The following is a 57671-nucleotide window of genomic DNA, read 5'->3' as shown; positions in this document are numbered from 1 at the left end:
CAGTGCGGCCAGCGAGATGCGCAGCGCTTCCAGGCCGTCTTCCGCCGTGATCTGCGGCTCGCATCCTGTCGTTATACAATCCATGAAATGCTTCAGCTCACGATAATAAGTCCCTTCACAAAGCGGGCTTTCCGGTACGGCGACCCCCGGTCCGCCCTGCACCTCATTACGGCTAACGGCTGTAATCGGGTTATCTCGGGCACTGTCGAAATGAAGAACCCCATTTTTCCCCGCGATTTCAAAACTCATGGCAAACGATTCATGCGCCCATGTCCCTTCGACATGCGCAATGATTCCGCTCTGGAAGCGCAGTGTGACGAGCGCATAATCGGTCTGCCCATATACACGTCCGCGCAAACTTTTGGCATATACCCTGTCAACCTCGCCGAAGCACCAGCGCAAATAATCGAAATCATGAATGATCATATCAAGCGTCAGCCCGCCGCTTAACGAATAGTCTGCATACCAATTGTTCCACGCCCGCGGAAAAGCGCCGCCCCGGGAAGTCCTCACGACACCGATCTCCCCAAGATCACCTGCTTCTACAATGGCCCTGGCCTGCACATATTCAGGGAAGAAACGCAGCACATGCCCGACAAACAGCTTCACTCCGTGCTGCTTGCATACCGCAATCATTTCTTCCGCATCCGCAAGATGACGTGCAAGCGGTTTTTCGCAGATGACATGCTTGCCCGCCTGTGCAGCCTGAAGCACATAGGATTTATGAAGATAAGTAGGCAGGCACACATCCACCACATCGACATCTTCCAGAGCAGACATGGCTTCCTCGTAAGAAGCAAACGCTTGGGCATGCACCTCATCTGCCAGTGACTGCGCCCGGTCCGCCTGGATATCGACCACTCCTGCCACTTGCACGCCTTCCATCTGTCCATACGCATGGGCATGTGTACTGCCCATCGTTCCTGCGCCAATCAGCACAACCTTGATCACAACCCCATCTCCTTTGTCGCTCAGCCTTTGTTGCCTGTATTATCCTTTAATGCCGCTCATCGCAATACCTTCAATGAAATAACGCTGGAATCCTGCTTTCCCACAATAATGTATATGAGATCAAAAATTTGAAATGAATTAATGAATGACATCATGACGACAAATAGCAAACTGAGCGTAAGTAAAGGAAGTGTTATCCGAAACAACTCGCGTATTTTTCCTGCCCCGTCGATCGCGGCTGCTTCGTAACAGGAACTCGATTTTTCCTGCAATCCGGCCGGTAGAATGACAGCACTGTACCCGATGCCGCTCCAGACGCTGATGAGAATGCCCCAACCTTTCTGTAAACAAGTAAAATGACACGTATGCTTTCTTGGATGCGTATAACGTACTAACAAACTCCCCCCTTCCGGTATTTCAGCATCGGCCCATCATTATCCACATATTTCCATTTTATAGACGAACTTTATAGTACAATGGGGTGAGATAAATGTGCAGGAGCGTATGTCCACGTTGGAAGACGTTTGAATGGAGGCAGGCTTGTGAAACTAAGCAGAAATAAATACATAAACCTACTGGGACTGATCTTCATTGTGGTCCTCTTGAATATCCTTCTGTTCATGCCTGGGTGGATTGACCTAGGAGCTCAGACAAGCCCATTGGGGATCGCGTTTACGGTAACCTGGGTGGTGGCGAATATTCTGGTGCTCCTATACGGTTGCTATATGACCTTCTTCAAACCTCCTGCAGCGGTACCAGTCAAAACAATAGAGACACATGAGGACTACCTGAAAGCGCTGAACTACTATAAGAGCATTAAAGCTCTGGAAGAGGACGTTACACTTGTCATTTCGCAATTGGAGCGGATGAAGAAGAAGCGTGAAGCCTTCCTGAATGTTCTGAACCACCGTTTTGAAGCCGGGGAGATGAGCTACAAGAAGTTCGCTTCGGTGGCTCAGGAGGTGGAGAAGCTGCTGTATTTGAATGTCCGGAGTATTCTGAATCGCCTGCATGTCTTTGACAAGGCCGAGTACGGCAGCATGATGAATAACAGACCCAAGGGCCTCTCACCAGAGATGATTCAGAAGAAGAACAAGGTCTACAGCGATTATTTGACTTATCTCAAAACCTCGCTGAATACGAATGAGGAGATTTTGCTCAAGTTGGACCAGCTCATGCTTGAAATCTCACGCCTGGACAGCTTCGAGGAAGGGGACATCGAACAAATGCCTTGCATGAAGGAGATTGATCTTCTGATCAAGCAAACCAAACTATATAGAGATTAAGGAGGGTCAAGCATGACCAAGCGAAGCAAGTTCTTTTTGGTATCCGGCCTCTTGCTGGTACTCGTGTTCGGACTGGTATATTTCGGAATATCTTTTTTCAATAGTATTAGTGGAAAAACGGATACACAGTTAAGTATGGAGCAGGCCTCGCGCAAGCTGAACAAATTGTACACCGATATTGCCCCCTCCGTTGCTGAGCCGATTAAAGGACAGATCGATCTGGACCCGGTGAACCTTGCGGACTCCCTGCCGGATACATCCAAGTTTGCAGTGGCTGTGGAGAATACAACGCCGCAGTATGTTGAAATCTTCTCCTCAACCGAGAAATCCGGCAGCGGAGTCGACGGATGGCTGACTGAAGCAGCGAAGGACTTCAATAAGGCCAGGATCACGGTGAACGGCAAGCCGATCTCCGTAAAGATCCGCAATATCGCATCAGGGACAGCTACGGATTATATCAAATCAGGCAAGTACGTGCCCGGCGGCTTTACGCCTTCCAATGAATTGTGGGGAGCCATGGTCAAGGCCAGCAATGTAAAGACAGAACTGATTACCAAGCGTCTTGTCGGCAATGTGCCCGGAATCGTGATTTCCAAAAATAAGTATGACAGTCTGAAAACCAGCTATGGAGACGTAAATGTGAAGACCGTCATCGAAGCCATTGACAAAAATGAACTGGCCATGGGTTATACCGATCCGTTCGCCAGCTCCACTGGTTTGAATTTTCTTATTACAGCCCTGAATTCCTTTGATAGCTCCAAGCCGCTCGGCCCGGAGGCTGTACAGCGCTTTGAGCAGTTCCAGGCGAACGTTCCGTTCACTGCCTCGACTACGCTGCAAATGAGGGAAGCGGCCCAGTCCGGACGGCTGGATGCTTTTGTGCTTGAGTACCAGACCTTCGTGAACACACCGGAGCTGCAGGGTAGCTATGTATTTACGCCGTTTGGCTCAAGACATGACAGTCCCCTGTATGCTCTGGGGGACCTGCCGAAGCAGAAGAAGGATATTCTCCGCAAATTCGGAGAATTCGTGACCCAGGCAAAATATCAGAAGTCTGCGGAGAAATTCGGATTTAACGGTCTCCAGGATTATACTTCAGAGTTGGACGGGATCGATGGCAGTACACTGCTTGCTGCCCAGAAGGTATGGAAAGAGAAGAAAAACAGCGGTCGCCCCATTGCCGCCGTATTCGTGACGGACGTGTCAGGAAGTATGGATGGAGAACCCCTGAACCGGTTAAGGGAATCTCTCATTCAAGGACAGAAATATCTGGGGGCTGATAACAGTATCGGTCTTGTCTCCTATTCAAGTGATGTGACCATACAGCTGCCGATTGCCAAATATGATACCAACCAGCAATCGATGTTCGCAGGCTCGGTAGGCAGTCTTTCCGCAGGAGGTGGGACAGCGACCCTCAATGGTGTTGTAGTCGGTCTGAAGATGCTGGAGGACTACATGGTATCGAATCCGAATGTCAAACCACTCCTGTTCGTATTAAGTGACGGAGAGACGAATGAAGGTCATTCACTGCGGGAAATCCGTGAGCTGATCGAAGCCTACAAGATTCCGATTTATACGATCGGATACAATGCGAATCTTGACGCTCTGCAAACGATTTCCAGTATTAACGAGGCTGCCAGCATCAATGCAGACACCGACGATGTAGTTTACAAGATCGGCAATCTGTTTAACGTGCAGATGTAATTGCATAACAACCTATCCGCCGTCTGATGATCGGGAGCAGGTCCGTACGCTTATAAGGGGGAGTTAATATGTCATCATTTACTATGGAAATCCCAAGTGAACAAGAGATTCAAGCAGTGATTGAGGAAGAAACGAAGCCTGTTCCGGCCGAAGTCGCCGAGCTGCAGGCTGTGGCGAAATCCAATGTAGAGATGATCATGACACTGGACATGGATTCGCTGGATAAACGCCGCGAAATTATGAAATCCATTGAGAGCTTCGGGTTGAATACGATGGGATCCTCCTCGAAGAAAAACGCCCTGCTTCAGGTGTCTGTCGGACATTTGTCCAAGACCGGAGACGAAGGCGGTCAGGTGGCCAAGGATTTGACAGAGCTGCATATTCAGCTCAAGGATTTGGATCCGAGTATCATTGATTTTGCGAAAAAAGGCCTGCTCGGTAAATTGTTCAACCCGCTTCGCGCTTACTTTCTGAAATTCGAACGAGCCGATTCCGTAATCGGGGATATCGTGAATTCGCTGAATAAGGGCAGAGCTATCCTGAAGAATGATAATACAACGCTGGAGATTGAGCAGCAGAGCTTGCGTGAGCTGACCAAGAGATTGCAGAAGGAAATTCAGCTTGGCATGCTGATGGATGAGTCCATAGATGCGCAAATTGAAGCAGCCAAGCTGCGTGACGAGGATCCTGAGAAAATCCGCTTCATTACCGAAGAGGTGCTGTTCCCTCTCCGGCAGCGGGTCATGGATTTGCAGCAGATGCTGGTCGTCAATCAACAGGGAATCATGGCCATTGAAGTGGTTATCCGCAATAACAAGGAACTGATTCGCGGGGTCGATCGTGCAAAGAACGTAACGGTGTCTGCCTTGAAGATCGCCGTTACCGTAGCCAGCGCGCTTTATAATCAGAAGATTGTGCTCAAGAAGATTGAGCTGCTGAATCAGACGACTAATAATCTGATCTCCGGCACCTCCCGGCTGCTCAAAAACCAGGGGGCAGACATTCAGAAGCAGGCGCTGGAGGCCAGCATTTCCGTAGACACGATGAAGCAGGCCTTCAGCGATGTTCTGGCAGCGCTCGACTCGATCAGCACCTATAAGCAGGAGGCGCTTCCGCGTATGCGGCAGACGATTGATCAATTTCGCGAGCTGGCAGACACTGGTGAGCAGCAGATCCGGCGTCTGGAGAAGGGCCAGAAGCTCGGGTTGTAGGCTCAAACAGAGCAGCAGGCCCCTCTTTGGGATATCGAATCCCTTTAGATGCGTCAACCCTTGGAATAGCCTGGGCATAACTAAGTTCGATGGCTTTCAAGCTTTGGACATCATGGTGCTTATTACCCGGACCGGGCCGATAAGTCCGCTTGGTTCCTGCTGTGCAAAGGACGACAAGAAGTCACGCTGATCTTTCACCAGTGTATTTGTAACCTCGATGACCAGCTTGTTTTTGCCTTTCTTTAACAGACCGTTGATCTCCAGGTGGTAAGGCGGACAAATGCGGACACCTATTGGCTCGCCGTTTAACCATACCTCTGCCGTTTCATAGACCTTACCCAAATCCAGCAGTGCCTGGTTCGCGGATTCGTTCCATTCAAATTCCGTTTCATAACGAAAAGTGCCAGTAAACCGTGGCAATTCATCAGGACCACTCATGTTCGTTAAGGCCGTCAGTTTTCCCCATTCCGTGAAATGAGGATAATGTTCGGCATCTGCGGTACAAACAGTCCATTCGCCTTGAAGCTCAAGAACCGACCTTAAAATAAGCTGCGGCAGAGCAGCAAAACCTTTAATAACATCTCCATGGAGCAGTACGATGGAATCATAGGGATGAAGAATAAGCTCAACAGCATTCCTGTCCCTCTCCCTGTTCACATTCAATTGGGTCAACTGATTCTGAAAGGCATCATAAGCATATACACCATCTTCGACGGGTAATACAATCTTCGTGCGGATGATTCGGTGAGGGTGTTCATTAAAGAACATAAAAACATCCAAATCGTCATGAAGATAGTGATAGTTTCGAAGGTATGGTTCATATGTTTCGACGTCAATATCGTAATGTCCATCTACAATCAGTTCTTGTGCCAGTTTGTCTAGGGTAGTCACCTTCACATTCAGGTGACCGGCAAGACAAGACAGCTCGTCAGAAACATCCATGCCCTCGCTCGATCGTACAGGCAGCCCGTCAACAAAACGGACGGGTAATCCCTGTTCGGCAAACTGGACCAACCGCCGCACCATCGACGCAGGAAGAGCTTCTGCATAAGGCACGATCAGACACTCGTAATCCTCCTGATTTACATACAGCTTGTTGTCTTTCACGCTGGCTGTTTCCAAAAGAACATCAACAGGAAGAACGTCACAGTCGATCTGATGCTGCATCAATTTCTTCATGGGCTTATGAAAATACATCGCCTCCCCGGACCATTCGGCTTCAGCGTGATATAGAACGGCTGCGGTCGCCACATGCCTTCCGCCCGAAATCAGGTGACTAATCCGATTGATATAGCGATTTAAATGCTTGTAGTAACGGTACTGTGGATTTTTCCCGCTCGCATACATATGTGGTGGACAATCCGGATCCGGAAAAGCTTTTTGGGTAAAGGCATGCGGTACAAAATAATTGACACCCCGAACGAGCATATGGTCTGTGAGCCATTTCATCAGCTTCAGGCCTTCCGTCCAGCCATATGCCCCATACACTTCACACATCGTCCGGCCTTGTTTTTTCGGATCGATATGTCCAAGAGACACACCAAGCTTGCCGAGGCCATAGTGAAAGAATTCGCTGTCCGTCTCTCCCGTTGGTTGGCGGAAAGACAATTCATCGAAGCCGGGAACGATCTGCCACAGCACCACGTCGATGCCCGACATATCTTGCCCCCAGAGCGAGCGGAAGAAATGTCCGGCGCCGGGGCCAAGCCTTGCATGAACATTGTTGTCCTCCAGTACATGCCCGATGTATTCTACCCCGCGGGCTCTGCACCATGCTCCGATTTGGCTGCAGAAGTTTTCCGCGTAGAGCTTGCTGACAATATCCATATAGGCGTACCGCACGATATTCGACTGTTCTCCAACATCCTGCCAGAGAAGATATAAAAGCTTACGAAAGTCCGTACCTAACGCCTGTTCAAGCAAAGCTGGCATCTCCCGGCTCCACGGAAGCGTCACTCCCTGTTTTCCGGGTTTAGAATTGAAGTCAAAGGTTTTCTCATCATTGTAAAATCCGGGTTCATCTGAAAAGAAACCGGCAAATGTCTTTCCGAAATCCACTTTGTACCGTTCGTAAAAAGCTTCATATACCGTATCAAGCAAAATACGAACGGAATCCCGATCCAGCGGGTTCAAATAATCCTTCTGCTCTTTACTGCCGCCATGCTTATTTTCTGAAATAATAAATACTCGCCAATAGCCTTCAGGGATATCCCAATAAAGGATACCGTCATGTACAAGTTCAGTGATGTCGATACAGTCACTGAGCAATGCTCCATTGGATGGATTACGGCGTACCGCGACAACTGAAATCAGCTTGTTTTTGCCACTCGCGTTTTGGCTATGCGAGATGGTCGGCCGAAGCCCGCACATCAGTAAGGTATCCAGCAACAGAGATGCTCCCTTGGCAGGACCGAGGGTATCGATATAACGTTCACCCAAAAACAACCGATGAAGCTCTTCCGGAGCCTCCTTCACCTTGCCTCCCGCATGTCCTGTTGGAAAATGATCGTCATCAAGAATCCATACCTTCATGCCGCGCGCCTGGGCTTCCTCCATAATAATATCCATATCCGTCCACCATTTCGGTCCGAGAAAGTCCGGATGGGGGCGGGACTCCACGCAAACGGCCCCGATTCCGGCTTCATGCACACGAGCCATCTCTCCCCGAATCGCCTGTTCTTCCTCGCCATGCTGCCAGAGAAAAGGAAGAATATAATTTTGTTCTTGACCCGCAAGCACTTCCATTAGACGATTTCTCATGATTGCCCCTTCTTCACTTTCTCATGCCATTCCCTGGCACGCTTCGTAACTTCTTCACCCCCCGTTTGATTCCACTTGTCGACGAATTCGTCGAACTTACTGATCGGATACTGCCCGAGGATAATCTTGGTGGCATATTCCACGTACAGCGTACGATTGTTAATGTCCGGGAAGCCTTCATACACACTGGCCGGCAGACCGTCACCTGCTATTTCTTTGGCGTACTTCTGAGCTTCCTTCATATTCCGGGTGACCTGATCAATGGCCCACTTATTGTCTTCCGATGCGCTGCTATTGGTGAGATCAATCATCATATCCAGTGTCGAAACGCTCGTAACTGGATTAAGAATCAGATTCTCCTGAGTGCTCTTGTCATCAGGAAGCTTGACGGCTTTGCCGTCCTTCATCGTATGGTGCATGCCTTCCACACCAAGGAACAGATCCTTCCAATTTTTCTTATCATACATATTGTTCAGCAGCTTCAGGGTGGCCATCAGCTTTATCTCATCCTTATTATTCTTGACAACCCATTGAGGAGGAGCAAATTTTTTCATCGTGTAGAAGCCTTTATAACCCGGCACTTCCGGGATGGGAAGTACTTCGAATTCAGCCTTCACACTAGTGTTTTTATACAAATTTTCAAAAACCAGGTTCCCGTGTTCTACCCAATGGAAATAGTTGCCTACCTTATTCGAATATATCTTTCCGTCCCACTTATCCTTTGTGTTTAACAGCGATTCCTTGTCTATTAAGCCTTCCTTGTACAGCTTGGCGATGAACTCCAAAGCCGCTTTCATATTCGGAGTCACTGCGGAATAAGTCAGCTCGCCATCGTAGATGTCCCATTCCGGATAACCTTCGAACATGGCAACCCCGTACATGGCAAACAAATGATCCATCCAGCGTGCCTGTTCCCGGCCACCTGTTGGGAGCTCATCCTTCTGTCCGTTGCCGTTGGGGTCCTGATCCCGGAATGCCTCCAGCACCTTTACGTATTCATCCTGGGTCTTCGGCATCGGCAGACCCACCTTGTCGAGCCAATCCTGGCGGATCATGCCGGCGTATCTTCCGTATTCCACCACACCGGGGATATAATAGATTCTTCCCTGACCGGTAGGGTCGTTCGCCTTGACCACCTTCCACATATCTTCCGGGATGGCCTTCAATACATTGGGTGCATATTTTGGCAGCAGTTCTGTCAGGTCGGCGATCGCACCGTTTTTAGCCAAATTGTCTTCAATGCCCTGCTGGGGTATGAACATATCCGGCATTTCATTAGCGGCGATTTTCAGATTTAACTGATTCAGGTAGTTGGTCCCCCCGTTCCATTCCACATACGGATGGATAACACCCACACCAAGCTTTTCCTTATAAAATTCATACAGCTTGCTGCCTTTGGTGACCGGCTGATAACCGATGTTCGTTCCCCACACTTCAATATCGACAACTCCGTCAGAGGACTCATTCTGGTCAGCAGCTGATGAGCCTCCGGATCCGCTGCAACCGCTTACAGTAGTAATTGCAAGGATACCTGCCGTTAATAATAATCCAATCTTTTTGAAATTCATCTTTTCTCCCCCTTCACCCTTTAACGGAGCCGATCATGGCTCCTTTGACAAAATATTTCTGCAGGAACGGATACACCAAAATAATTGGAATGATGGCAAAAATAACGGTCGCCGCTCTTAAGGTCCGCTCGTTATAGTTAAGGTTAGACGTTGATGCGGCACCAGCCATAATGACGTTATCGTCGGTGATGAACTGCCGGATCTTGATCTGCAGCGGAAACCAGTTAGGATCCTGCAGGAAAAAAAGCGGATGCTGAAATTGGTTCCACAACACCACACCATAAAATAAAGCAAGGGTTGCCAGTACGGCCTTGGACAGTGGAAGCACAAATTGGAACAGCATGCGGAAATATCCGCAGCCCTCAAGCAAGGCCGCTTCCTCCAATTCCTTGGAGAATTGCTTGAAGAAGGTTCTCATGATGATTAAATTGAATGGATTCAAAATATGCGGCACGACCAAAACTAGCGGATTATCATAAAGGCCGATACTGCGGACCGTCAGGAAGTATGGCACGATAGGCGCTTTGAAGATCATGGCAATCACAACACCCACCATAATGACAGAGCCCCAGCGGAACTCGGATTTCGACAGCGGGTATGCGAACAAGGCGGTCATCAAAAGTGCCAATACCGTTCCGATTACTGTCGAGCCGAGTGTCAGGAAAAACGATTTCCATAAGTCGGGACGGTCGATAATGTGCTTCCATGAGTCAAACGTAAATTGCTTCGGCCATAATGTTACCAGGTTCATGTCCACAGCACTTTTGGAACTGAACGAGGTCGCGATTACGGACAGGAGCGGTATGATTGCTATGATAGAAAACAGGATGAGAAAGACGGTGATTGCTGTAACGAATACTTTTTCCCCTCTCGATTCAAGCATATCTACCATAACCCCCCATCCGACACTTTCTTCGACAGCCTATTGAAGGTGTACACCATCATAAATCCAATCACCGATTGAAACAGCCCTACCGCCGTAGCAAAGCTGTACTGCCCCTGCTGAATGCCGGTCCGGAACACATACGTATCCAGAATATCTCCTACGTTATAGGTCATCGGAGTGAGCAGATTGTATACTTGATCAAAGCCAAGATCGAGGAAATTGCCTATTTCGAGCAAGAACAGTACCAGAACGGTAGGCAAAAGAAGCGGAAATGTAATGTGGCGGATTTGCCTGAGCTTGGAGGCACCGTCGATCATCGCCGATTCATAGAGCTGCGGATCGATCGCGCTAATGGCGGCCATATACACCACCGTTCCCCATCCGGCGTCTCTCCATATCGAAGCAAGCACGTAAATAGGCCTAAAGTATGCGCTTTCTTGCATGGCCAACACAGCTTCCTGACTAAACCACCCGATGATCATGTTGAACAAACCGCTTAACGAAAAGAAATCGAAGAGAATACCGCCAACGATCACCCAGGATAAAAAGTGCGGAATGTACAGCGCGGTCTGGATTCCTTTCTTCAACACCGATTTTCGAATCTCATTGATCATCAGTGCCAGCAAAACGGGCACCGGGAAAATCACGAAGAGCTTGAAAAATCCCAGCATGAGTGTATTGCCGAACACGCGGGCAAAGTCCGGATGGTGAAGCAGCGTACTAAAATGTTTGAAACCTACCCAGGGACTATCGATGAACCCTTGGAAAACCGAATAGTCCTTGAAGGCGATGACAGCACCAAGCAGCGGAATGAATTTAAATACCATGAGAAAAATAATCCCTGGCAGCGCCATCACATACAATGGCCAGAAAACTTTTAAATGATGAGCAGAACTGCTTTTCAATTTTGATCCCCCCTGTGTGCGCTTGATGTATTCGCTTACATTCACTATACTTTCGGGAAGCCAAACGCACAAAGGGACGTTTTTAAGTTTTCACCGGGCCATTTTTTAGCTATACAAAAAAATCCTCCCGCCTGCAGAACGGCGAAAGGACGAATCATGATTATTCCCTGAGCGGGTTTTTACGGTACTCGCTTGGCCTGCATCCCGTTAATTTCTCGAATAAGCGGGCAAAATGCTGTGCATCAGAGTAACCGACCTGCTGGCATATTTCATAGACCTTCAAGTCCGTTCTGATGAGCAGCTCTTTTGCCTTATTGATCCGGGTCTGTGCCAAATAGTTCAGATATGTCTCCCCCGTCTTTTGTTTGAACAGCTGGCTCAAATAATACGGATTGATAAAGAAACGGGCGGATAAATCCGCCAGGCTGATCGGTTCGCTGTAATGCTTCGTCACATACTCCTTGATCTCCGTAATAATATCCTTCTTTCGGGGAATGTTATCGCCACCAGCATCCATATGATCTCGAAATGCACTCTCCACCATCCGGTTGTGCACCTGCTGCTTTAAGTTGTGTACCTCTTGCTGCCTGGCCCGTTCAGAGCGGATGGCCTCCATCATCTTGTAAACACAGTCCTGCAGCTCCTCTTCTTCCACCGGCTTGTTGATGTAGAACTGAACGCCCAATTGCATGCCTTTACGGGCATATTCGAACTCCGCATACCCGCTCAAGAGAATAAATTTGGCATGACAGGCCTCATCCTTCAGCATCCGGATCATCTCCAGACCGTCTGCCTGAGGCATGCGGATATCTGTAATCACAATGTCCGGCTGCCGCTCCAGAATCAGTTTGAATCCATCCAGACCATTATAAGCTGTACCGATCATCTCACATTCGGGAATGTAACGGCCGATCATCTTATGAAGTCCGTCCACAATGCCTTTTTCGTCATCCACGATAACCATTTTCATTTCAGCTCACCCTTTCCGTTTCGTTTCAGACAGGATTGATTCAAGTGCTGGGGATATAAATTTCGACCGTCGTGCCTATTCCATAAGCTGAGGAGAAAGACAAGTAATATTGGTTCCCATAATGCAGCTTGATGCGTTCAGCAATATTTTTGAGACCTAATCCATTCTCCGCCAATTCATCCGTTTGCTCCAGCCTGTACTTATCCGTCTCTGCATCCTTCAGGAGGGAATACAGCTCCGCTTGCCTGGCCGGCGGCATCCCGATTCCATCATCCGTAATCCGGATGACAATACCTCCATCTTCCGTGTACATGCCTTCAATGGTAATATTCATCGGTCGGCTGTAACCCTGAAAACCATGGTTAATGCTGTTCTCCACGATAGGCTGTAAAACCAAGGGAATGATGCTGCACTGCTGAATTTCCTCGGGCAGCCTGATATGCAGCCTGAATCGATGATCGAACCGGATGTTCTGGAGCTGCAAATAATTCACTGTATACTGCACTTCATGCTTTACCAAATGCTGTCTGCCTTCCTTGCCCAAGACCAGCCGAAACATTCGTGCCAGAATCTTGATCATATCGGCGACTTCCTCATCTTCCTTGGCAAGCGCTTTCATTCGAATGGATTCCAATGTATTGTACAGCATATGGGGATTGATCTGGTTCTGAAGCGCCAGCAATTTGGCTTTGCGCTGCTTGATCTCAGCGATATATACGTCTTCAATCAAGGTGCGAATCGTGACGATCATTTTGTTATAGCTTTGGACCAGGCCTCCTATCTCATCATTGGATGGATGATCCGGAATCGGCACATATTGACCATCTTCCGCCTTTCTCATACTTTTGCGGAGCGCCTTGATCGGCTTCGTGATCTGATAGCTTAATGCCATGGAGATCAGGGTTACAATCAGACCGCTCACCAGGATGACTACTACGGTAACCGCCTGGATTTTGCTAATCCTCAGAAGCAGCTTCGACCGTGGGATTTCAGTCCGGATGAACAGCTCCCCTGCTTGGGTCTGCTCGGATAAAATGATCCGCTCAGGACTCCCGGCATCCTTCGTGTAATCCCTGCCTGATTCCAGCAGCTGTGTCCAGGTCATCCGGCCGCTGGCCGCCTCGGAATGATAAACGATTTCCCCAAGGTGATTGCTTATGACGACACTTATGCCATATTTGTCACGGGCCAGCACAAAATCATTGTCCAGCTGCAGCAGCATGAAGGGGTCCAGATCAATAAGCAGCACACCAGCATACGCGCCATCGGCATTGAGCAGCACCCTTCCCACGGTAACTACGGCACCCTCTCCTTTGTCATCGTAGTACATGCGATCATGCAGCCCGGTTATAAAAAACGTATCGTCTGAGCTGCGGATCCGCTTGAACCACTCCTGCGATAAGAGTGTGGTTTCATTCACTCTGCTTGTCGTATTGGTGTACTGGTAGACACTGTTATCCCGGCTGATGAGCATTAAGCTGCTGATCTCCGGCTCCAGCAGGGCGACACGCATCAGCAGCTTCTGTACGGTAACTCTTTGGAGGACCAATTCATCTATGGACATCTTTCGTTCTTCGCCAAGTTTATAAATCATCTCGTTATCAACTAATACGGACTTGGTGATCTGGTCATATTCCTTAATGAATTTATTCAGCGAAATCCTGATCTGGGACGTGTACAAAGCAGCAAATTCCTCAGATGAGCTCTCCAATTCCACTGCCGCCTGCCGAAAAATGATGACGCTTACAACGATCAACGGGATTACACAAGCCAAAAGGTAACCAGCCATTAATTTATTTTGAAACTTCATATTTCTTATCATTGAGGCTATCTTTCGGCTCCAACGCTTATGCTCCATACTTATCCCTTCCCTGGTAAAACATTTCCCCCTCATTTTAAGGCCTGCATTGTAAAGTAGCTACAGGGACTTTGGCATCCCCTTAAAAATGACCCTGCTGAAACATAAAAATGACCTGTTGAGCAAATGAAGCTGCGGGCAACCTTCTCAGTAGCTGGAGGCCCCACACCTGCCAGGCTGCTGTTTGACATCGATGCTGACCGCAAGCCCAAAAGTTATGGATATGCCACGTATAATGGTATGATACTAAATATTGAAGATTTGTTAGGATCTTGGCTTCACTATGTCCCTATACGTTTCGTTTTCCTAGGGACGTCGGCAATCGGTCAAGGCTGCTCATGTTCTTTTCCTGCTTGTAACTGCGCAAGCCTTCTTCGCCTTTTTGCTCCGCCCACCGCCTGAGTGTATCCCTCTCCTTTTCGTACGACATGAACGGAACAGCATAACCGCAGGACGTCTGGACTTGATATATATCGACCACAATGATCTGCCGGACTCCCGGCAGCGGATCGAACATTCCGTATACCCCCTCCCACTCGCTGTCCTCCGGGAGTATTACGGTTCCGGTTCCGTACAACCGCATGATGTTCGGCGGCCCCTGAAATGCGCAGAACATGATCGTGATTCGACCGTTCTCTTCGAGATGGGCGCTGGTCTCGTTGCCGCTGCCGGTCAAATCCAAATACGCGACCTTAGACTCGGACATAATCCGGAAACTGTCATATCCCTTCGGCGACAGATTGACATGCCCATCCCGCGACATCGGTGCCGTACCGACAAAGAACAGGTGCTGCTTTCGAATAAAGTCCATGTGCTCGGGAAGCATGGCCGGAAATTGTTTTCCCAATGGAATCCCCTCCGCAAAACTTGTATTTTAGTTCGAATGACGCGTGAACACCACCTCGGCAGCGCGAACTATGACATTCGGGACAAATCTATTACTGCCGCGGTGACCTCGCGCTTGACTCTACGTTCATTGTATTCGAAGCCACTGCAAAAATTAAATATATTCTTACCTTGCATAGATACACTCAGGTTATAAATAAGGCGATATAAGCCTTGACTCAAAGACTTGTAGCTATTACGCACACACAAATACATATATAAAAATCCAACTTATATTTTGTACGCCTTCATCGCCTTGCGCAGCTCCTTGATCGTCGGACGCTTGCCGTACATCAGCACGCCGGTCCGGTATATCTTCGCCGCTATCCAACCGAAGAAGAGGATCGCCACCACCAGCAGCACGAGTGAAAGCCAGATTTCCCAGGCGGCGGCGCGGTCGAGCCCGATGCGCAGCAGCATGACGGTCGGCGATGTGAACGGGATGTAGCTCGCCACCTTCACCAGCATGTTATCCGAGGCTCCAATGTTGAAGATACCGATATAAAACGCGACCAGCGACAGCATCGTAATTGGCATCACGGCTTGGCCCAGATCTTCCGTGCGGCTAACAATCGAACCCACTGCGGCAAACAGCACACCATATAAAAAGTAGCCCAAAACATAGAAGATCAGTCCGTAAATCAGCATTTCAAAGTTCAGATCTGCAAGCCTCATATCAAATCCGCCCAGTATAGCCTCGTTGTGCGGCAGCATCAGATTCCCGGCCACAACGAGGCCAAATACGAAAATTTGCAGCAAACCGACAAAAAAGATACCGATGATTTTACCGAACATCTGTGTCAGAGGTGCTACGCTCGTAATGAGAATTTCCATCACACGGGAGCTCTTCTCGGCTGTGACCTCAGCTGCGATCATATTGCCGGTCATCATCGCCGATGTGAAGAACAGAATCATCAGCACATAGATCACGGCATAGTTGATGTCCCCGACATCCGCTTCCGCCGCCGCGCCATCCGTACCGCCTGCTTCGGCGCTGCTGACCTCCCTGCTGTCGATAGCCACCGGCTCGGTGATCTGTGCGAGCTGCTCCGGCGACAGCGTATCTCCTGCCACAGCTTTGGCCTTGGCCTTCTGCAGTCCCGACTGCAGGAGCGAAATCACCCCCTGTGAAGGCTCGTCGTCCACGGAAGTATAACGGACCAGCGGGAACATTCCTCCCCCTTCAGGCTTAACCAGTTCAACGTATCCTTTTACCTTCTCATCTGCAATGGCGGTTTTTAATCCATGGTCATTGGTGCCTGGATAGCGGGTCCATTGGACAGGGGTGGCAGACTGGGTCAAACTGTACTGCTCCAGCTCCTCGGCGGCTGTTGTGTACTCATTTGCAATCAGCCCGACTTGTACCGGTTGCTTCCCGCCCGTTGTCCCTGCCTCATCTCCCTTGAAGATGGAAATCAAAAAAGGAATATTCATAGCAATCGTAAGCAGCAGTGCCAATATAATAGTGGTCCATATAAACGATTTGGTCCGGGCTTTTTGCCGGAATGTAAAGCCGATCACCGTTCCCATTTTATTCATGAGCTTCGCCAACCTCCTTGATGAAAATTTCATTCAACGTAGGCTCCATAATCTCGAAGCGGAGAACATCTCCCTGGGCCATGGCCGTTTGCAAAATACGCTGTGCTGCCGCTTCTTTATCGATATACAGCATCCAGCCGCTCTCAAGCTTCTCCACTTTGCGTACACCGGGAATCGTCTCAAGCCCCCTGATCTCCCCGGAGGTTACAAGGCGGACCTTTTCACGTGGATAACGGTCTTTAATTTCCTTGATTTCACCTTGTACCACCGTGTTGGAGCGGTGCAGGATCGTAATATTGCGGCACAGCTCCTCCACATGCTCCATCCGGTGGGTAGAGAACAGAATGGCTGTGCCCTGATCGTGCAGCTCTTTGACCGTATCCTTCAACAGCTCGACATTGACCGGGTCCAGACCGCTGAAAGCCTCATCCAGCACCATGATCGGCGGACGATGAACAGCCGCGGCGATAAAGCCCATTTTCTGCTGATTACCTTTGGACAGCTCCTCGATCCTCTTATCGTAATATTCCGGCACACCGAAACGGTCCAGCCAGTAACGCAGGCTTTGGTCCGCTTCCTTGGCAGACATGCCGCGCAGCCTGGCGAGGTAGATAATCTGCTCGCTGACCTTCACCTTCGGATACAATCCGCGCTCTTCCGGCAGATAACCCATTCTGTGCTGGAGCTCGGCGTTGTACGGCTTGCCGTCATACAAAATGCGTCCGCCATCCGGGTAGATCAGTCCCAGCACCATGCGCATCGTGGTCGTCTTGCCCGCGCCGTTGCCCCCCAATAAACCGTAGATTTCACCGCTGTTCACCTGCAGGGACACCCCGTTGACGGCCGTCTTGTCCCCATACTGCTTCACAACCTGTTCCAGCTGCAGCATGCTCATGCCTCATTCCCCTTTCTCACAGATGTCTTATCCTGCAATCACAACATTTTTCGTCTTCCCCATGCTTTATCCCTTCTCCTCGCTGTCCCGTATTTTGTGGCCCGACCATACCTTAAGTATTCCAGCATCCGGGTGTATGAATCCTCCTCAGAAAACACAAAAAAGCCGTTCCTTACCACGTTACCGTGAAAAGAACGGCGTTGCCGATGCGCTGAATATGGGTATCAGTGACTTAAGGCTCAAGAGACAGAAGAATTCAGGCGACCAAGCTCATTTTCAACCACAAGGGTGAGCTCCTCTTCATACCCTCCGGTAATCCGGTACTTGCGTACATACTCTTTTACAAACTTTTTGGGATCCTTTGGCCGGAAAATTCGAGTCATCTCCCGCAGACTTTCCTTTACTTCGTTATGACCTTTCGTTGCCATGTTAACTCCCTCCCAAAACGTTGGAAATAAATGCTTCGTTGAAGAGAATGCTGCAAAGTCATTACGTCATATACATTTGAAGTAGCAAGTAGAATACAGCTTAGGTCGGGAACGTTCCAAATGGCCGTATACCTGACACTAGACTTACCCGAATGGATTCTGCCTGAATCTCAATCACATTATATCATATTCAGGAGCCAGATTCATTTTCCGGGTAAATCCACATTTTTCTGTCTATTTTTTCTTAGTACTGTACTACAGGGGGATATAATATACATCGGACTTTCGGCGGTAAATGGCTTAGGCAATTAATTGCAGTATACCTTACAAACATCAGCACAATATTAAAGGAAGCAGCTGTTATACAAACATTACAGAAATATTACTTTTATCCTGGTTCAACAGGCTATAATACATCCATCCGCAGAAGTTGGCGGGAAAAAGGGGACCTGCGTCGTGGACAAGTATATCCCCATGCTCAGCGTACCGATCACCATCCTCCCGCATTGTCTGCAGCACAGCATGAAGGATCATACGTAGACGAGCATCTGCTCATGCGTGCGAACGAAATCATCCGGGCCAAGTATCCCAATAATGAGGAGTTTTTGTCGGGACCTGAACCATGAGCGTATAATGAAAAACAGATGGTTGAATAATGGGGGCATCAACATGGCGAACGCAAAGCCGAAAATTTTGATTTTGTACGCCAGCTACGGCAACGGGCATTATCAGGCTTCACGTGCAATTGAGGCCGCGCTCCGCAAGCGGGGCAGCTGCGAGGTTGTTCTGCTGGATCTGATGGCCGAGGCTCATCCGATGCTGAATGAGTTGACCAAATTCGTATATATGCAGAGCTTTAAAACGATCCCGCAAATTTACGGCTGGGTGTACAACCTGACAAAGGATATGCAGGCCAGATCTCCGTTCGGCAGCGTCCTGCATTCCTTTGGCATGCGCAAGCTGCAGGAGACGTTGGCGCATGTGCAGCCGGATCTGGTGATTCACACCTTCCCGCAGCTGGCCCTGCCTGCATTGCGGCGCCGGACGGGCATGAATCTGCCGATCGTCAATGTGCTTACAGACTTTGATCTGCACGGTCGTTGGCTGCATCCGGATATCGACCGCTATTATGTTCCAACCGAGGATATGAAGCTTGAAGCCAAAGCGCGAGGTGTGCATCCGGATCGCGTCGTTGCGAGCGGGATACCGATTCATCCTTCATTCAGCACGGCTGCAGACGAGCCGCCGTGGCTGGACAACGGCGAATTAGCGGCCCCGGGCAAGCGTACCGTGCTCCTGATGGCCGGAGCCTTCGGCGTACTGTCAGGCATTCGCGACATCTGCCACGGCCTCATGCGTCTCCCGGATGTGCGCGTACTGATCGTGTGTGGCCGGAACGAAGCACTGAAGTCCGATCTGGACCATGAATTTGCCGGACAGCCGGATATCCATACCTTCGGATACGTGGATCACATCCCCTCTCTGATGAAAGCAAGCGATATGGTCATCACCAAGCCCGGCGGCATCACCCTTGCGGAAAGCATCGCCTCCGGACTGCCGATTCTGATTTACCGCCCCGTGCCGGGCCAGGAGCTGAATAACGCCCTTTATCTGCAAGGAAAAGGTGCGGCCCTGCTGTCCCGCCATGCGGAGGAACTGATCGGACAGGTCAATGGGCTGCTTACGCATCCTGTGCAGGCAGAGCGAATGAAACAGGCAGTCAATCGTCTTTGCAAGCCCCAAGCGGCGGAAACCATCGCCGATGATATCATGAGCAAATGGTTTGCTCCCGTCACCGCCTTCGTCTGAGTTGTGCATAATTTATTTTTCCGGCGGGTATTTTAACCAGGAGGACGCGTGACGGAAGGAGATATTATGAGTTCTGACGATAAAGATATGCTCCCGCTTTCGGGAGAACATGTGGAAATTGACGGTGTGTATGAAGATGAAGACGGCCATGCGCAGCATCTGAAGCGGGGACAGCATTTTCCGGCAGATCTGGTGCTGGGAAAAAGCGAATGGAAGCTGACCGAGTATGCCTTCGACAACCACCATGAAGGAAAGACGGATGAGCGGCTCGTTCCCAAGGAAAACGACACGGACAAGCTGGGGAAAATTACGCATCCGCGGAAGGAAAAGAAGAGCGGGCATCCTGGACACCCTTGATTTCTCCCCGCATCATCGCTGCCGAATTTTATTGTTATCCCTAAAATTCGGCAGGAAAAATTATTGAAAAGAATAAATTTTATATGGTAACATAAGAATAGAAAAAGGACCGGTTGCACCCGGCCCCCTGTACAACACCGCTAAAAGAGCGGTTGGCTGTCGGAAATCAGTACTGGAAATAGACCGATTCCTTGCTCGGGCGGTCTATTTCTTAAGGTAAGTCAGCAAAGCAATAATGAACATGCCAAACATGAACATCAATGACAGTGCTTGAAAAACCTCCATAGCCTCACCTCCCTTCCGGGAGATTAGCCGACCGCCCTTGTTAGCCGTTAAGTTGTACTAGCTGATTATACCAAAAAAGCCCCGATCCGGGGCTTTTTTTCTTAAAAATGTAGTGCTAATCTACTCCGGCTTTCCGCTTAACGGACCAAACCTTTCGCAAGCTGGTTGTTCACGATCGAGAAAACTGCTTTATCTGTCGTATCGTAAGGGCTGTTCTGATAGTCCAGTTTATACAATTTGCCTGTTTTCAGAGTCTGCGGGTCCAATACATATACGTTAGAGCCAAGAACCAATCGCAGCTTGCCATCTTCTGTTTGCTCCATGCTCACAGCATCAGAAGGAACAGAGGTAAACGTGCGTTCCACCATCTTGTTGAATACATTGTAAAGTTCGATTTTACCATCGGCATAGACTGCATAGCTTCCAGCACCGGCCGGTTCAATCAAGGCGCTTTCAGGAACACGGCGTTCCCACTTTTTCTCCCCATCCTCATCAAATCCGATCAAGATGCTTCCTTGTGTGTCGCTCGCAGCCCGAATGAGCAGCGTATCGTCGTCCAGAACAATCACCGGATTTCCGGCTCCGGAAATTTTGGTGGTGGTAGGGAAAGCATAAGAATCCAATAAGGTCAGGGAATCGTCCAATATATTAATCCCCGGATGATCTGTATCCTGCCACTGTTTATCGACCTTAACCTTACGATCTGTATTCATCACAACCCTGCCGTTCCCGGCGGAAATTACTGTGCCATTAAGCATGCTCTGGTTAATATACTTGCCTGTATCGGAATATTGGGTAAATGTGGTGGATACCGATCCGTCCCAGGAAGGCTCGCTTTCCTTATAAACAAGCAGCTTGCTGCTGCTCACAAGACTGACCTTGCTGCCGCTGGCGACTTCCTGAGTCCATAGCTCCTTTCCTTGCGATGATACGGCATGGATGCGGGCTGTTCCATCCGTGTATTGAGCATAAATATAGATCTCTCCGGCCTTTGTGTACATCATCTGGGTACTTGCAGCGTAAGGCTTACCTTCCTTATGCAGTTCATACTGCCATTTCAGCTCACCCGTCTGATCATTATAAGCCTGCAAAATGTCCAAATAACCTGCAGCATCCTTCCCTGCACTCACAGCCTGGCGGGTATAGATATAAACGAGCCCCTGATCAGGCACGGCATGCACGCTCCGTTCCACGGCTTTCTCTGTATTGTTCTGTTCACCGGCAGCCGGGAGAACAGGAGCAACCCAAAAGGCCGGCTGTGTCAGCTTCACAGCCGTTTCTTCCACCTGCGCTGCAGAGCTTACTCCAGGCTGAACACCCGCCAACAGCACCGCAGTCAGTGCGGCACCTGCCCATAACTTCCAATTTTTCGTAATCATTATCATCTTACCTCCTGCTTCTTAAACCTGCTCAACGCACAAAACCGCCAGAACGCATATACAGGCGGCATGTACGCAACATAGTTATGATTCTATATCTATTTTAACAGCTGGCATATTATTCTGCAAAAGTCACTTAGCATATTTTGCAAAGGCCGTGTTTTGTGTACAATAAAATGCAGTACGCCGAAGAGAATCGGCGGTGGGAGAGGAGACAATTACTTAAATGAGTGGCAAAGGCTTTATACAGGAATTCAAAGAGTTTGCAATGCGCGGCAATGTGATCGATTTGGCGGTCGGCGTCATCATCGGGGCCGCGTTCAATAAAATTGTGACCTCTGTCGTTAATGACATCGTTATGCCGCCAGTTGGAAAACTCTTCGGAGACGCGGATTTCTCCGACCTTTACTTTTCGCTGGACCCGGACAAGACTACCGGTGCGGCGGGCAATCAGCTCCCCCTTGCTCAAGCCCAGGAAGCAGGCGCGGTCGTCATAGCCTACGGGCAGTTCATTAATGTGGTGCTCGACTTTTTGATTGTGGCATTCTGCGTTTTTCTGCTCGTGAAAGGCATCAACATGCTGAGACGCAAACAGGAGAAGGCCGAGAAAGCGGAAGAAGAGAGAACAACAAAGGAATGCCCTTTCTGCCTTTCGGAAGTGCCTATAAAAGCGGTACGCTGCTCACACTGCACCTCCATGCTGGAGGAAGCGGGCCAGAAAGCTTGATGAACTGTTACAAAACAGGCATCTATTTTCAAAAAGGAAACATCCGCCGGTGGTTGCACCGGCGGATGTTTTATTTAGCGAGTAATTAAGGTTTAGCCCGAGTGAGATGGTGTCTATAAAGGGTGGTGTCTGGTGTCTGATGCTTGGTGCTTGGTGCTTGGTGCCTCTCCATACAGCCTTGCACCATTATCCCTTTTGATCAGAATGCGGGGGTTGAGGGTTGGGGGCCTAGGGGAAGGAATAAAGAGAAAATAGATAAGAAAAAAAGAGGCAGCTCAAGTGGGATGTCTGGCTTGAAATAGGAACGTGTGTTTGGTATAATGAAAAAAGAACTTATGTTCGTAGATTATGGATTCGGAGGCGAGCAGACATGGAAGTCCAAGTGGAAACGGAACTTCAACCCTTTAGCAGTCGTTATCACAACGAGCAGGCCTGCATGGAGGCATTGATCGCGATGAAGTGGCCGAACGGCTTCGTCTGCCCGCGTTGCGCCCATACCCGCTGCAGTCGTCTAACTTCCCGGCGCATCCCCATGTTCGAATGCGCCAGGTGTGCGCATCAAACGTCGGCTTTGGTTGGCACGATTTTTGAACGAACTCATCTCCCCCTGACCAAGTGGTTCCAGGCGCTGGAGTTGTTCCTGCTCCCCGATGGCATCTCGGCAATGCGGCTGAGCCAGGTGATCCAGGTCACCTACAAGACCGCCTGGGCAATGCTTCATCGAATCCGCCATGCCATCGGGGAGTTCGATGCCCGGGAGCTGCTCTGCGGAGACGTGAAGGTGAACAGCGACCTGTATGGGTGTAATCCGTCCCGGCCTCAGTTTTCTCATCCGCATGCTTCGGTGGTCGTAGCCGGGTGCACGGTCACGGAGTCGGGCGAGCTGGAGCAGGTCAAAATCCGCCTGGTACCGCAGAAGAAGGGAGATAGGCAAAGAGCGAATCGTCACGAACTCGCTGCATTCATCAACGAACAGGTAGATGTCCGTGCATCAGCGGTACAATCGTTCCTTCAAGCCTATCGGCTGTATACGCCCTTGCGGAAAGTGGTGAGAGAGGCGTGGAAATCGCTGAAGCGTACGTATGTAGCCTTAGGAACAAAGCATCTGCAGGCGTACCTCAACGAGTACACCGGACGCCGCCGACTGCGCCTAACCGAAGGGGAAGAAACGCACCTGTCCGGAGCGGAAGGAACGATGTGGCAGAAGTTGCTGTACATAGGCGTGGCGATTCCGGCGATCCCTTACCGCCGACTGATTGCACGCCAACCGGTTCAGCCTCTTGCGGCTGCGTCCTGATCGCAGGGCTTGAACGAGGAAATCGGAAAAATTCAGGTTCAAGCGGTAACGAGGACCCGGGTCTTTTTATTTTTTTCGGTGCCTTGCTCCGCTCCCTCCTTTTCTCTCGGTCGGTTTCATCACCTAAACGCTCTGTTTTCTCCAAAGAACGTCTCATGACCTCGAACCGATCTGCTTCTCCATCAGGCACGATCCAAAAAAAATAATAGACCCATTCGATGGTCCTGAATCGCGTAACAACAGGCATTTTTGTGCCTCATTTGCTCCGTTATTTACTTTAACGTGCCTAAAGTGTATTTTCGGTTCCCGGTTTTCTGTTTTTCTGTACCTGATCCAACGGGATAATCATGCAAAGCTCCTGAAAAGCGAGTATCACATGTCTTGCCACGATCGACGGGCGGCTTGACTGCCAAGCACTAGAAGGGGATTCGAATTCCTCAGAACCCAGTAGCTACAAAGGTTGAAGTAGATTTGGGCTCTGCGAAAGTTGAGTTATTAATGCCGTGGCAGCAGGTTTTCCAGCAGCATGCGCAAATGGCGGTCCTCCCGGTATACCTCTTCCCCCGTATCCAGCTCTGTAATCCGGATATACCGGTAATCGGCTCCGGCATCCGCCGGCCTGAACACAAGCTCATCCGCAGAATCCTGGCGAACCTCGTAGCCCATATGGCCGAGCATGTCAATAATCTGTTGCACGCTTGGCTGGCTGCCTTGCTCCACCAGAATCAATCCGCGCAGCTCCTTCGTCTCCTGCTCATGCACAACACGAAAATGAACGATACACTCCATTTCTGCCCAGCTCCTTTTTCCACGTTATTGCCCTGATTATTACCAGCTTACCCTACCCGATTCGGAATATTACACCTCCGTCTGCCAGGCTCTTCTGAAGCTGGGGCGTTGAAGACGGGGAAATGACGGAATGTCAGATGCTGCGCGGTCCGCCGGAAACATATTTGCCGATGATGTTCTCATACCGCCACCCGTAACGGACAGACAGCTCAGCGCCCATGTCGTTTTCCATTTCGTAGAGAACGATATCCTGGGCAAATTGATTCAGCAGCAGCTCTGTCATGACAGGATGCTCCGTGACAACAGCCTGCGCAGCTCCGCTATCTCCCCTCATGCCGAGCATGCACCAGCGGCGGTCAACGACAAACGAAAATTTGCGGCCCCCCGGTATTGGCTCCGTTTCGAAGGCGCCACGCGGCAGCCATTGGCCGAGCGCCGCTTCGCCGCTGTCACAGGCCCAGAGCACCTTGACTCCACGCTGCTCCGCCTGTTCCAGCATGTCGAGCACCAGCGCCACTTCTTCGCGCCTTACATCCACGACGATTTCATGCTTCGCCCCACCGAGCTCACGCGCAAGGCTGGTCATCACATCCCTGTCTCCTTCCAGGTTGTGGAACGGAGCCTGCTCATGCTCTTGCCGCGGCATCTTTCGTTCCACCGTCTCCAGCGATTCCTGCAGCCGGCCGGAAATGATGCGTGTCAATTCTTCCACCGGCAGCATGCTGTACCGGGCAGGCTCCCCTTCACCGACGCGCAGGAAGCCCTGGCCTGCCAGCCTCTGCAGTGCCGCATATACATTGGAGCGGGAGGCTCCTGTCCTCTTGGATACCTCGTAGCCTGAAGCCGCTCCACCCTGTGCCAACTCAACCATCACCTTGGCTTCCAGATCCGTAAAGCCGAGATTTTTCAAATGATGCAGCAATTGTTCCATACTTTCCGTCCCCCCGTGCTGTCGAGAACCTGCCAGCTAGCATAGGGCTGCCGGCGCGGCTGCATTAAATCTGTTCCGCCCCGCATCGCGGACACCATTTGGAACCTTTCGGAAGCTCGGCCGTGCAGATTTGGCATTTCACCAATCCCCTTGCCGAGTGAGTCTCCACAGACTCCTGTTCCTCATTCTGATTGTTGGATTTCCAATAGCGGATACGCTCATCCAGCTCCTGCTGACGTTCATGCTCCAGTTCCTCATGGCGGCGGCGCTCCCATTCTGCATCAAATTCCGCTTTTTCCTCTGGAGTAAAATCCGATTGCGTAAGATCATCCCCATCCAGCTCAGGCGTCTCGAATGGCTTCTTCTCCAATGGGTGCTCTGCCTCATGGTCCGCATAACTGAAAATAGCGCTGTCCTTGAACTGGGGAGCCTGCTCACGCGCGGCGGCCGCTTGCTGCGACGCGTTCTCGTCCACGAGCTTGCGTCCACATTTCGGACAGAAGTTGGCATCCTGCGGCACAGAAGCGCCGCATTCGCACAGCCGTTCATTTTTAAGCTCCGCGATGCGGCTGCGAATGCTGTCGATTTCCTCCTGCAGCTCATCACAGGCTCCCGACAGCCGGGTCATTTCGGTTTCAGCAATCAACATATCCCTGAGACGGTAGCCCTCGTAGAAGACTTGGCCCATTTTCAAAAAATGCACATCCATTTCCTGCTGTATCGTAGCGATTTGTGAGTTCATTTTTTGGATTTCCACAGCATGCTGGGCTTTTTCAGTGGCTTTGTTGGCGCCGTTTTTAATCTTTTGCAACAGATTCATACAAATCCTCCTATCAGCTAATGGGGTGTCGACAGACAGCTGCCGCAGCCTGATCTTAATTCCCATAAACAGCTCAATTTCTTTAATTAAAATTATAGTTTTTATAAATTTCTATAATCTACTATAATAGATAACTTTGCTGCTGGAAACTTCTTTGTGTCCAATAATGTCTCTCCCATGTCGGAAAAGAGTGGAGAAGCCTGTCGGGACAGGTCGATCTCCGGTATAATAGAGTTCTAAAAAAATGACATCGAGGCAATCATGTCTATCATAACAAAAACGGATATCGACGTACATTCACAGAGATATTAGAATGAGTGAGGTTTCACCGTATGGATTCAAATACCAGTTTTTACCCCCGCCCTCTCGGGGTTTCATATCAGCTGCCCCTCCCGGAGGCAGGGCTTGCTGCGACGGATACAAGCCTTCAGCTTGTCGGAGAGAATGAAGCGGACGCCTTCTATTTCCGCGCCCTTGAACAGGCCGGCATTCTGCTGAACAGGCCGCAGCTTGAAGCCGTCCGTTACGGCCCAGGCCCGCTGCTGACCCTGGCCGGGGCTGGCTGCGGAAAGACGACCGTGCTGGCTGCCCGCGCCGGTTATCTGATGGCGGTGCGCGGCGTATCGCCTTCGTCCATTCTGCTGGTGACGTTCACCAGCAAAGCCGCTGCCGAGATGAAGGAACGGATCGCGGCCCTTCCCGGCATACGGCCGGCTGCAGCACGGGCGGTGCAGGCGCGCACCTTCCATTCCTTTGCCCTCGCCCTGCTCCGCCATCAAGGAGTGACGGAGGACATCTTCGGGGAGACCCAGGCCCAGCACACGGTCATGAAAATGCTGCTGCGCCAGCTTCGCCTCAGTGAGGCTTATCAGCCGGAAACGCTGCTGTCCGCATTGTCGGCATGGAAAGCGGAAGGGCGCTCCGCACATGAGCTGCCGGAGAACAGTCAGGAGGAAAGGGACGCGAAACAGGCTCTGCTTGCTTATGAGGACTGGAAGAAGGAACGTCAGAAGATGGATTTTGACGATATTATGCTGCGGGCATCCAGACTGCTGCACGATCCTGCGGTGCTTGTTCCGCTGCAGAAGCGGTTTGCCTATATTATGGTGGATGAGTTCCAGGACACCAATACGCTGCAATACGAGATGGTGCGCAGGCTGGCCGCCAAGCACCGCAATCTGATGGTGGTGGGTGATGACGACCAGACGATCTACACGTTTAACGGGGCTCGCCAGGAATCCATACTGCAGTTTGACAAGGTCTATAAGGACGCCAAAGTCATTACACTGAACATTAATTACCGCAGTGACGCAAGAATTCTGGGCCTCGGCTCCAGCATCGTGGCCAAAAACCGCAAGCGTCGTGCCAAGAGGCTTGTCTCCGCCGGCAGGCAAGGGCTGGAGCCGCAGTTCTTTACTCCGTCCAACCCGGAAGAGGAGGCCATTCACGTCGTGTCCCATCTGCTGCACCAGGTGGAGGAAGGAACTTTGCGCTACAGCGATATTGCCATTTTGCACCGCACGGCCAGCGGCAGCCGCTCCATCTTCGAGCAGCTGGTGATGCGGGATGTTCCCTTTATCCAGTACGGGGCCGGAACTGTTTTCTACGATCAGTCCCTGATCCGGCCATTGATGGACCATCTGCGCCTGGCGCTTGATCCCCGCCGCATGGAATGTATCCCAAGCGCGCTCGGACCGCTTTATGTTCCACGCGAAACCGGCATGGAGCATATCCAGAAGGAAGAGAAGAAGCAGCCCAAGAAGTACCCGCTGATTCACCTCGCCCGCTGGGAACGGCTGCGCGACTTTCAGCAGGAGCAGGTCAAGGAGCGCATCCGGCTGATCAAAAGCCTGACAGCGATGAAACCGTTGCTGGCGATTCAGGAGATGCGCAGGGCATTTTATGATAAATATTTGGAAAGCGGGGACCCCGGGACCTGGACACATTATAAAGAAACGCTGCAGGAAAGCCTGGAGGAGCTGGAGACTGCCGCACGCCGCTTTGATACGGTAGAGGAATTTGTCGCTTTTGCAGACGAGCTGTCCGCACGCCACCGGGATATGGAAACGCTGCGCACCGCCGCCGATGGCGACGCTGTCAGCCTGATGACTATCCACCGCGCCAAAGGGCTGGAGTTTCCCTGCATCTACCTGATCGGTGCCAGCGAAGGCATTCTTCCCCACAGCACCGCACTCGGCAAGGAGCCCCCGGAGGATCTGCTGACCTCTGTCACATCCGGCGCCCAGGCCGATCCGGAGCAGCTCCTGGAGGAAGAACGGCGGCTGGCGTATGTGGCAGTTACAAGGGCGAAACAGATGCTGTACATCACATCACCTGCCGCCAATCACGGCAAGCCTGCCGCGCTGTCGCGCTTTTTGCTTGAAGCTTATGGTGTGAAGCCATCCGCCCCCTCCGGGGACCCGCAGGCCCAGCGCCCCGGTGCTCACGCCAGATCCGGCGCGCAGGCCCGTGATCATCATAGCAAGGCACGAATGATCACCGTCCCGGTGTGGAACTGCACCTCTACCGCCTGCAGCGCATGGATCAGAAAGGACATCAAGCATACCGGCGAGACTCCTCCTTTATGCCCATTATGTTCTTCACCCATGCAGGAGGGAACACGCAGCGTGCCAGCACGCTGACCGTTTTTGCTCACAGGGTTTATTATGGTGTACAATTAAAGCGATTACTTCATGATTAAATAACGGCCTCACCGCTGCTTCGTGCATGTCCCACTTATTCCAGAAAGAAATCGCCAATCTCCGGCGATTTCTGTTAATAAAAAAGTCGAGCACAGGTCTAAGTTCTCACTGTTCTCGACTTTTTGTAATTATACCCGGACGTGCCATTTCGGAAAGTTCTTGCCCTGAATTCAACCCGAGGCACTGGCGTTGCATTAACTCTTGCACAAGTTATCTTGTAGCCCTGATGCTTTTCAGATCTCCGCCAAAACTAAGGTTTTCGAGCCGATATTGAACCGCCGGAAATCTAACGGTTTCCGCAGCTGCTATTTTACGGAAAAAGGTCTTTTCTAAACTCTAACGGTTGTGACCGCCGTTATTTGCCTTGAACTAGGTGAAATTACCCAGGTTATAGTGAAATAAGCGCTATCGCAACCGCTATAGTTTGAAATCAACTTTCTTGGAGCCATTAACGGCTGTGATAACCTTAAGAGCGAGTATTGATGGCAATCAGCCACCTATACTCGCTCTTTTGACCAGAAAGATCACATTAAAAATGTGCCGATAACCAGCGAAACGCCGATGATAATCGAGCGAAGCAGCTGGGCCAGGGCCATATTGCCTTTTGCAATTTCCTCGCAAATTTTCGTACGCGGTGTCACCCAGTCGAAAACAATATAGACCAGGGACAGGATCACGATGCCAATTACCGACCAGATCAGCATATCCACCCAGGAATGGGTGCTGAAGGACACCATGCCGACAATGATGCACAAGCCCAGCATTTTGCTGCCCATGTAGATGCCCGCCGCTTCGTTGCCACGCGCCATTTCCTCGTTATCGTTATAACGGGTGATTTTACTGAATACAAAATAACCGGCAACCAGCACAACAAATAAAAGGATGATACCGATCCCCAAATTAACTATAGATAATCCGAATTGACTCAAGTGTTCTCCTCCTCCTCTTCATCCGGTTCAACCACTGCCGCGCAGTAATAGGCCATATCTCCAGTGACCTTCTCCCCGATCCTTGGCAGCACCCCTGCAAATTTGCCTCCTGCAACAAAGATGCCTGTCAGAAGATGTCCCTTGTAAAGCCCTTCCTCCGTAGCGGCTGCAGCTTCCTGCATCGGCCAAAAGCGCTGATAAATCTTGGGCTGTTCATTGTAATAAGCTGCGGCTGCGGCCGCTTCAGCCGCCTCTTCAGCTGTTAAAGCCTTCTTTTCAACCGGAGAACGTTCCTCCCCAGCCGCTTCACCAGCGGTATTCATCAGCTGTGTTCCCTTGCCTTCCCGTCCCCACATGCCTTTGGCCGCATAGGCGGTTCCGGTCTGCTCAAAAGGCGTGGCATCAAAATAAGTAGGCAGCAGGTACGTCTGGATGATTTCCAGCTCCCTGTCATCGAATAGCTGGAACCCGCAAAACTCCGGGGTCTGCTCATTCCGTTCATACAGCGACCAGATGGTGGCCATAAAGCCTTTACTCTGGCTGATCATATGCTGCGGCGGGTTCATCAGACCAAGCTTGCCCTGCTCCACCAAACGGATGAGCTCGTACCCGACCTCAAGACCGCTGTCCTCCTCCCGGTCATGAATTAAATATTCCAGCGGATACAGGCGGTACAGGATGCGGATCGGCTCCTCCCGGTGAAACAGCCCTTCATCCGGAATGATCTCCAACTCTTCAAGCGGCGCATATGCTGCCACAAAACCCGCCTCCTCACACATCCTCATCAGATAGCGAGTGTTCATGCGGTCCTCGAGATGCCAGTCATAACATGTAAAGAAGACTTTTCCATCCAGCCCTTGTTGCCTGTAAAACCCGATCAGCGCCGACAGCGTCTCCTGCAGCCGCCTGTTCATCCCTTGTGAGGGGGCTGTCAAGCCCGGAACCGCTGCCAAGCGCGCCAGCTCGCCTTCGAGATAAGCCGCCTCCGGAATACCTGTCGGGGTATCCGTATTGTTTTCGATACATTTCATGCCCTGCTCGCCAATAATCCAATCCTGGCGGGTAATGCCGCCATAGGGGACAGGCATGCGCGCCGCGCGCAGCAGATCGGGATGCATGCCCAGAGGGCCGGTCAGATAGCTGTCCGGCATATACTCCTGCACAAATGCCAGCACTTTACGATAGAGGGCATCAACCGCTTCCGACGCATAGATCAGCTCATCCATTTCCCTGCGCCCGTACACGGTTAACGCGGGCAGGCAATACTGCTTGCCATACATCCGGTGATAAGGAATTTGTCCGGCAATGCTGCCGGTAAACAAATCATCATGCCGGGTGGACAGCTGTACAATCCGGCGCATTCCTCAACCTCCCGAAAAAAAGCCGCTGGCAGAGCCGCCGCTGCCGAAGCCGCTGTGTGATGAGCCTGATTTATAGGAGGAGCCGCTTTTTTGGGAGCCTCCATAGTAGGAGCCACCATAATACGAACCGCCATTTGAATTGGAGTTACAGGCGTTCGAATTATAATGATCCGGGTCATTGCAGTCATCATCATTACCGCAGCCCGTCAGTGCAGCAGGGACGACCAGCATCAGGGCAAAGGCTGCCATTTTCACCCTGGAGCCCGGCTTGGCAGCGTGGCCTTCGTCCCTATCGGTTGTCAGGCTTTCGGCCCGGACGAAAGGCAGCCCGCTCACACCTGTGCTGGGGTCTGACTGCACCTCCGTTTTGAACTCCTCACGCATCATAAATCGACCTCCTCCAGGAAGAAATGCACGCTGTTGCGGCCGCTATCCAGCACGGAATATAAATATTGATAAGTCCTTCCCTCCAGCACGGTATAGTGGTCCAACAGCCGCCGCGCCAGTTCCAGCGTGAATACCGAAGCTTCATTTCGCTCCATGGGATGGAAGCCATGTCCGTTCCATAACCAGTACGTGGGCTTTACTATCGACGGTGCGGATCGTTCTCCGGATACGACATCTATAATCGCTGAAGCATATGGCTCAGACACCTGCTCCTTAAATGGCGTCACATAGATGGAATGAGCCAGGTTGTCTTCATTTTCATGAGAGGTATGTCCCCACAAGCGCCCGTTCAGGTATGTCGCATCGACAAGCTTTCTTAAAAAAAGCTCATCGCCTGATACGGATTCATGCGCCAGACTGCGGACCTCCCTCTTTTTTTCCTCAGACCATTCCCGGTACATAAGCGAATAATAAATAGCTGTTCCCTTCCTTTCTTCATTTGCAGTGTCTGCCTGCTTCGTCACAGACCGATACGGACGCGCGCATCAGCAACTGTTGATTATGGCACTATTTACAACTATACGCGATTTTCTGACTGCAGGTTCAGTTTTGGAAAAAACAGCAACAAAAAACCGCCTTCAGCTGAAGACGGCTCTTGAAACGGACGGACAGGCTGTATGCTTATCCGTACCACTTACAACTTAATATGATCCTCATCAAAGTACTCTTCCAGGGTCAGTTTCTTGCTTGCCGCATCCTTCGCCAGGTCGATGCCGATGTAACGGATGTGCCACGGCTCATATATGTAACCGGTGATATCTTGCTTCCCTTTCGGATAACGAATGACAAAGCCGTATTCCGGAGCATGCTTTGCCAGCCATTTGCCTTCCTTGGAGCTGCCAAAGGACTGCTCCAGCGCGTTGCCTACACTTGGGCTGGACACATCGATCGCCAGGCCTGTCTGATGCTCGCTCATGCCGGGAACGGCACTGACTTTTGACGCATACTCCAGACCCTTGGTTTTTACATTGTTATTGTAGATCGTTTTCTGCCGCGCATAGGAACGGTAGCCAGACACCGCGCGCAGCTTGATGCCATCCTGCTTCGCAGCCGCGAACAGCTGTTCCAGCGCCCCTGCCGCTTTCTTACGCATATGCCGCTTTTCATGCGGGCCATCGAAGGAAAACGGAACATCCGGCACCACCAGATCGGAAGGCTCATACCCTTTGGGCAGGCTGCGCTGTTTATTGACGATCACCGTCTGGGCGGTGGCATTGGTAACGACGGCGACTCCATTCACTTTTTTGGCGGTTGTCTGCAGCGAGCTTGCTGCCCGCTCCGCCAGAACCGGATCAGCAGTCTCCGCACCCTTATTGCTGTCATCGGCAGCGGCCTTCCCTTCACCGCCAGTGTTGGGGGCCGACGGGTCCGTATCTGCTTCCTTCTCCCCGGCGGCGGACGTGTCCGGCTGTACCGGCTTCACAGTCTGGCCGCCAGCGGCCGGGGGATTAGCTTGCGGGCTGTCCTGAGCTCCCGCGCCGCCCGTCCCGCAGCCTGCTAACAGCAGGCCCGGCAGCAGCAGCGCCGGAAACAGCAGCTTTGTTCCATATAATAGGGTTTCTTTATTTCGTTTCATTGCGTTTCTCCGTTCCTTATCATGTAAATTAGACAACCAGCTTCCATTTTACACGAAAAGGGGACAGGATGAAACACAAATGAAGGCTCTTCGCGCACATCTGCGCTACACTGCTCCGGTATGCGGCCTTATACGGCGTTATTCGCTGTTTTTAGACAAATACGCCTCTCTGGCGCGGGCGGCAGCCTTCTCCCGGATCAGCTCCAGCGCCTGCACGGCGCGTGGCAGACCGGGCAGCAGCTTCGCCGCATCCGGCCCGCCGCCGCCCGCTTCAAGCTCCTGCGGCAGCTTGACCTCAAACGAATGGAAGCCCGGCCCGGGCCTGTGCAGCGTGCCCTCTGCGGCCGCCCCGGCTATCCATTCGTTGATGGCCGCGCCACCACGTGAGCTGATGCTACGAGTGCCAGCTCCCGCCATGGCTGCAGCGGAGGAGGCCCCCTCCGGCTCCTGCGGCCATGCGGCGAAGACCCCGCGCAACAGCTCTTCCCGCGGCAGGCCCGCCAGTTCCAGGCGCTGTAGCGGCTCGCTGGCCAGCGTCTGCTCCACGGCGGTCGCATGCCGGCAGGCCGCGTCTCCGCAGGAGCATGTCTCCGCCTTCACAGGCGGCAGACCGTGCGCGGCCAGCAAGGGACTGTCCTGACCCTGGAGCAGCTTGTACAGCTCCAGCGGACATTCCCTAAGCTCTGCCAGCAGCTCTTCCTTCCGCTCCGCTGTAAGGAGCGGAGCGGTCCCGGCAACCCGGCAACCGGCTGATGCAGCCGAATCCGGGCCATTCCCGCCCGCAGGCGTGAACTCCGCTTCCCAGTGCCCTGCGGATATTTGCAGCTTGACTTGCATAACGCGCCCCCTTATACCCAGATGTCGTTTTGCAGGGAAATCAGTCCGTGCAGCTCTTCGTCTGACATTTCCGTCAGCCAGTTCTCACCGGAGCCGACAACCTGCTCGGAGAGCGCCTTTTTGCTCTCTATCAATTCATCGATCCGCTCTTCCAGCGTCCCTTGGCAGATCAGCTTGTGCACCTGCACGTTCCGGCTCTGCCCGATGCGGAAGACGCGGTCCGTTGCCTGGTTTTCCACCGCCGGATTCCACCAGCGGTCATAATGCACCACATGGCTGGCCCGGGTCAGATTTAAGCCCACGCCACCGGCACGCAGGGACAGCACGAACAAATCGGGACCGTCGCCATTCTGAAAGCGCTGAACCATTTCGTCCCGCTGTGCTTTGGACAGCCCACCGTACAGGAAGAACGGCTTTTGCCCACATACACGCTCCAGCCGGGATACGAGCAGCTCGCCCATTCCTACATACTGCGTGAAGATGAGTGCGGCTTCGCCGTTCTCCCGGATCGCCTCCACCAGCTCCAGCAGCCGCTGCATTTTGCCGGAGGACTCCGGCTTGGCCAGATCGTTCCGCCCCGGAGCCAGCAGCGCGGGATGATCGCAGATCTGCTTCAGCTTGGTCAGCGAAGACAGCACAAGACCTTTGCGGGCGATGCCGATCTGTCCGTCAATGCGGCCCATCAGCTGATCCACCACGCCCCGGTACATACCGGCCTGCTCAGGCGTCAGCGCACAGTACGATTTAAGCTCAAGCTTCTCCGGCAAATCCTTGCGGATGTCGGGATCACTCTTGAGCCTGCGCAGCATAAAGGGCGACACCAGCCGATGCAGCTCGCGCATCGCCACCCCCCGCTCCTCCCCGGCCGTCGTATAACGATGACGGAAGGATGAAGCAGTCCCGAGATACCCGGGATTCAAAAACTGGAATATCGACCACAGCTCGCTCAGCCGGTTCTCGACAGGTGTGCCTGTCATGGCGATGCGGTGCAGGGCGGACAGCTTCATGACGCTCTGTGACTGCTTGGTGCGGGCATTTTTAATATACTGCGCTTCATCAAGGACAATCGACGACCAGGTGATCGACGACAGATCCGGCCCATCCCGGCCTGCCAGATGATAGGTCGTCAGCACAATGTCATGCATTCGCGCCTGCTCCTGAAAGTCCGGCCCGTGCACCCGCTGCCCTCCGTGATGGATATAGAGCGACAGGTCGGGGGCAAACCGCTGCAGCTCACGATGCCAGTTACCCAGCAGGGAGGTGGGGCAGACAATCAAGGCGGGCCCGTTCTCTGTGCGGATTTTCCTGTAATCCAGCAGACAGGTAATCACCTGCACGGTTTTGCCAAGCCCCATATCATCCGCAAGGCACACCCCAAAGCCCAGGTCACGCATCGCCGCCAGCCACTGGTAACCCCGTTCCTGGTAAGGGCGGAGCTGTCCGTGCAGCTCGGCAGGCACAGGACGCGGTCTGACGGAACGCAGGCTCCCGCCCTCGGCAAGCGAGGCCAGCAGGCCGAAAGACTGCGTTCCGTAGATGGACAGCCCTTTCCATACGGCTTCGCCCGCCGTATCCTGCTCTGCTGCCAGGTGCAGCCACTCGGAGAAGGACATCTCGCCCTCCTCCTGTTTCTTCATAAAACGGAGCACCTGCCGGATTTCCTTCGGGTCCACCTCGACCCATTCGCCACGCAGCTTGACATAAGGCAGGTTAGCGGCAGCAATGGCCTCAAGCTCCTCCACGGACAGCTTCGCTCCACCAAGGACCGCCTCCGCGTTAAAAGCGACGACCCGGCTCATGCCCAGCGGTGAGGAAGGCCCTTCCGCCTGCCCTGCTTCCCGCATCCGCAGCCTGAGTCCTGCCCGGCGCCGTCCTTCACGGCTCCAGCGTGAGGGCATCTGCACGGTAGCCCCGCTTTTTTGCAGCAGCGGAATCGCCTCTGCAAGGAAATGGAAGAAATCCTCCGGCTCCAGCAGAAAGCCTTCCGGGCGGGAATGCCGCAAGGTCTCCCGAATGTGCGCTGACAGCTCGGACGCCCTGCCCAGCACCATGAGGAGCTGTACATGGACATCACGGTACACGACATCCCCGCGCATCAGGTCCCGCTCCGGATAGGACCAAATGACCCCTGCAGGCAGTCGCATGCCCGGCTCAACATCGCTTTCGGCCCAGAAGGACACACGCCATTCCTTCAACTCCTCCAGCGGGGGCTCCAGCCGCAGACATAACCGCAGACTGCCCTCCTCCGGCTCCTTCTCCTCCCGTTCAATATATGGAATCGCTGCGCCCGGCAGCGAAGAGACTTGTTCCGTCAGGTCTTCCAGCTCAGCTGCTGTGCCCTGCACCGGCAGGGGGCGCGAGCCTGTGAGCAGGCTGTTCCACCACAGCTCTGCCAGCGGGGATCTGCCACGGCGGTAATCCGCCCGGTATTTGCCGAGCTCCCGCTCTGCCTGAGCGATGGCGGCCGTCGTCTCCGCATGGATCATCGCGGACATAAAGGAATGCAGCACTGTACAGGCAGCTTCCTCGCGCGATCCCGGCTCGCTCCCGGCAAAAGCGGCCGGCGCCGCCAGAGCAATGGCCGGCATAGCCGTGGCCAGCTCACGGAACCGGGCGATGTTCTCTTCCCCGTTCAACCGCGGAAGCCATACCCCCACTGCGGTCTCCTTTCCGCCACGCCGTCTTGCCCCGCTCTGCTGCGGCTCCCTCAAGCCGGGGACGATCTCTCCCTGCTGCATCAGTTCCAGCGCAAACAGCGCTGCTTTCTGCCAATATCCGATCTCCTCGCCGAGACGGACGCCGGCAGCCGCGCAATCCCGCTCGTTCAGCCGCAGAAGCAAGGCGGCCGTCTCTTTCCGGTCAATCGCAAGCCCCTCCAGCATCCGGCCAAGCATGGCCCGCCGCTTGCCTCCATTGACCGGCTCCTGCCGCGATGGGCCGGCCAGGCGCAGCTCCGCCAGCCGGAGGGCAGCCTGACGGAAGGGCTGTGAGCCGTCCTTCAGCTTCATTTTGCGTATGATACTGCTCCATGCGTCTACACGTGGTTCCGATGTTTCACCGGAAAAACAAAAAAATACATCTCCGAGCCAAATTCCATACAGCGGTTGATCCATGTCTGTCTCCCGTCCAGCCTTTCGAATTGTTACACTCCATCATATACGAAAACCCAATCTTTTCAAAACCCTTTTGTAAAAAGTTAACGTCATGGGACATTATCCCACCTCTGTCCGTCTGCGACAAAAAGCCGCGACCCAAGAGTCGCGGCATCCTTTATGCTGTGCACCCGGCCACCCGGCCTGTATGCACATTACTTCGCCTTCAGATTATTCCACGTGTTCTGAAACTCTTCCAGCAGCTGCGCCTTATCTAATTTGCCTGCGGCGTACGCCTGCATAGAGCTTCCGAATTCCTGGGCCGCCCCTTCAGGATAGTTGCTGAAGTTCCAGTTCATGACCTTGTTTTGCGTGCTGTAGTTCACGACCTCTGCCCCCAAATCGCCCATATCCTCGGGTGACGCTTCAATACTCTTCAGCGCAGGAATGAACTTGAACTCCTTGGTGATGTAGCGCTTGCCCTCTTCAGATGTGACCAGCCAGTTCAGGAATTCCTTGGCCTCGTCCTTCACCTGCGAATTTTTATTGACAACCCAGTTGTTGGCGACACCGACGAACAATTTGTCGTTACGGGCTGAATCATCATTAATCGGCATCGGCAGAATGCCCAGATTCAGATCAGGGCTGATGCCGTCAATCTGCACCTGCGTCCAGTTGCCCTGCTGCATCATGGCTGCCTGGCCGGTAGCAAAGTTCGTTACCTGTGTGTTGTAGTCTGTCGTCAGCGGATTTTCGTTACCGTATTTCAGCGTCAGGTCAAACAGCTTGAACCACTCTTCAAAGACGGGATTGCCTGCAAACTGCAACGAGCCGTCATTCAGGCCAGCAACGAACGCCGCCGGATCGTCCTGGTTGGCAAAGGCTACATTCAGCAAATGGTTGCCGAACACCCACCATTCCTGATACCCGTTGGAGAACGGGGTAATTCCGGCTGCCTGCAGCTTCTGCGCCGCAGCCTCCAGCTCCGTCAGCGTCGTTGGTATCTCCGTAATGCCTGCCTTGGCAAACAAATCCTTGTTATAAATAAATCCGTAGCCCTCCAGATTCATCGGCTGCCCGTACAGCTTGCCGTCCTTGGTCATCGGTTCCCTGGCGACATCCACGACGTCAGCAACCCACGGCTGGTCGGACAAATCCTCCAGATACTCAAGCCAGGTGTCCAGCTCCCGGTATCCGCCTACGTTAAAAATATCCGGCTGCTCGCCTGCCGCGAATTTTGCCTTCAGGGCTGCGCCATAATCGCTCCCCCCGCCGACGGTCTGAATGTCCAGCTTGATGCCGGGATGGGACGCTTCATACTCTTCCTTGAGTTTGTTCAGCGCTTCGGCAATTTCCACTTTGAACTGGAAAATATGAATTATTTTTTCTCCGCCCCCGCCACCTCCACCATCTGCCGCGTTGCCGCCTCCCTGCTGGCCCCCACCGCAGCCAGTCAGCATCAGAGCCATGGCCATTACGAGCATGAACACCATTGTACCGATTTTTTTCATATGCCAAATCCTCCTTGAATGTGTCTTGATGAAAACGCTTGCTTTTTTTATGATAACAGAAAGAATTATTATCAGCCCTTCACCGATCCCGCGGTAATTCCGTGGATAATGTATTTCTGCATGAGCAGGAAAAATACGATCACCGGCAAAATGCCAAGCACGAGGGCGGGCAGGGCCAGATCCCACTGCTTCGTATACTGGCCGAAGAACGCATAGGTTGCGATCGGAATGGTACGCAGGTCCGCACTTTGCAGCACCAGTGAAGGCAGCAGGTAATCGTTCCAGATCCAGAGCGTATTCAGGATGATGACCGTAACGAGCATCGGCTTCATCAGCGGGTACACGATGCGGAAGAACACCCCGTAAGGGTTGCAGCCGTCGACCCGGGCGGCCTCTTCAATCTCAACGGGTACCGACTTGACGAAGCCGTGAAAAAGGAAGATGGACATCGGAGCGCCAAAGCCGAGATAACAGACCACCAAGCCCCATATGCTGTTCATCATGCCAAGGCTGCTTGTCACCTTGACGAGTGGAATCATGACGGATTGGAACGGAATCACCATCGCCGCCACGAAGAGGGCGAACAGAATCCGGTTATACCGCGAGTTGTGCCGTACCATCCGGTAAGCGGCCATGGAGCTGATCAGGACAAGCAGCAGATTGCTGAGCACTGTAACCAGCAGCGAGTTCCAGAACACTTGTGGAAAACGGGTAATGCTCCAGGCCCGTGCATAGTTATTCCATTCAATGGCCTTCGGCCATGCTGCCGAGTCCATCAGCAGATCCCCGAACGTTTTGACAGAATTCACGGCCAGAAAATAAAAGGGGATGAGGAACAGCAGACCTGCCGCGATCATGATCAATTCGACGGCAAAGGTGACCGGTCGGTAGCTTTTGCCCGTATGCATCAGGCTTCCACCTCCCTGCTTTTGGTAAGACGGACCTGCAGGCTTGTGACCAGGGCGACAATGATGAAAAAGACGAACGCCTTGGCTGTGCCCAGCCCGTAACGGTTGTTCACGAACGCTTCATTGTAAATGTTCAGCGCGACGGATTCCGTTGATCCGAATGGGCCGCCTTTGGTCAGGGACAGATTGAGATCGAACATTTTAAAGGACCAGGATATGGCCAGAAAAAGACACACCGTCACCGCAGGCATGATGAGCGGGATCATAATTTGCCGCAGCACCTGCATCCTGCTTGCCCCGTCAATAGAGGCCGCCTCCAGAATATCCTGCGGCACATTGGTCAGGGATGAGATGTAAATGACCATCAAATAACCCGCCGTCTGCCATATAAATACAATAATAATACCCCAGAAGGCGGTCGCCTCATCTCCGAGCCACGGCAGCTTGAAGAAGGAAAGACCCGTTGCGGCGCCTAGGGACGAAAACCCTTTCACAAATATGAACTGCCAAATAAAGCCCAGCAGAAGACCGCCGATGACGTTAGGCATAAAAAAGACGGTACGCAGCACATTGCGTGATTTCAGCGGTTTGGTCAGGAAATAAGCCAGGATAAAGCCCAGCACATTGCTCAGCACGACCCCCGCCACGGTGAAGCGTACGGTGAACCAGAAGGCGGTGCGGAATTTCGCGTCCTCCAGCAGAATCCGCCGGAAGTTGTCGAGTCCTACCCAGCCCGCCTGGTTGGAGACACCGTTCCAATCCGTGAACGAATAGTACATCCCCAGCAGAAAAGGGATGACAATAATGATGGCAAAAAACAGTGTGGATGGCCCCACAAATACAAGCTGCTGCTGCAGCTGTGATATTTTGGCCCGGTGCATTTGCATCTCCCCTTTTGTGTATGGCTTGCCGCAAACTTATTATGAATGACCGCCGCATGGATGAATATGGAGAATTCTGCTTCCTTAGGGGGAAAATATTGACTTCCTACGCCGCCTTCGGGAACAAAGGCGCAATCACCACTGCTGAAAGGGGAATACAACCGTGAAGTTCCGCAGCATCCGTTTCCGGCTCAGCGCCTTCATGCTTGCAGCGGTCGCCATTCCGTTGCTGCTGTCGATGACCATCACCTTCCTGGTGACCAAGCAATCGCTGCGGGAGCAGACGACCGGGGAGAACGAACGGCTTATTTTCCAGGGAGCCGCAAACCTTGAAAACTACCTGCAGAGCGTGAACAAGGCTTCCATTGCCGTGTACAAGGATCCGCATTTTCTCACGAATCTCACCCGGATTCCGAACGATTACCGGGCGGCCGCTGAACTCTATACGTCGCTGGATACGATCCGCAACACCGTGCCGGGAATCGTCAGCGTATATATGCATTCTTATGAGGCTGGCCAGTCCACACTTGTCACGGGCAGCGCACCCAAGCGTGGGCAGCGGGAGCACTCTTATACCGAAGACGTACCTTACCGGAGCAACGCCCTGTATATTGAAGCGTCCCATCCCGTCCATCTTTACGGCTTTTCTTCCCCGGGACCCGCTTACGGAAAGGATGCGAAGGTGTTTACACTTCACCGCTCGATTCAGAATATCCCCTCCCCGCGCAGGCTGGCCGATCTCTCCATTGACGTCAGTCTGGATACAGTCCGCAGCATCTGCGGGGAGCTGTACCAGGGAGGAAGCGAGCAGTTGTATCTGCTGGATGCCACCGGTGTCGTGATTTATAGCAGCAATGAGACGCTGATCGGACAGAAGCTGGAAAACCCGGACCTCATCAGCGGAATCAACGGCGAGCAGAAGCAGGGGTATTTTGAAGCCGATGAGGCTATGCATGTATACCGGAAGCTGAATGCGGAGCTGTCCGGCTGGACGCTGGTCAAGCAGATTCCGTACGAAACGCTGTATGCGCGCGCAACACGCCTGACCGAGATCAATGCGGGCATTACAGGTGCCGCGCTCTCTGTTGCCATCATCGGCACGCTGCTGATCTCCATCCGGATTACACAGCCAATCAGGCAGTTGCTGCGGTACATGGAGAAAATTCAGGCAGGACAGCTGGATGTTGACATCCAGGTAACGAGCCGGGATGAAATCGGGATGGTCTTCCGCCGCTTCCGCCGGATGATGGATACCGTCAATAACCTCATCCTGCGGGAATACCGGCTGGAGCTGGCCAACAAGACCAATCAGCTGAAGGCGCTGCAGGCGCAGATCAATCCCCATTTTCTGTACAACACCCTGCAATCCATCGGCACACTGGCGCTGCAGCATGAGGTGCCGCGCATCTACTCCCTGCTCTCCTCCCTCTCCAGGATTATGCGCTACAGCATGAAGGAGAGCACACTTGTTCATCTGAAGGACGAGGCCGAGCATATACGGATGTATCTTGATCTGCAAAAGGAACGGTTCGACGACCAGTTTGACGTGATCTTCGACTGGGAGCCAGGGGTGCTGGAGGAGCAGGTGCCCAAAATGATTCTGCAGCCGATTGTGGAAAATTACTTCAAGCACGGGATGGACGCCCGCCTCGGCAGAACGTTGCTGCGGATTTCCGGAACCCGGCCAGCCCCAGGCCGACTGCGCCTGATGATTGAAAACACCGGCCTATCCATACCGCACGACAGGCTGGAGCAGCTGCGGAGCCTGCTGTCCTGCAAGCCGGACGCTGCTGTGCCGGAGGAATTGGCCGCTCCGGATGAGTCTGTCGGGCTGCGCAACGTTCTGCTGCGGGTCCGCTTGCATTCAGGAGAAGCGGGCCGCATGGACATCACGAATATTGAGCCGCATGGCGTTCGGGTTATTCTGGACATCAAGACAGAGGAGCGTGAGTGAACATGAAAGCTTTGATCGTGGATGATGAAAAGCACGGAAGAGCCGCCATCCGGCTCTTGGCCGATTGGCAGGCGCACGGCATCACCGAGGTGCTCGAAGCGGAGGACGGTGGCCGGGCGATTCAGCTGGCAGAAGCAGAGCAGCCTCAGATTGTCATCACCGATATACGTATGCCCGGACATGACGGCACCGAGCTGATGGATTGGCTGCAGGCCCATGCGCCGCATACGAAGGTGCTGGTCGTCAGCGGACACGATGATTTCCGGTTCGTCCGCCACACCATCCGCTGCGGCGGCACCGACTACATTCTCAAGCCTGTCGAACAGGGCGAGATTAACGAAGCTTTGTCCAAAGCGGTAGCGGCCTGGGAGGCGGAGGAACGGCAGCGGAGCCGCCTGACTCTGCAGACCATTGAGGTCAATCAGATGCGGCCGCACTATGCCGACAAGCTGCTGACCGAGCTCGTTCAAGCCTCCGCAGGCTCCAGCAGCACCCTGCCTCGTCTGGCCGAGGAGCTGCGTTTGCCGCAGGGCGCCGCCGTGTGTACCGCCACTGTCCTAAGCCTGGCTCATCTGGATGAGGCTGTTCTGGCTAAATACCGGGCGAAGCGGCAGCTCCTGTTATTCACCATCCTGAATATCTGCAGTGAAATTCTGGCCCGGTCCGGTGCAGGGATTGCCTTCAGACATCTGGAGCACACGGATGAGGTCGTGATCCTGTATTGGGGCGAGCCGGAGAAGCTCGGGGAGCGGCTGAACGCCATGAATACGGGATTCTGTATGGCGCTCGGCAGGCGGATGCATTTTGGCATCGGGTCAGCCGGCCCTTTCCCGCAGGGCGTGCCCGCTTCTTATCAGGCGGCCCGCCAAGCATTGTGGCGGCGCAGTCTTATTCATGCGGCAGACGGTCATCAGGCAGACAGTCATCAGGCGGCGGACGGTTTACACTATGCGGAGAGATGCACCGAAGCGCAGTCCAGGGCCCTCCGGCTGACAGACGCAGAAGAAAGGCTGCGGCTGGTCGTGCTCAGCGGCCATTCGGACAACATAGCCGCGGTCGCGGCGGAGTGGATCGACGAAGCCCTCTCCCGGCTGCCGGATCTGACCGCCGAGCAAATGCGAGGCTGGAACCGAGAGCTGGGCTGGATGCTCGGCCGCTGGCTGGACGACCGGCCGGAGGATACGGTCGGGGAAGATCCGGAGCAGACAGACGCGGCTGCGGCCGTCCTGCCTGTCGACGAGAAGGGCCTGCTCTCCCTTCCCGTCTGGAAAAGCAGCTTCGCCAAGCGGTTGCAGGCCGCAGGCCGGGCACTTGCGCTCACACAGGCTCAAGCGGCGGAAAATCATATCATCCGCGATATTGCCGCATATCTGGATGTCCATTTTGCCGATGAAATTACCCTGCAGGATATTTCAAGCAGGTTCTATCTCAGCCGGGAATACATTTCCCGCAAGTTCAAGCAGGAATTCGGCGTGAACCTGTCGGAATATCTGTGCAACCTCCGCATCCGGCAGGCCAAGCTGCTTCTGCTCAATCCCCGTCTGCGCCTGCAGCAGATCTCGGAAATGGTCGGCTATCAGGACGAGAAGTATTTCGGCAAGGTGTTCAAAAAGCAGGAGGGCATAACGCCGGGAGAATACCGAAAAGCTAGGACGGAATCGACGATTCAGACATAGTGGCACAGATATTAAAAGGTGACTGACAAACTTGAGGGCAGGAAGGCCGATGGATTGAGCGGCAGATCAATATCCGCTGTCTTTGCATCATTATCCCGTTTGATCAGGTTACAGAGAAACAGACAAACTTGGGAGAAGAACCATATTTGGTGAAGGAGCAGATAAGTTCGGGCTCAGGAGTCGGGCTTAGGACAAAGAAGAGGATTCGAGAGAGATCATACTATCTAGGATAATTACATCATATTTAGGATCCTTTATCCTATCCCCCTGCCCCTAGCCACCATCCCTGAACGAAAGGGATAATCGTGCAAGGCATTGCGTAAGGACAGCAAGACACGTAACCCTGGCGACCCGCCGCTTACGGCATACATATTCAAGCAGCCCGGCAGAGCATCTGTCATTAATTATGCAGATGGCTTGCGCTCCTCCCGGCGTGCAAACCAGGTGGCCAGCAGGGAGCCGGAGATATTATGCCATACGCTGAAGATTGCGCTCGGCACGGCGGCAACCGGGTTAAAGTGCGCTGCAGCCAGCGCTGCGCCCAGACCGGAGTTCTGCATGCCTGTCTCCAGTGTAACGGCCTTGCGCTTCGCCAGATTCATGCCGAACAGCTTGGCGAACCAGAAGCCGAGCAGGTACCCCAGCCCGTTGTGCAGAATGACAACTGCGAAAATGAGCGGGCCGGTCTCAATAATTTTGGCCTTGCTGCCTGCCACTACAATAGCCACAATCAGCACGATGGCAATCGTCGATACGAGAGGCAGCGCCTTGACACTCGCTTCGGCCTGTCTGCGGAACAGCGCCTTCACAATGACGCCGAGCACAATCGGGATGATGACCACCATCAGGATATCCTTGATGAGCGATCCGGCATCAATATTCATCCAGCGGCCTGCAAGCAGGCTGATCATGGCAGGTGTAGCCAGCGGAGCAATCAGGGTTGATACGGACGCGATGGATACGCCAAGCGCAACATCCCCTTTAGCCAGCAATGTCATCACGTTGGAGGCGGTACCGCTCGGACAGCAGCCCACCAGAATGACACCAACGGCGATATCCGGCGGCAGTTGCAGCAGTACAGCCAGTCCAAACGCCAGCAGTGGCATGATCAGGTAGTGCCCCACAACACCGATCGCCACATCCAGGGGTCTGCGGAACACCTCGCGGAAGTCGGCCGAAGACAGGGTCAATCCCATACCAAACATGACGATGCCGAGGAAAATCTGTATATATCCCTTCAATCCCGTAAAGGCATCAGGAACAAAAAAACCGAGCAAAGCAAACAGGATCACCCAGACGGAAAATGTGTTTCCTACAAACTTGCTTATCTTTTCTACCGTGTTCACTGCCTTACATCCCCTCTACACATCATGTTAGTTAAATTTTTTAGTATGTATTGTACTACATATTCATACAGCATGACCATATATTTTTTTTAGCAAAGTAAAGCGTTGATGCCGGTTTGCCCTTATACACGACATAAGAGCCGTTAAAGCTCACAAAAGAGTCAATATCCAACTGCTGAGCATAATGTGTGAAGTAGTACGGCGTTTATTTCACTTCACCCGGATATATCGGAAAGAGGGGTACGCATGAGGCACCTTGTGAAATTGAATCCTGAACATAAGACAACCGGACAAATGATTACGGAACATCTGGAAAGAATAAATCAACGGATTAATTATCTGATTCAAGAGACAGAGAGGGCTTTGCTTCAAACAAAAACGGACAGCGGGAACTGACCCGCTGTCCGTTTCGTTTATTATGATATGTAGTAGGATTAAGCCCTGGGATTTTGATTTTTCAAATCGTTTATATAGATGGTCGCTGCTGTGATGGCAATTCCCAGAGTTTTCTGCCCCCACACCAAGCATAGGGGTAATAATAACCTTCCAGTTCTTGAATGCCCTGAATCCAACCTTGAGCATATTTTTATGAAGCAGCCATTCATTGTATTCCTCATTCCGATGTGTGACCTCAGCAGTATTCAAATAACCAAGCAGCCTATCCCATCTTTCGGATAGTAAATCCAGCTGCTCTTCCGGCGTTTTTCCCGAGTTATTCGTCATCGGCATCTCTATCCTTTTCAGATTGGGAATCAATTCCTTTTCCCTTAGAATATGAATATGCTCGGTATGGTGAAAAAATCAGCAAAAACGCGTGCCGAATACAAAGTATTTCAGCACGCTTTAAACCATCCATTTTTTAACCGCCAGACTCCCTGCCTCAAGCCGCTACTTCCGGCCGTAATCCGCCTTGATTTCGCCCCATTCTCTGGTCTGCCACTTCAAGATCCGGTTCTGGTATGTATTCGTCCGCAGCCAATGCTCCGCCCGGTCTACAAGCTGCCAGATCTCCTTCGTCGATTCGTCGCGCTTCAGCGTAGAAGCCACTTGTTTCTGCCGCACCCACTTGAGCGCGTTGACCGAGTCGGAATAAATCGTTTTGCTGCTGTCCAGCTTCTTCAGGTACGCCAGAGCATGTACAATGGCCAGAAATTCGCCAAGGTTATTGGTTCCTTTAGATATAGGACCACAGGAAAAAAGCACTTCACCAGTCCGCGTGTCCACTCCTTTGTATTCCACAGGCCCCGGGTTGCCCCTCGTGCCGACATCCACGGAAATGCTGTCGTAATCGATCTCTCCCTGCGTACCAGCGGCAGCCTGTGCAGAGCGTGCAGCTGGTGCGCCAGCGGTTTTGGGCGAGCCGCTCTTGGCGGACTGGCTGGACTGGCTCGACTGGCTCCCCCAATATCCCTTCCAGCCCCGCGCATACGCCTTCTCCGCCTCCGCCCTGGATTCGAACGCTTTATATTTGGCGCCAGCGACGCCGTTCACCTGGGACTGGCACTCCCCCCAGCTTCCGTAAATGCCCGCTTTTTTGCCAACCCATACCACATAATATTTTTGCTTTGCCATATGTCCTCCATTCTCCGGCAGTTGCTTGCCTGAACAACCTTTGCATTTCGTATTTTACCGTTATAAACAAAAATTTCAAACTCTATCATATCCCGTTTTGTTATCGGCTCCAGTGGTGCCCGGTGCTTGGTGCCTCTCCATACAGCCTTGCACGATTATCCCTTTTGATCAGAATGCGGGGGTTGGAGGTTCGGGGGGCCTAGGGGAAGGAATAAAGAGAAAAGAGATAAGAAAAAAAGAGGCAGCTCAAATGGGATGTTCGGCTTGAAATAGGAACACATGTTTGGTATAATGAAAAAAAGAACTTATGTTCGTGGATTATGGATTCGGAGGCGAGCAGACATGGAAGTCCAAGCGGAAACGGAACTTCAACCCTTTAGCAGTCGTTATCACAGCGAGCAGGCCTGCATGGAGGCATTGATCGCGATGAAGTGGCAGGGTCTTTTTATTTTTTCGGTGCCTTGCTCCGCTCCTTCCATCTCTCTCGGTCGGTTTCACATCACCTACACGCTCTGCTTTCTCCTAAGATCGTCTCATGACCTCGAACCGATCTGCTTTCTCCATAAGGCACGATCCAAAAGATAATAGACCCATTCGATGGTCCTGAATAGCATAACAACAGGCATTTTTGTGCCTCATTTGATCCGTTATTTTCTTTAACGTGCCTAAAGTATATTTTCGGTTCCCGGTTTTCTGTTTTTCTGTACCTGATCAAACGGGATAATCGTGCAAAGCTCCCGGACAGCGAGTATCACATGTCTTGCCACGATCGGCTGGCGGCTTGACTGTCCAGCACTAGAAGGGGATTCGAATTTCTCAGAACCCAGTAGCTTACTTTGTCACAAACTAGTCTCCTGTTTTGTCTTTATTTTTAGAGCCTGAATTCAGCAGGCCAGAACCAACAAAACTTGGAGGCGAACAATCATGACCCAATTACGAGTAAATCACAGCAAGGTGCGGCCAGGCACTTATAAAGCCATGCTGGCAATGGAAGAATACACAAGCGGGCTTTTTACAGACAAGGTGCTGTATGAACTGCTTAAGATCCGTGTGTCGCAGATTAACGGCTGTGCCTTCTGTCTGGATATGCATGCAAAAGACCTGATGAAGCTTGGGGACTATGCGGACCATATTCTGCTGCTGCCGGTATGGCGGGAGGTTCCTTTATTTACGGAAAAAGAACGCGCCATGCTGGAATTGGCCGAAGCGGTAGCCCGTATTTCCGAGCAAGGGGTGCCTGCAGAACTGTATAATAGGGTCAGAGAGCATTTTGACGAAGGGGAATATGTCGACCTGATCGCAGCGGTCAATACGATTAGCAGCTGGAACCGGCTCGCGATTGCCACCGGCATGTACCCAGGCTGCTTCACATCCTAAAATATTTCGGCAAGGGGGCGCGCAAGTTGAAGGGCAGCAAGCATCCGGAACAACAAAATACAGAAGCTGTGGCAGAGAAATCGGCAGAGGTGGAGGAATGGTACCGCAACTACCGGGACTACGCCTTCGCCATCGCTTACCGCATGCTGGGAACAGCAGCGGACGCCGAAGATGTGGTGCAGGACTGTTTTGCTGCGCTTCAGCAAACCTTGCCGGAAGAGGTGCACAACTCCAAGGCCTATATTACGCGCATCACGGTCAACCGCTGCCTGAACCTGCTTCATTCCGCGCGCAAGCAGCGGGAGACGTATGTCGGCGAGTGGCTCCCCGAACCGGTTGGCAGTACCGCACCGGCAGACCAGCCTGAAGAATGGGCGGAACGCAGAAGTATGGTGTCTTACGCCTTCCTGGTGCTGCTGGAGCGCTTGAAGCCGCTGGAGCGGGCGGTGTTTGTGCTGCGCGAAGCTTTCCAGTATGAATATAAGGAAATCGCTGAACTGCTCGGGCTGACGGACACGAATTGCCGTCAGTTGTACAGCCGTTCCCGCAAGCGCCTGGCGCAGGCTACGCCCTCGAATGCGGACAGCAGCAGCGCTGATGATATGCCTCTGCCATCTATGACTCCTGTTGGCGATCTTGCCCGCAAGCGGATGCTGGACAGGTTCACTGCCGCTTTTATGAGCTATGACGTGCCTTCCATGCTGGAGCTGCTGGCCGAGCAGCCTGTATTTATCTCGGATGGCGGCGGCATCGTGCATACCGTGATGCGTCCGATGACGGTGCGCAAGGGTGTGCTGGCCCTGCTCACCTCCCGCCGTGTATTGACCAGTCTGCGGGAGACAGAGGTCTCCACCGTCATGCTGAACGGCGAAGAACAGCTCGTGTTCAGGCATGATGGGCAGGTGGTTGCCGCGCTATGCCTTGAATTTACGGCGGAAGGCAAGCATATTCAAGGAGTGTATATGATGGTCAACCCGCAGAAGCTCGGTTACATCTGTTAAAAGCCTTGCTCTGCTCCGCCAAAAGTCGAAATCCCTTCATTGGATACCTGCACCAATGAAGGGATTTCGACTAGTTATTCCATTTTGCAAAAGGGTGCTGCTAATTACTCGCTCTTCAGCGCGATCGCTTCAATCTCCACAAGCGCATCCTTGGGCAGACGAGCCACCTCTACCGCGCTGCGAGCCGGGTAGGGCTGTTCGAAGAACGAGCTGTACACTTCATTCACACGCGCAAAATCGTTCATATCCTTCAGGAAAACCGTTGTTTTGACAATTTGGCTCATGCTGCTGCCGGCCTCTTCCAGAATAGCTTTGACATTGTTCAGCGACAAACGCGCCTGCTCTTCGACATCCTTGCCGAATTCCCCTGTCGCAGGATTCAGACCAAGCTGCCCTGATGTGAAAATAAAGCCGCCGACCTGCATGGCCTGGCTGTACGGTCCGATGGCGCCCGGCGCCTTGTCGGTTGAGACTGGTTTCATATGAACATTCTCCCTTCGCGGTCATATTACCGCTACATTATATCACAACAGCAAAAAGCACCGGAATCCCGGTGCTTTTTGCAACATGTTCTAGCCTGGCTTGTCCGGCAGGCTGCCCCTTAATAACCGCCTGCGCCGTGTGTCAATGTGGAGATCCCGCCTACCACCGAGAATACAAGAGGAGTCAGGGAGAGAAGGCCCACACTAAGCGAAAGTAACAAACAGGTTTTCGTTTTCCGCATTTTTACGCACTCCTTTGATCATATTTTCATATTCCCGCTGGTTTTCGACACGTGTGCAGCTTCTATATTCCTCAAATAATGTCACGCATTTAATAAAACCAGCTTTGTTATTCATTTTAATGGATGATGACAAACTTTGCAGGATAAATTTTACACCATTTTCAAAATTCGATCTTTGGAAATGATATAACGCCGTTTCATAACAAAAATTTACAAAACGTTCCATGCTGAACTGCTTGTGATAGTAGCTATTTGTTACATTTTGGCTGTCGGTATATGACTCAATTTGGCCCTTGAAGTGATGTAGAATCAGGTCGACATCCAGGTTGAATTCATTCGCGGCTCCCATAATTTTCTCCAACGCAGGCAAAATTTCATCCGGATCATGCTCGATATGCCTGATGTATTCCCACATGACATTCGCTTTGCCAAGCATCAGCTCATAAGCAAGCATGTTTGCCTTCGCCCATGCCTTGAAGCGCTGCACCTCCTGCAAGCCCGCAGGTCCGAGCCCCTTGAACCAGCTCAAATCGGCATACTTCTCCGTATACCTTTTGGCCTCGGCATATTTCTTCAGTTTGTCGTATACAGCAGCCTTCATCAGATACGCATATCCGTAGTACACGACGAGCGGGTATTTCGTTTTGCGTTCGTTTTCATCATAAGCCTGTTTTTCATAGTCATATGTATAGATACTTGTTGTAAAAGAGCTCAGTTCATCGGTCAGCTCAAGCACCCGCTCCCATTGGTTTAACGAGTAATACACGTTAATCAGCTGCAACAGCGCATCCAGTTGGTCGTCCTCCGGCAGCCTTTTGCGGAAAGGATCGAAACGGATGACCGCTCGCAGGCTCTCTTCCTGATCGGTCTCGGTATGAATATGAAACAGCCGGTAATGACTGACTGCCAGTCTTTCCGAGTGCTGGAACTGCTCGCTTTCCGCCACCGCCTCAAAGAACAGGGCCGCCTGCGCCATCTCCCCTTCTTTAAACAGCTCCTCCCCTGCCGCAAAAATGACAGGAATGCTGCTTAGATCATCCAGAATAAGGGGAAGCGCTGCCACAATACAGTCGGTTCGCCCCAGACGGGCACAGCTTAGCAAATAAGCTTTGACACGGGACAACTTCCACTTCTGATCGATCAGACATTCGTCCAAATATAACGGATACAGCCATCCGGCTGGATGACCCATTGCTTCCGTAATGGCATCCAGCGCCTTGAGTGAAAGAGGCTTCGGGTCGCGGTATCTCAAAATTGCGCTGAGTGTCCCTTTATTCAGTCCTGTGAGCCTGCTGAAGTCTTGAAGCGAACAGTTGGAGCGTTCCAAATATGACGTAATTTCTGAACGCAGCATATTCATATGTTCCAATAAAGTCCCCTCCCGCTCAAAATCGCCTAGGATTCTTTGCCTCATCATATAGTTAGGAAGTTAAATGCTCGAATATTGGAATGTTGAATGCTTGAATTTATTGAAATTATATGTAAAAATTATCCATAGGTCAATACTCTATTAGGCTATTTTTCTAGGTATTAAGTCTCTCTGTGCAAAATTTCAGCGCAAATGTTGCAAAAAACACGAAAAAAAGAGCGAAGGAATGCTGTAGATTCCCTGCTCTTCTCGTCGTTTCCCGTCCACGTTATACGGTTTTTTTCAATTTTCTTTTGGCATACCAGTAAATGTTGAGCAGATGATCCAGTTGCTGTGAAGTTTCCAGCACCCGTTCATCATTCCGGCCGAAGGCTGCGGCCGACTTCAACAAGGTCTCGCGCATGCCCTCGATCCTGTTCTCCATCTCGCGCAAATTCATTATTATACACTCCATTTCAAAATTTGTATAAGTTCAACTTCTGTACTTACTCTGATATCTCCAGTATGGCACCGGTTTATTTTTCACAGGGGTTCCTAAAAAAAATTTTTATCTCGGCCGAATAAACATCCCCGCAAGAAGCATAAAGCCGGTGCCCGATCACCAGGCACCAGCTTTGTAGTCCAAGTCAGCTATTCTTTTCCTTATAGATCCGCATCGTTTATATTATGAGTGTAACCATTATTAATAATGAACCAAAAGGAGGCGTTCACGCAATGAGTACCAAGCAGATCGACACATTTCTCAGACAGCTGGATCAAAACTGGGATCAGGAGGACTGGATTGTTCCTCTCTCCGTCTCTCTGGCAGGATTAACCTCCGAACAGGCGGCCTGGAGGCCCGCAGAGGGCTGCAGCACCATCTGGCAGCTGGTGAACCATATCAACTATTACAACACCCGTACCCTGAACCGGCTGCGCGGCGAGGCTCCCGCAGGCAATGCCGCCACCAACGATGAGACCTTCGGTGATGCGGGCAACCCTGAGGATAGCGAAGGCTGGGAGCGTACAGTACGCGAGACGGAGAGTGTCTATCATTCCATTCGTGCAGAACTGGCCGGAATGCAGGACGAAGCGCTGGAGGTAAAAGGCCAAAACGGAATGACGCTCGGTGAAAGCCTCGCCATCTGGATCGCGCATGACGGGTACCATGCCGGACAAATCGTGCTGCTGCGCAAGCTGCAAGGCTGCTGGAGATAAGGCAACATAAAAGGTCAAGAACTGGAGGAGGTTCACTCCTGTTCTTGACCTTCTTTTCCAAAATAGATATAACGCGGGAGTCCATTTTGAATGGCGATCGCTTCTCGTTGTTGGGGATGCGCACGAAGCAGCGGAGAGGACGAAGCAATTCCGGAAAAGCGGAGCGTTCGCCTTTGGCCCGGAGGGTCAACAGCGATTGCAGGAATGCTTCGTTCTCGGAGCGCCTCCCAACCCGGAAAAAGTGCATTCTTCTATTCAAACGAACTTCCGTTATTTCCCGCTCACCTTCAACCGCTTATTCAACCCTCCGGGGGAGGAAATCCGTGATTGCAGCGTGTACAGCACCATGATCATAACGGCCACAACGGCCAGTACAAAGAAAATATTGCTGTACACATAAGCGTTATCCTTCAGGGCGAACGGATTCAAATGGAAGGATGAAGAGCCTACATCCAGCATTTTGCCGATCACACTGGTCGTCACCGCACCCGCAATGAAGTTGAGCAGGGAGAAGAGCCCCATGCCCACCCCCACCTGATCCTTGGTCAAGGTCCGTGAAATGGTGTTCGACATGGCGATTTGCAGGAAAGTCTGCCCCAAATTGCCGAAGACCAGCAGAAACATGATCAGATAAGGGGACAAGCCCACGAATATGGACAGCGTGATAAAGCAAACCAGGATCAGCCCCACTGCCGTATACACAAGAAAGGCATTGCCTCTCTCATCAGCCAGCTTGCCCCCCTGCCGTCCCATGAAGGCCGAGATTATGGCCGCAGGGAACATGATCAACCCGATCATAGCCGGTGAAAGCTGATTCACCCCGCTCAAAAACTGCGGAGCCAGGAACGGAAGACCAAAGTTCATTCCGGTCGCCAAAAAAGCGATGAATAAACCGTAGGAGTACAGCTTGTTTTTGAACAAAGACGGCTGTATAAAAGGCTCCTCGGCAGTGCGTACCCGAATGATAAAGAGAATCAGCACTCCCGCCCCAATCAGAGCCAACAGCCAGTTCCCCATGGAAATAGCCATGAGCAGCAATGCTACCGTAACCCCCAGCAGCAGTCCTCCGATAAAATCGATCTTCTTGGCCGTGCCAGTCTGGTCATCAAGGTATTTGCGGAAGAACGGCAGGACGAGCAGCGGCAGGACTGACAGCAAAAACAGAAACCGCCAGCTGGCAAACCCGGTAATTAACCCGGATACGATCGGCGCCAGCGCCGTTCCCAGGGCCAAACCGGTGGCTACCGTGCCAAGCGCTCTTCCTCTCTTCTCGGGCGGAAAATAGCGTACCGGAACGATCATGGCCGTAGCCGGGATAACCGACGCCCCCGCAGCCTGAAGCACACGGGCCAAAATAATCATCCAGTAATGTGTGGCCGCAAGCCCCACAATCGAGCCCAAAGCAAAAAAGATAAGCCCAAAGGTTAGCAGATCCTTCAGCCGGTATTTATCAGCCAGCTTGCCGAATGCCACCGAGCCGATCGCGTACACGATCATGTATGCGGTAAGCAGCCAGCTTACCTGTGACGCGCTTACCCCGAATTCCTCCCGAATGATCGGCATCACCACATTAAACATGGTGGCGTTCATAACGGAGAACACGAGTGTGAACGCCAGCACCAGCATAAGCTTGTCGGCATTCGACCGTGCTTGTACATTATCCATTTTTCATGTCCTTTCTTTAACTGTATTGTTCATATATTAATCGTATTTCAAAAAAAAGACTATGCTTCGTAATGTTAAAATTTCAAGCAAGCATATGTCAATGATTATACTCCTCCAACGGCAAATACAGAGAAAATGTGCTGCCCGAGCCCTCTTCGCTTTCCAGGCGGATGAATCCGCCCAATAAGCGTGCCAGATCCCGGCTGATGGACAGCCCCAGGCCAGTCCCGCCATATTTGCGGCTGATGGAGCCATCCGCCTGCTGAAAAGCTTCAAATATAGAATGCTGCTTGCTCTTCGAGATGCCGATGCCCGTATCGATCACCGACAGCACAAGCCATTCCCCTTCCCTTCCGGGTTCCGCCAGCCGTTCCGGGCGGGCTTCCAGCGTAATGCTTCCCGAATGGGTAAACTTGAACGCATTGGATAACAGATTGCGCAGAATCTGCTGCACCCGCTGCGAATCCGAATACAGCTGGTGCGGCACTCCCTTCCCGTGTTGCAGCTTGAATTCCAGATTTTTGTTGCGAGCCGTCACCTCGAACTGCATGAACATGATCTGCAGCAGTTCCTCGACACTTGTGTAATCCTTCGTAATTTCCATTTTGCCTGCCTCAACCTTGGACAGATCCAGAATATCGTTAATGAGCTGCAACAGGTCCTGACCGGAAGCATAAATAATGCTGCTGTACTGCTTCAGCTCCTCCTCGTCCAGTTCCTTCCCCTGTTCAGCAAGCATCTGTGCCAGGTTAATAATGCTGTTGAGCGGTGTACGCAGCTCATGCGACATCGTCGCCATAAACTCTGATTTATACTGTGACGCCGTCATGAGCTGCTGCGCCCGTTCTTCCAAGGCCAGCTTTGCTTTCTGCAGCTGCTCCTTCTGCTTCGACAGCTTCCGGTTGGCCTGAATGATCTGGGATTTCCGCCTTTGCTCAAGCTGGAAATCACGCAGAATGAAGGCGATCAGATAGCTTAGCGCAATCCCCAGCGGGAGTGTGAACGGTACAGCTTTCGTCAGATAGTAATAAAAAGGAGTGTCATCAAAAATAGCAATGTTAAGGACATTAACCAGATTGATGGCCAGTATGCTGACCGATGCCTTGATGATCAAACGATAATCCGTCTTTCTCATCCAATAGTTGACCCCGGCCGCCAGCAAACCAAGGATGGACAAGTTGACAAATCCCGCGACAGAAGCCTCGTTGAATCCGAAGACAAATAAAGCAAGGCCGGTTGCCACGCCGATGATAACAAGCGAGGAAGCGCAGGGATAGACCAGTGAGGCGATAATTAAAGGAACGAATCTTAAATCGAATACAACCTGGCCGTCAAAGCTGAAGCCGAATACCGAGCAGATCCAGCCGCAGAATACGGTAAGCACTATAGAGGAAATATATTGTACTCTGGCCGATACCCTGCTCAGTACGTATTTAAAAGTAACATTAGCCAAATAAGCAACAGCGATCAGCATACCGAGATTCATGAGGAACATTTTAGTAAACTCCATAACTTCACTCCCGCTGTAACATATTCTGTTGTTGACCAGGACTCACTGCTTGATCTATCATAAACGAATTTTCCATCTTTCTACAACGAAAATACCAATTTTTCCAATAAAGTGCTCAGTAATTGGATAGAAAAAACAATAACTATTTACTTTATGTAACATACTTGCTATAATGAAAAAAGTGTTTATTAACCCCATATGATTCCACGCAATAAGTAACTCCTAATCACCGTGAGGAGCATCTTCAAATTTTATCGATAACCCTAAGTGTAGAATTTTGAGCTTTTGCAGTATGTTTTGCATTCACACTGGCGCGGTCATCGGAGCCGCAAGGATGGAAGAGAGGCAGGGCTTCCGTCGTTTGGAAAACCATTTATGGAATCAGTTTCCCTAATTGCAGGGGTTAACTATACGGCAGCGCCACACAATGGTGTGTACGAACTGAGCGTTGTCACCAGCCCCCGGAGTATAACTCCGGGGGCTTTTCTACAATCGAAAAAAAATGGCCCTGCCAAACTGCGGCAGGGCCCAAGAGCACTTGATGAAAAAGGGGTTAATACAGTCATTATAGGGCCCCAACCTTAAATTTATATGATATGAATCTTAAGATTACATTAATTTCCGGAAATCTCTCGACATTCGAGACAGGGTTAGGCTAGTATTCCGTCCAATACCTTGTTCCGTCCTCCACGACAACTGTCCTGCGGCTGCCTCTCTCCATTCGGGCAGGATGAGACTGGCGTGGCTCCGGACGTTCCCATGCCTCCAGTATGACGACATGCTGGGTCGAAGACCGATCATCCCATTGAATATATCTCTCCTGCTCCAGGTGCAGCAGACCGGGCGTGATATCACGCGGCTGCCGTCCCGTCCTGACCGATAACTCCGCCGCCGTCGGCATCCGCCTGTGCTGGGCAAAGAAGTTATACAGGATACGCAGCAGCTTGCGTTCAAAATCAGGCAGCATACGAAACTCCTCCCTTATGATTCGCCCTCGGATAACAACAAGAACATTTGTTCTTATTATATACAAAATTATGCGTTTTATTCAAGTCCCCGGACAAAAAAAGCGCAGCCTCCGGGATGGAAGCTGCGTCTATGCTCAGTATGTTTAGTCAGCCTCTGTCTTTCTCCTTGCGGCCGATAGAAATCATCCACCAGCCAATCAATCCGATGCTGCCAAGCGCTAGAATCGATAAAAAGATAATGTACAGCAAATGGGATATTTGTTCTGACATCACACTCGCCTCCTTACCACTTTTATACCCACAGCGAAGCCTGCATTAAACACCGAGCAGAAAAAATACTGCTCAGAACAGCCCTTCACCTCTTAAGAACTTCTATTCCTGCGCTTTAGCAACCACATCACTGCGGCAAGGATAAACAGCAGCGCTGTAATCGCCCATATCAGGAACACTGTAAGCCCCAGACCGATATTCGCATCCTGCCCCTTATAGCTGAGAGTTTGCATCAACAGCAGGGTGCAGAATAAAACAATCGGAGCAAGAACAATCAGACTGGCAACCCTTTTTCTGCCCGATACAGCAACCACGCAGGCCGCCGCGGCAAGCAGCAAAAGCCAGTACAGCAAGATTTCCAACAACATGTTATACCTCCTAATGGTAAGACCCTTAAAAATGCGTCCGGCAGGTTCAGCCTAATTGTACCAAATCGGTCGGCAGGACACCAACACTAGTGCTGGACAGTCAAGCCGCCCGTCGATCGTGGCAAGACATGTGATACTCTCTTTTCAGGAGCTTTGCACGATTATCCCGTTGGATCAGGTACAGAAAAAC

Annotated in this window: 50 protein-coding genes (1 of these 50 running past the window's edge); 13 read left to right on the top strand and 37 right to left on the bottom strand. The window is 52.0% G+C overall.

Annotated elements, in window-relative coordinates:
* On the bottom strand, positions 1 to 951 hold the 5' portion of the coding sequence (locus ACE41H_RS18870; protein ID WP_375357112.1) for a Gfo/Idh/MocA family protein. Its footprint begins 63 nt before the window's first position; 951 of the gene's 1014 nt are visible here — the first part of the coding sequence; the start codon lies at positions 949 to 951; the stop codon falls past the left edge of the window.
* A 56-nt stretch (positions 952 to 1007) separates the two neighbouring features.
* The gene (locus ACE41H_RS18865) at positions 1008 to 1349 is read right to left on the bottom strand and encodes a carbohydrate ABC transporter permease (RefSeq protein WP_375357111.1); all 342 of its coding nucleotides are present in this window, start codon (positions 1347 to 1349) and stop codon (positions 1008 to 1010) included.
* A 144-nt stretch (positions 1350 to 1493) separates the two neighbouring features.
* Between ACE41H_RS18865 and ACE41H_RS18860 the strand changes: the two genes are divergently transcribed.
* From ACE41H_RS18860 to ACE41H_RS18850, 3 genes are all read left to right on the top strand, one after another.
* A complete protein-coding gene (locus ACE41H_RS18860; RefSeq protein WP_375357110.1) occupies positions 1494 to 2237 on the top strand; it encodes a hypothetical protein in 744 nt (247 codons plus the stop codon).
* 12 nt (positions 2238 to 2249) lie between these two features.
* Entirely contained in the window at positions 2250 to 3941 is a 1692-nt protein-coding gene (locus ACE41H_RS18855) for a vWA domain-containing protein (protein WP_375357109.1), read from the top strand.
* A gap of 68 nt (positions 3942 to 4009) precedes the next feature.
* Positions 4010 to 5152: a toxic anion resistance protein gene (locus ACE41H_RS18850; RefSeq protein ID WP_375357108.1), complete on the top strand. Its 1143-nt coding sequence runs from the start codon at positions 4010 to 4012 to the stop codon at positions 5150 to 5152.
* A 96-nt stretch (positions 5153 to 5248) separates the two neighbouring features.
* Here ACE41H_RS18850 and ACE41H_RS18845 read toward each other — a convergent pair whose 3' ends face one another.
* The 10 genes from ACE41H_RS18845 to ACE41H_RS18800 form a co-directional block, all read right to left on the bottom strand.
* A complete protein-coding gene (locus tag ACE41H_RS18845) occupies positions 5249 to 7912 on the bottom strand; it encodes a glycosylhydrolase-like jelly roll fold domain-containing protein (RefSeq protein ID WP_375357107.1) in 2664 nt (887 codons plus the stop codon).
* The gene (locus ACE41H_RS18840; protein ID WP_375357106.1) at positions 7909 to 9480 is read right to left on the bottom strand and encodes a type 2 periplasmic-binding domain-containing protein; all 1572 of its coding nucleotides are present in this window, start codon (positions 9478 to 9480) and stop codon (positions 7909 to 7911) included. Before ACE41H_RS18840 ends, ACE41H_RS18845 begins: the two co-directional genes overlap by 4 nt.
* Positions 9481 to 9493: 13 nt before the next feature.
* A complete protein-coding gene (locus ACE41H_RS18835; RefSeq protein WP_375357105.1) occupies positions 9494 to 10363 on the bottom strand; it encodes a carbohydrate ABC transporter permease in 870 nt (289 codons plus the stop codon).
* 2 nt (positions 10364 to 10365) lie between these two features.
* Positions 10366 to 11220 carry an ABC transporter permease gene (locus tag ACE41H_RS18830; protein ID WP_375357148.1) on the bottom strand — a complete coding sequence of 285 codons (855 nt, stop codon included), beginning with the start codon at positions 11218 to 11220 and terminating at the stop codon, positions 10366 to 10368.
* 211 nt (positions 11221 to 11431) lie between these two features.
* Positions 11432 to 12241, bottom strand: coding sequence for a response regulator transcription factor (locus ACE41H_RS18825; RefSeq protein WP_375357104.1), 810 nt, complete (start codon positions 12239 to 12241; stop codon positions 11432 to 11434).
* 40 nt (positions 12242 to 12281) lie between these two features.
* Positions 12282 to 14015, bottom strand: a complete 1734-nt coding sequence (locus ACE41H_RS18820) for a cache domain-containing sensor histidine kinase (protein WP_375357103.1) — start codon at positions 14013 to 14015, stop codon at positions 12282 to 12284.
* Positions 14016 to 14388: 373 nt separating this feature from the next.
* A complete protein-coding gene (locus ACE41H_RS18815) occupies positions 14389 to 14946 on the bottom strand; it encodes a pyridoxamine 5'-phosphate oxidase family protein (RefSeq protein WP_375357102.1) in 558 nt (185 codons plus the stop codon).
* A gap of 269 nt (positions 14947 to 15215) precedes the next feature.
* Entirely contained in the window at positions 15216 to 16523 is a 1308-nt protein-coding gene (locus tag ACE41H_RS18810) for an ABC transporter permease (RefSeq protein ID WP_375357100.1), read from the bottom strand.
* Positions 16516 to 17418, bottom strand: a complete 903-nt coding sequence (locus ACE41H_RS18805) for an ABC transporter ATP-binding protein (RefSeq protein ID WP_375357099.1) — start codon at positions 17416 to 17418, stop codon at positions 16516 to 16518. The genes ACE41H_RS18810 and ACE41H_RS18805 overlap by 8 nt, the downstream gene beginning before the upstream one ends.
* Positions 17419 to 17657: 239 nt before the next feature.
* On the bottom strand, positions 17658 to 17846 hold the full coding sequence (locus tag ACE41H_RS18800; protein ID WP_018887082.1) for a hypothetical protein: 189 nt from the start codon (positions 17844 to 17846) through the stop codon (positions 17658 to 17660).
* Between the two features lie 669 nt (positions 17847 to 18515).
* Here ACE41H_RS18800 and ACE41H_RS18795 point away from each other — a divergent pair.
* Complete coding sequence (locus ACE41H_RS18795; RefSeq protein ID WP_375357098.1) at positions 18516 to 19655, top strand: MGDG synthase family glycosyltransferase; 1140 nt, start codon at positions 18516 to 18518, stop codon at positions 19653 to 19655.
* Between the two features lie 66 nt (positions 19656 to 19721).
* Positions 19722 to 20012, top strand: coding sequence for a transposase (locus ACE41H_RS18790; protein ID WP_375357147.1), 291 nt, complete (start codon positions 19722 to 19724; stop codon positions 20010 to 20012).
* Between the two features lie 204 nt (positions 20013 to 20216).
* Here ACE41H_RS18790 and ACE41H_RS18785 read toward each other — a convergent pair whose 3' ends face one another.
* Positions 20217 to 20297 (bottom strand): putative holin-like toxin, encoded by an 81-nt coding sequence (locus ACE41H_RS18785; RefSeq protein WP_355319187.1) that lies wholly within the window; start codon positions 20295 to 20297, stop codon positions 20217 to 20219.
* 137 nt (positions 20298 to 20434) lie between these two features.
* Positions 20435 to 21676 (bottom strand): outer membrane protein assembly factor BamB family protein, encoded by a 1242-nt coding sequence (locus tag ACE41H_RS18780; protein ID WP_375357096.1) that lies wholly within the window; start codon positions 21674 to 21676, stop codon positions 20435 to 20437.
* 226 nt (positions 21677 to 21902) lie between these two features.
* Between ACE41H_RS18780 and mscL the strand changes: the two genes are divergently transcribed.
* Positions 21903 to 22403 (top strand): large conductance mechanosensitive channel protein MscL, encoded by a 501-nt coding sequence (gene mscL, locus ACE41H_RS18775; RefSeq protein ID WP_375357095.1) that lies wholly within the window; start codon positions 21903 to 21905, stop codon positions 22401 to 22403.
* A gap of 370 nt (positions 22404 to 22773) precedes the next feature.
* Positions 22774 to 23700, top strand: coding sequence for a transposase (locus tag ACE41H_RS18770; RefSeq protein WP_375357093.1), 927 nt, complete (start codon positions 22774 to 22776; stop codon positions 23698 to 23700).
* 495 nt (positions 23701 to 24195) lie between these two features.
* Here ACE41H_RS18770 and ACE41H_RS18765 read toward each other — a convergent pair whose 3' ends face one another.
* The 3 genes from ACE41H_RS18765 to ACE41H_RS18755 form a co-directional block, all read right to left on the bottom strand.
* A complete protein-coding gene (locus ACE41H_RS18765) occupies positions 24196 to 24489 on the bottom strand; it encodes a hypothetical protein (RefSeq protein ID WP_375357092.1) in 294 nt (97 codons plus the stop codon).
* Positions 24490 to 24622: 133 nt separating this feature from the next.
* Complete coding sequence (locus ACE41H_RS18760) at positions 24623 to 25420, bottom strand: TrmB family transcriptional regulator (protein ID WP_375357091.1); 798 nt, start codon at positions 25418 to 25420, stop codon at positions 24623 to 24625.
* Positions 25421 to 25484: 64 nt separating this feature from the next.
* Positions 25485 to 26240: a zinc-ribbon domain-containing protein gene (locus ACE41H_RS18755; protein ID WP_375357089.1), complete on the bottom strand. Its 756-nt coding sequence runs from the start codon at positions 26238 to 26240 to the stop codon at positions 25485 to 25487.
* Positions 26241 to 26572: 332 nt separating this feature from the next.
* On the opposite strand from ACE41H_RS18755, the gene ACE41H_RS18750 reads away from it, so the two are divergent.
* Positions 26573 to 28882 (top strand): UvrD-helicase domain-containing protein, encoded by a 2310-nt coding sequence (locus ACE41H_RS18750; RefSeq protein WP_375357088.1) that lies wholly within the window; start codon positions 26573 to 26575, stop codon positions 28880 to 28882.
* Between the two features lie 584 nt (positions 28883 to 29466).
* Here ACE41H_RS18750 and ACE41H_RS18745 read toward each other — a convergent pair.
* From ACE41H_RS18745 to ACE41H_RS18700, 10 genes are all read right to left on the bottom strand, one after another.
* Positions 29467 to 29871, bottom strand: coding sequence for a DUF350 domain-containing protein (locus ACE41H_RS18745; RefSeq protein WP_375357086.1), 405 nt, complete (start codon positions 29869 to 29871; stop codon positions 29467 to 29469).
* Positions 29868 to 31232: a glutathionylspermidine synthase family protein gene (locus tag ACE41H_RS18740; RefSeq protein WP_375357085.1), complete on the bottom strand. Its 1365-nt coding sequence runs from the start codon at positions 31230 to 31232 to the stop codon at positions 29868 to 29870. Before ACE41H_RS18740 ends, ACE41H_RS18745 begins: the two co-directional genes overlap by 4 nt.
* A 3-nt stretch (positions 31233 to 31235) precedes the next feature.
* On the bottom strand, positions 31236 to 31619 hold the full coding sequence (locus ACE41H_RS18735; protein ID WP_375357084.1) for a hypothetical protein: 384 nt from the start codon (positions 31617 to 31619) through the stop codon (positions 31236 to 31238).
* Positions 31616 to 32143 (bottom strand): hypothetical protein, encoded by a 528-nt coding sequence (locus ACE41H_RS18730; RefSeq protein WP_375357083.1) that lies wholly within the window; start codon positions 32141 to 32143, stop codon positions 31616 to 31618. The genes ACE41H_RS18735 and ACE41H_RS18730 overlap by 4 nt, the downstream gene beginning before the upstream one ends.
* A gap of 170 nt (positions 32144 to 32313) precedes the next feature.
* Entirely contained in the window at positions 32314 to 33255 is a 942-nt protein-coding gene (locus ACE41H_RS18725; RefSeq protein WP_375357082.1) for a M15 family metallopeptidase, read from the bottom strand.
* A 138-nt stretch (positions 33256 to 33393) separates the two neighbouring features.
* Positions 33394 to 34092 (bottom strand): phosphoribosylglycinamide synthetase, encoded by a 699-nt coding sequence (locus tag ACE41H_RS18720; RefSeq protein ID WP_375357081.1) that lies wholly within the window; start codon positions 34090 to 34092, stop codon positions 33394 to 33396.
* A gap of 11 nt (positions 34093 to 34103) precedes the next feature.
* Entirely contained in the window at positions 34104 to 37205 is a 3102-nt protein-coding gene (locus ACE41H_RS18715) for a DEAD/DEAH box helicase (RefSeq protein WP_375357080.1), read from the bottom strand.
* Positions 37206 to 37399: 194 nt separating this feature from the next.
* Positions 37400 to 38695, bottom strand: a complete 1296-nt coding sequence (locus ACE41H_RS18710) for an ABC transporter substrate-binding protein (protein ID WP_375357079.1) — start codon at positions 38693 to 38695, stop codon at positions 37400 to 37402.
* A 71-nt stretch (positions 38696 to 38766) separates the two neighbouring features.
* Complete coding sequence (locus tag ACE41H_RS18705) at positions 38767 to 39603, bottom strand: carbohydrate ABC transporter permease (protein WP_375357078.1); 837 nt, start codon at positions 39601 to 39603, stop codon at positions 38767 to 38769.
* On the bottom strand, positions 39603 to 40484 hold the full coding sequence (locus ACE41H_RS18700; protein ID WP_375357077.1) for a carbohydrate ABC transporter permease: 882 nt from the start codon (positions 40482 to 40484) through the stop codon (positions 39603 to 39605). Before ACE41H_RS18700 ends, ACE41H_RS18705 begins: the two co-directional genes overlap by 1 nt.
* 163 nt (positions 40485 to 40647) lie before the next feature.
* Here ACE41H_RS18700 and ACE41H_RS18695 point away from each other — a divergent pair, with 163 nt between their 5' ends.
* Both ACE41H_RS18695 and ACE41H_RS18690 read left to right on the top strand, forming a co-directional pair.
* Complete coding sequence (locus ACE41H_RS18695; protein WP_375357076.1) at positions 40648 to 42438, top strand: cache domain-containing sensor histidine kinase; 1791 nt, start codon at positions 40648 to 40650, stop codon at positions 42436 to 42438.
* Between the two features lie 2 nt (positions 42439 to 42440).
* Positions 42441 to 44114, top strand: coding sequence for a response regulator (locus ACE41H_RS18690; RefSeq protein ID WP_375357074.1), 1674 nt, complete (start codon positions 42441 to 42443; stop codon positions 44112 to 44114).
* A 404-nt stretch (positions 44115 to 44518) separates the two neighbouring features.
* Here ACE41H_RS18690 and ACE41H_RS18685 read toward each other — a convergent pair whose 3' ends face one another.
* Positions 44519 to 45460 (bottom strand): bile acid:sodium symporter family protein, encoded by a 942-nt coding sequence (locus tag ACE41H_RS18685; RefSeq protein ID WP_375357073.1) that lies wholly within the window; start codon positions 45458 to 45460, stop codon positions 44519 to 44521.
* An 888-nt stretch (positions 45461 to 46348) separates the two neighbouring features.
* Complete coding sequence (gene rnhA / locus ACE41H_RS18680; protein ID WP_375357071.1) at positions 46349 to 47032, bottom strand: ribonuclease H; 684 nt, start codon at positions 47030 to 47032, stop codon at positions 46349 to 46351.
* A 924-nt stretch (positions 47033 to 47956) separates the two neighbouring features.
* Between rnhA and ACE41H_RS18675 the strand changes: the two genes are divergently transcribed.
* Together ACE41H_RS18675 and ACE41H_RS18670 are read left to right on the top strand one after the other, a co-directional pair.
* The gene (locus tag ACE41H_RS18675; RefSeq protein ID WP_375357070.1) at positions 47957 to 48409 is read left to right on the top strand and encodes a carboxymuconolactone decarboxylase family protein; all 453 of its coding nucleotides are present in this window, start codon (positions 47957 to 47959) and stop codon (positions 48407 to 48409) included.
* Between the two features lie 26 nt (positions 48410 to 48435).
* Entirely contained in the window at positions 48436 to 49410 is a 975-nt protein-coding gene (locus ACE41H_RS18670) for a sigma-70 family RNA polymerase sigma factor (RefSeq protein WP_375357069.1), read from the top strand.
* Positions 49411 to 49514: 104 nt separating this feature from the next.
* Here ACE41H_RS18670 and ACE41H_RS18665 read toward each other — a convergent pair whose 3' ends face one another.
* From ACE41H_RS18665 to ACE41H_RS18655, 3 genes are all read right to left on the bottom strand, one after another.
* Positions 49515 to 49892 carry a RidA family protein gene (locus ACE41H_RS18665; RefSeq protein ID WP_375357068.1) on the bottom strand — a complete coding sequence of 126 codons (378 nt, stop codon included), beginning with the start codon at positions 49890 to 49892 and terminating at the stop codon, positions 49515 to 49517.
* Between the two features lie 204 nt (positions 49893 to 50096).
* Positions 50097 to 51503, bottom strand: coding sequence for a helix-turn-helix domain-containing protein (locus tag ACE41H_RS18660; RefSeq protein WP_375357067.1), 1407 nt, complete (start codon positions 51501 to 51503; stop codon positions 50097 to 50099).
* Positions 51504 to 51771: 268 nt separating this feature from the next.
* Positions 51772 to 51942: a Spo0E family sporulation regulatory protein-aspartic acid phosphatase gene (locus tag ACE41H_RS18655; protein WP_375357065.1), complete on the bottom strand. Its 171-nt coding sequence runs from the start codon at positions 51940 to 51942 to the stop codon at positions 51772 to 51774.
* 275 nt (positions 51943 to 52217) lie between these two features.
* On the opposite strand from ACE41H_RS18655, the gene ACE41H_RS18650 reads away from it, so the two are divergent.
* On the top strand, positions 52218 to 52700 hold the full coding sequence (locus ACE41H_RS18650; RefSeq protein ID WP_375357064.1) for a DinB family protein: 483 nt from the start codon (positions 52218 to 52220) through the stop codon (positions 52698 to 52700).
* 270 nt (positions 52701 to 52970) lie between these two features.
* Here the strand turns inward: ACE41H_RS18650 and ACE41H_RS18645 are convergent, their stop codons facing one another.
* The 5 genes from ACE41H_RS18645 to ACE41H_RS18625 form a co-directional block, all read right to left on the bottom strand.
* Entirely contained in the window at positions 52971 to 54365 is a 1395-nt protein-coding gene (locus tag ACE41H_RS18645) for an MFS transporter (protein WP_375357063.1), read from the bottom strand.
* Positions 54366 to 54462: 97 nt separating this feature from the next.
* Positions 54463 to 55875 carry an ATP-binding protein gene (locus tag ACE41H_RS18640; protein ID WP_375357062.1) on the bottom strand — a complete coding sequence of 471 codons (1413 nt, stop codon included), beginning with the start codon at positions 55873 to 55875 and terminating at the stop codon, positions 54463 to 54465.
* Between the two features lie 655 nt (positions 55876 to 56530).
* Complete coding sequence (locus ACE41H_RS18635) at positions 56531 to 56842, bottom strand: hypothetical protein (protein WP_375357061.1); 312 nt, start codon at positions 56840 to 56842, stop codon at positions 56531 to 56533.
* A 148-nt stretch (positions 56843 to 56990) separates the two neighbouring features.
* Positions 56991 to 57113: a hypothetical protein gene (locus ACE41H_RS18630; protein ID WP_375357060.1), complete on the bottom strand. Its 123-nt coding sequence runs from the start codon at positions 57111 to 57113 to the stop codon at positions 56991 to 56993.
* 92 nt (positions 57114 to 57205) lie between these two features.
* On the bottom strand, positions 57206 to 57481 hold the full coding sequence (locus ACE41H_RS18625) for a hypothetical protein (RefSeq protein ID WP_375357059.1): 276 nt from the start codon (positions 57479 to 57481) through the stop codon (positions 57206 to 57208).
* Positions 57482 to 57671: the final 190 nt, after the last annotated feature.

The sequence above is a fragment of the Paenibacillus enshidis genome (assembly GCF_042136365.1).
Lineage (GTDB): Bacteria > Bacillota > Bacilli > Paenibacillales > Paenibacillaceae > Paenibacillus > Paenibacillus enshidis.
This window is presented reverse-complemented; position numbering and strand designations above follow the sequence as displayed.

What these genes read in the sequence shown, in the direction of transcription:
- ACE41H_RS18800 (WP_018887082.1), bottom strand. Translation starts at nt 17,846, where the DNA reads ATGGCAACGAAAGGTCATAACGAAGTAAAGGAAAGTCTGCGGGAGATG.
- ACE41H_RS18740 (WP_375357085.1), bottom strand. Translation starts at nt 31,232, where the DNA reads ATGCGCCGGATTGTACAGCTGTCCACCCGGCATGATGATTTGTTTACC.
- ACE41H_RS18645 (WP_375357063.1), bottom strand. Translation starts at nt 54,365, where the DNA reads ATGGATAATGTACAAGCACGGTCGAATGCCGACAAGCTTATGCTGGTG.
- ACE41H_RS18755 (WP_375357089.1), bottom strand. Translation starts at nt 26,240, where the DNA reads ATGAATCTGTTGCAAAAGATTAAAAACGGCGCCAACAAAGCCACTGAA.
- ACE41H_RS18735 (WP_375357084.1), bottom strand. Translation starts at nt 31,619, where the DNA reads ATGATGCGTGAGGAGTTCAAAACGGAGGTGCAGTCAGACCCCAGCACA.
- ACE41H_RS18780 (WP_375357096.1), bottom strand. Translation starts at nt 21,676, where the DNA reads ATGATTACGAAAAATTGGAAGTTATGGGCAGGTGCCGCACTGACTGCG.
- ACE41H_RS18665 (WP_375357068.1), bottom strand. Translation starts at nt 49,892, where the DNA reads ATGAAACCAGTCTCAACCGACAAGGCGCCGGGCGCCATCGGACCGTAC.
- rnhA (WP_375357071.1), bottom strand. Translation starts at nt 47,032, where the DNA reads ATGGCAAAGCAAAAATATTATGTGGTATGGGTTGGCAAAAAAGCGGGC.
- ACE41H_RS18675 (WP_375357070.1), top strand. Translation starts at nt 47,957, where the DNA reads ATGACCCAATTACGAGTAAATCACAGCAAGGTGCGGCCAGGCACTTAT.
- ACE41H_RS18700 (WP_375357077.1), bottom strand. Translation starts at nt 40,484, where the DNA reads ATGCACCGGGCCAAAATATCACAGCTGCAGCAGCAGCTTGTATTTGTG.
- ACE41H_RS18795 (WP_375357098.1), top strand. Translation starts at nt 18,516, where the DNA reads ATGGCGAACGCAAAGCCGAAAATTTTGATTTTGTACGCCAGCTACGGC.
- ACE41H_RS18785 (WP_355319187.1), bottom strand. Translation starts at nt 20,297, where the DNA reads ATGGAGGTTTTTCAAGCACTGTCATTGATGTTCATGTTTGGCATGTTC.
- ACE41H_RS18635 (WP_375357061.1), bottom strand. Translation starts at nt 56,842, where the DNA reads ATGCTGCCTGATTTTGAACGCAAGCTGCTGCGTATCCTGTATAACTTC.
- ACE41H_RS18810 (WP_375357100.1), bottom strand. Translation starts at nt 16,523, where the DNA reads ATGAATAAAATGGGAACGGTGATCGGCTTTACATTCCGGCAAAAAGCC.
- ACE41H_RS18710 (WP_375357079.1), bottom strand. Translation starts at nt 38,695, where the DNA reads ATGAAAAAAATCGGTACAATGGTGTTCATGCTCGTAATGGCCATGGCT.
- ACE41H_RS18705 (WP_375357078.1), bottom strand. Translation starts at nt 39,603, where the DNA reads ATGCATACGGGCAAAAGCTACCGACCGGTCACCTTTGCCGTCGAATTG.
- ACE41H_RS18655 (WP_375357065.1), bottom strand. Translation starts at nt 51,942, where the DNA reads ATGAATTTGCGCGAGATGGAGAACAGGATCGAGGGCATGCGCGAGACC.
- mscL (WP_375357095.1), top strand. Translation starts at nt 21,903, where the DNA reads ATGAGTGGCAAAGGCTTTATACAGGAATTCAAAGAGTTTGCAATGCGC.
- ACE41H_RS18640 (WP_375357062.1), bottom strand. Translation starts at nt 55,875, where the DNA reads ATGGAGTTTACTAAAATGTTCCTCATGAATCTCGGTATGCTGATCGCT.
- ACE41H_RS18855 (WP_375357109.1), top strand. Translation starts at nt 2,250, where the DNA reads ATGACCAAGCGAAGCAAGTTCTTTTTGGTATCCGGCCTCTTGCTGGTA.
- ACE41H_RS18840 (WP_375357106.1), bottom strand. Translation starts at nt 9,480, where the DNA reads ATGAATTTCAAAAAGATTGGATTATTATTAACGGCAGGTATCCTTGCA.
- ACE41H_RS18850 (WP_375357108.1), top strand. Translation starts at nt 4,010, where the DNA reads ATGTCATCATTTACTATGGAAATCCCAAGTGAACAAGAGATTCAAGCA.
- ACE41H_RS18805 (WP_375357099.1), bottom strand. Translation starts at nt 17,418, where the DNA reads ATGAGCATGCTGCAGCTGGAACAGGTTGTGAAGCAGTATGGGGACAAG.
- ACE41H_RS18750 (WP_375357088.1), top strand. Translation starts at nt 26,573, where the DNA reads ATGGATTCAAATACCAGTTTTTACCCCCGCCCTCTCGGGGTTTCATAT.
- ACE41H_RS18835 (WP_375357105.1), bottom strand. Translation starts at nt 10,363, where the DNA reads ATGCTTGAATCGAGAGGGGAAAAAGTATTCGTTACAGCAATCACCGTC.
- ACE41H_RS18625 (WP_375357059.1), bottom strand. Translation starts at nt 57,481, where the DNA reads ATGTTGTTGGAAATCTTGCTGTACTGGCTTTTGCTGCTTGCCGCGGCG.
- ACE41H_RS18845 (WP_375357107.1), bottom strand. Translation starts at nt 7,912, where the DNA reads ATGAGAAATCGTCTAATGGAAGTGCTTGCGGGTCAAGAACAAAATTAT.
- ACE41H_RS18650 (WP_375357064.1), top strand. Translation starts at nt 52,218, where the DNA reads ATGAGTACCAAGCAGATCGACACATTTCTCAGACAGCTGGATCAAAAC.
- ACE41H_RS18690 (WP_375357074.1), top strand. Translation starts at nt 42,441, where the DNA reads ATGAAAGCTTTGATCGTGGATGATGAAAAGCACGGAAGAGCCGCCATC.
- ACE41H_RS18630 (WP_375357060.1), bottom strand. Translation starts at nt 57,113, where the DNA reads ATGTCAGAACAAATATCCCATTTGCTGTACATTATCTTTTTATCGATT.
- ACE41H_RS18770 (WP_375357093.1), top strand. Translation starts at nt 22,774, where the DNA reads ATGGAAGTCCAAGTGGAAACGGAACTTCAACCCTTTAGCAGTCGTTAT.
- ACE41H_RS18765 (WP_375357092.1), bottom strand. Translation starts at nt 24,489, where the DNA reads ATGGAGTGTATCGTTCATTTTCGTGTTGTGCATGAGCAGGAGACGAAG.
- ACE41H_RS18790 (WP_375357147.1), top strand. Translation starts at nt 19,722, where the DNA reads ATGAGTTCTGACGATAAAGATATGCTCCCGCTTTCGGGAGAACATGTG.
- ACE41H_RS18760 (WP_375357091.1), bottom strand. Translation starts at nt 25,420, where the DNA reads ATGGAACAATTGCTGCATCATTTGAAAAATCTCGGCTTTACGGATCTG.
- ACE41H_RS18825 (WP_375357104.1), bottom strand. Translation starts at nt 12,241, where the DNA reads ATGAAAATGGTTATCGTGGATGACGAAAAAGGCATTGTGGACGGACTT.
- ACE41H_RS18830 (WP_375357148.1), bottom strand. Translation starts at nt 11,220, where the DNA reads ATGGCGCTGCCAGGGATTATTTTTCTCATGGTATTTAAATTCATTCCG.
- ACE41H_RS18725 (WP_375357082.1), bottom strand. Translation starts at nt 33,255, where the DNA reads ATGAAACGAAATAAAGAAACCCTATTATATGGAACAAAGCTGCTGTTT.
- ACE41H_RS18720 (WP_375357081.1), bottom strand. Translation starts at nt 34,092, where the DNA reads ATGCAAGTCAAGCTGCAAATATCCGCAGGGCACTGGGAAGCGGAGTTC.
- ACE41H_RS18715 (WP_375357080.1), bottom strand. Translation starts at nt 37,205, where the DNA reads ATGGATCAACCGCTGTATGGAATTTGGCTCGGAGATGTATTTTTTTGT.